The following is a 57671-nucleotide window of genomic DNA, read 5'->3' as shown; positions in this document are numbered from 1 at the left end:
CATGACGAGTTCATTTATCCCTTCGAAACTGGTTGCCCCTATGGCTAGTGCGGCTGAGACGTTTCTGTAGGCCGCCCCCAATGCCAGCACCTTCTTCTTGTTCACGTCCCGTCCTCCCATGCCCCAGCCGAGGGCGAAGGCAAGCAGCGCGAAGACGAGCGATACCAAGATGGCGGTGGTGCCAATCACGCTAGCTAGGTAATCGAAATAGGCCACGAAAACCGCGATAACGAGGATCGCCAAGCTGAAATTGGCCACCTGGGCCATGAGGGGGGCCAGACGGTCGGCAACCTCCCCATATCGAGCCTTTACAAAAAGGGAGAAAGCAAGCGGGAGGAGTAGGAGTGTGATCAAAGAGCGAGCCAGCTCCCATGCACCAATATCCAGATCATCGATAAGCAATGGAAGAACGAGCGGCGCCAAGACGATGGTAGCCATCATGAGCAACACCATGAGTCCAACGGACAGCGCCATGTCCCCTTTAGCCACATGAGCCAGTTTGGGAAGGAAGGGACAGCCAGCACAGAATGCCACGATCAGAAACCCCGCGGCCAAGTCTTCTGGCAAGGGGAAAGCCCAGATGAGAAATAGGGCTAGCAGGGGAACGAGGACAAAACTCACCAGTAAGGCCGAGGCTACCATCCTGAAATCGCGCAAAGGTTGAAGAATCTGCCGCAAGGTGAGCGAGAAACCCATGGATAGCATACTGCACACTACGAAGGCTAGTCCCATGACGGTCCCGATCGATGCCATGAACTCTTTTATGCTAACCATATCTACCATTTGCCAACCTCTTCCATTGACGTGGACTGTATCAGAGCCTATATGGCAAAGACGATATCAATACGCTCTCAGTCGATTAATGCCTTGCCTCGCATGTTTGTACATTCCCTAAAATTCCCATCATCCTTTCGGACCGCCCTTATTTTCTTAAGAGATGTAGGACTTAGGACGCATCTGGGAGAGGCGGATGAAGCGCGCCTCCTTGAAGTCCTTGAGCTTGAGCATGTAATCGAGAACCTCCTTGGAGACCACATCATCCACTGCCACCAACATGATCGCCATCCCCCCTCTGGTCTCGCGCCCGACGCCCATGCGAGCGATGTTGATGTGATTCTCTCCTAATACGGTTCCTACACGGCCGATGATGCCGGGGACGTCATTATGCTTGGTCAAGAGGAAATCTCCTTCAATTGGCATGTCAAGGTCATATTCATCCACTCCCAATAGCCTCATCTGAGTGCCAGGGAAGACGGTCCCCCGCACCTCACGGCTGACCCCATCGGAATGGATCCGGACGGAGATCATATTTACATACCTAGGCGACTCCTCGCTCCTGGTCTCGGTGATCTGAATTCCTTTCTCTTTGGCTATGTACGAAGCATTAACTATGTTCACTTGCTGCTCTCCGATTATATGGCTCAGGACGCCGATTATGGCGGAAGTGCTCAGGGTCTTGGTGTCCAATAGGGCTAGCTCTCCAAAGTAGCCCACCTCTATTTTCTTCACCGGACCGTCGACCAGCTGGAAGGCGAAGGAGGCCAAGGTCTCGGCCAAGGGTATATACGGAAGCACTTTTGGCTCCACTCTTCCCAAGGGTGCATTGACAGCATTGGAAATCTTACCTTCCACCAGGAAGGCTTTGACGCACTCCGCCATCTCCAACGATACTTTCTCCTGTGCTTCCTTGGTGCTAGCTCCCAGGTGGGGGGTCACGATTATGTTATCCAATTCCAGGAGCTTAGATCCCTTGGGAGGCTCGTTCTCGAACACATCCAAGGCCGCGCCAGCTATGCGCTTGGACTTCAAGGCCTCGTACAACGCCTCCTCATCCACTATCCCTCCCCTAGCACAGTTGATGAGCAGGACGTGCGGCTTCATCAGGCGGAATTGCTCTTTTCCTATCATGTGCTTGGTGCTTGGCGTAAGCGGGGCATGTATGGTTATTATGTCCGCCTCCTCGATGACTTTCTCCAGCGGCATCAACCTGACACCTAGCTTGACCGCTGCCTCTGCTGGCAAAAAGGGGTCGTAGCCTACCATCTTCATCTGGAAGGAGCGGGCTCGCTTGGCCACCTCCGCTCCCACGCGCCCAACTCCCACAATACCCAAGGTCTTCCCGTTGAGCTCGGTGCCAATGAACTTGGATCTCTCCCATTTTCCACTCTTTAAAGAAGCATCCGCCCATACTATCTTGCGGGCTAATGATAGCATCATGGCCATGGTATGCTCCGCCGCGGATACGATATTTCCCAAGGGTGTGTTCATGACTAACACGCCCCTGCGCGTCGCCGCTTCCACGTCTACGTTGTCCACCCCTACGCCCGCTCGGCCCACTACCTTAAGTTTCTTGCCCGCCTCGATCACCTCCCTGGTGACCTTGGTGCCTGAGCGGATGATCAACGCCTCGTAATCGCTGATTATCCTGATTAGCTCCTCATGAGGAATGCCTGGTCTTACATCCACCTGCAAACTTGAGTCCTTCGTGAGTATCTCAAGCCCCTCTTTAGAGAGTTCATCTGTGACCAACACCTTCATCGCATCGCCTCCAATGACTCGTCCAGGGCTTTGAACAGGTCATTCATGTCCCTCATGGTCAGATCTCCCATATGCCCTATGCGGAAGGTCGAATCCTTTATCTTACCATAGCCTGGAGATATCTCAAAGCCACGCGCCTTCAGCTCCTTGTCCAGCCTAGCGAAGTCTAGGCCACCGGATTCTATCACGGTTATGGTCTCAGACTCATAGCCTTTCTCTGCGAAAAGCTTGAAACGTTTCCGCGCCCAAGCCCTGGTGGCCTCGGCCATCTCATGATGGCGCGCATAGCGGTTGGCCATGCCCTCCTTCAACATCTTATCTAGTTGATAGTCGAGGCCATACATTAAAGAGATGGGGGGCGTGGTCAAGGGCATATCCTTGTCCGCGGCCTTCTTGTATTCCAAGAGGTCCATATAATAGCCTCGCCCCTGTACTTTTTCTGCCACCTTGAGCAATCGGTCGGAACAGCATATGATGGCCAACCCTGGAGGTAATGCCAGAGCCTTCTGGGATCCGAACACTAGGGCATCGATCTCCATCTCCCGTAGCTTGAGGTCCACCGCTCCCACTGAGGTGACACCGTCGACGAAGATCAAGGGATCGCCCTCAGCTTTGAACAATCTGACGAGTTCTTTGGTAGGATTTAGCACGCCGGTGGAGCTCTCATTTGATACTATAGTCACCGCTTCCGTTGCGGGCTCTAGCTTACCCGCCACGTCCACGCATCGAATAGCCTTGCCCCAGGCCACCTCTACACGCTTGACCGTCTTGCCGCACGCCACGCCGATCTGCGCCCATCTATCGCCAAAGGAGCCATTGGTGAGCGACATCATATGATCGTGCACGCCGCTACGCACACATGCCTCGAGGAAGCCAGTGGCGGAAGCAGGCATGAGGAATATATTCATATCCGTATCAAGGACCTTATGCAGCTTCTCCACGATGCTGCACTGCAATTGCGCATATTCCTTACCGCGATGGATCATCATGGGTTTGCTCATCGCCCTCAGGGTGTCCTCGAATACCTCTACTGGTCCGACTGTGAATAGCCTGTTACCCACTTGTCTTCCCCCGTGTTCCGTTTGGAGGCGCGCCGAACTCTCGGCACAAAGCCCCTTAGAGCCGTGCATAACGGACCAAATTGCTCCTCTGGCCCTGGATATGATATACACTGGCCCGACGCACCAGTATCAAAAGCCACCTCATATAAACATTTGCTGATGTAGCAAAAAGCTGGGGATTTCATTCGCCGCTAGGACGAGCAAAAGAAGGTTGAGAAAAGCGTTTCGCAGAGCAAATAGCAGCATAATGGCTCAGGGTTGTACTTGTAGCAGTAGGGGAAGGCCATTGCCCTGGGGGACGATGATATACTTTATGTTAGAATTAGGATCGCTCAGGGCCTGGATGTACAACCAAGTGAGGTGGTTAAGCGTAACATTGCTGGCATCGGGATCCTGCTGCTTGAACATTTCCATTATAAGCTTAATGGCGACAGCTGAGCCGTACGCCTTTATTATCTGCGCTTGTGCGGAAGCATTCGCATTTATTATGGTGGCGGTGAGATTGCCCTGTGCTAAGACTATTCTTGCCTGCGCCTGATAAGCTGCAGTAATGAGGTATTGCTCAGCCACTTTCTTATCTTCTATGGCCTTGCTTACGCTGTCTGCAGGCCTTACATCCCTGAGAGAGAAGAGCTCCACCACGATATCATGCTCGGCCAATTGCCTGGTGATGTTATCTCTGATGCTGCGCTCCACGGCATTGCGATTCTCTCCTATGATATCCAAGGCATTGTATTGAGCTGCCATACCTCTAGGCACTGCGCTGCATATCTTGCTCCAAGATAGTGTGCTTATGATCTCCATATTTCAGCCTGACGCTGGACGCCTTATCCGCTGGGATGTGATAGATCACGCTTAAAACCATGAATACCTCTAAATTGTCGTTGGAGCGCACGACAATCGAACCGTAATTGTCATCGGCTAAGTCCTGCCCTATGAATTCCACGCTTTGAGAATTGTAGCGGATGAGCTCTATGCTGCAGAGCAGGAAATAAGGGTTTATGTGCCATCGCTCATCCAAAGTGATGCCGATGTATTTCGCGTCTGGAGCTGACGTGACCACCGCCTTGTAGCCTAAGGGAACGCTCGCGAACCATGCCGCGAAAAAGATCAGCAGAAAGACCAAGATTATGGCGATGAAAAGTGCCCTTGCCACTTTGTTCTCTCTTATCCAACTCAGATATTTAGCCATTCTATACACTTCGACTTCCCTTATAGCTGTGGTAAGAAGAGGTAGAATACGCAGTTAGAATGTTCACCTTTCTCAAACTTTTATGTGAATGTTCCGATAGAAATTGATTTCCAGGGGCGTTGAGATAGCCAATATTTTTGCGACGAATCACCTCTTGAGGTCCACCTTAAAATTTGATGATGTGGTCGTTCTTGTCACCTCGTCCGATTCCTTTGTAAACGAACCCTGCCTCAATGAACTTGTCAGGGTCCACCACGTTTCGCCCATCAACTATAACCGGATTGGGACAACCTGATAGACGCTTGAGCTTCAAGGGTTCCAGGCTGTAATACTGAGAATGAGCTGTCAATATGGCAATGGCATCGGCTCCTTCCACAACCTCGTCTAGATCTTTGCTCAAAGGTACACCAGGATAGCTCGGTACGTACGGATCGTGAACTGATGTCCTCGCTCCCGCCTGCACCAACAGATCCCGGTAGGCCTCTGAGGGAGGATTCCTCGCATCATCTGAGTCGTGAATGAACGCCCAACCCAATATGGCAATCTTAGATCCTGTGGGCTTCTTCCCGATTCTTTCCAACGCCCTGACCGTCAAATTGTACATATGGCGCGGCATGAAGTCATTCACCTTCCTTGCCAAAACGTAGATAGACTCTAAACCCTCTGGATAGTCTAGGAAACCACCCTTGAGCTTCACCCCACGCTCCAAATGATAAGTGTCCTTGGTGAGGCAATGCCCCCCAACCCCCGCACCTGGCCAGAGTATGGCACGTGTGACGCCTTCTCCCTTCAGACTATCTATGCCCGTCCTCACATCATAGACGTTCACCCCCATAGCCTCGCAATACAAGGCCAACTGATTGACAGCTGCTATCTGCAGATCCCTGAAGGTATTCTCGGCAGTCTTGGTCACCTCGGCCGCGGTGGCAGTCATCTTGATTATCTTACCTTTTGTAAGCACAGGAGCGTATAGCTCTGCGGCACGTTCGGTGCTGACCTCGTCTATCCCACCCACTATCCTATCGTGCTCACGAATGTTCCTGATGAGCCGGCCGACCATCACCCTTTCTGGGGCGTGCGCCAGAGCAAAGTCTTCTCCAGCCACCAATCCAGATTCCTCCTCCAATAACTGCTTTGCCATTCCCTCAGTTGTCCCAGGCGTAACCGTGGACTCAAGTACCACAAGCATCCCTTCTCTCAGATTGCGCCCTACGTTGCGGAGGCCCTCATTCAAAGCGCTGAAATCCGGAACTAGATCCTTGGGATTGGCGAAGGGTGTTTGTATGGCCAGCGTGACCGCATCCAACTCAGAAATCCTAGAGAAATCAGATGTGCATTGGAACTTACGCGCCGCCACCACCTTTTTCAAGAGCTCCTCCAGACCGGGCTCGTTGCCTTTAAGGGGGCTCTCTCCCCGATTGAGCATGTCTATTTTATGCCCCGAGGAACTGGAGGCGCGCTGGAATCCTAGCACCAATTCGAAATGGGGAACGTCAGCGAAAAGTACAGCAGCAGGAATCCCTACATATCCCATTCCCACTACGCCGACTTTCTTGATAGGCCCCCTTTTCGATATCAACGACCGTAATTTCGACGTCATGACAGCACTGCATAGCGCTGCCTGACTTAATGATTTTTCAGCGTGTTGTCGAAAAGGGCGAGATTCCTCATTAGAAAAACTTCTATGATGTGGGAGCGAGTCTGGTTAGCGCTTCCTCTACATCCTCCTGGGTGATTCCATAATGAGTAACAAACCTTACAATCGTTTTTCCAAATGAAGAGCACAGGACACCTTTCTTCTTAGCCTGAGACACATAATCACTAGCTTTCATAGGGGAGACATCCACCAAGACGATGTTGGTCTGAACAGTGGACATGTCGACGCTTAAGCCGTGTTCCGCTAACCCTCTAGCAAGAACTTTTGCATTGTCATGATCCTCTTTCAGGCGCTCCACCATGCTCTCCAAGGCGACTATGCCTGGAGCAGCGATAATGCCTGCCTGTCTCATCCCCCCTCCTAGCATCTTCCGATTCTTCCTGGCTCGATCGATGAAGTCCTTATCCCCGACAATGACCGAGCCTACAGGACACGCCAGCCCTTTGGAGAGACAGAAGGTTATGCTGTCCACGTGCCTCGCGAAATCCTTAGGTCCCACATCCAAGGCCACGCAGGCGTTGAAAATTCTTGCTCCATCTATGTGGACCTTCATACCGCGATCATGGGCTGAGGCCGCCACTTCCTCCACTTGCCGGGGCGTCCAGCAGCATCCCCCCGCCCGGTTGTGCGTATTCTCTATAGCCACCAAGGCGGGATTGGGATAATGCAGCTCTCTTCCTCTAAAACTGGCTTCTAGTTGTTCTGCGGTGAAGACCCCTCTCTCACCTTTTATTAAACGAGGAATGACGCCTGCAACTGAAGATATCCCTCCTACCTCATAATAATAGATGTGAGCCTCCGCTTCGCAGAACATCTCATCCCCATGGCGACAATGTGTCATCACCGAAATCAAGTTGCCCGCTGTTCCGCTTGGTACTAAAAGCGCCGCCTCCTTTCCAAAGCGATCCGCCGCCATGCGTTCTAGTCGGTTGACCGTGGGATCCTCTCTCGCCACATCGTCCCCTAACTCCGCCTCCTGGATAGCTCGCATCATATCCTTCGTGGGCAGAGTGACGGTGTCACTGCGGAGATCGATGAACCTCACCACTGCACCTCCACCTTATGACCTGATTGCAGGGACCTTATTGCCGCTTCGCAGATGCGCAGATCCTGTAGCGCATCCCTTCCTCCCGCCCGGGGTTGGCTTCCGCTCTTGGCCGCTCTTAAGAAATCCTCCAGCTCACGTTTTAGAGGTTCCTCCTTCTTGACGGAGATGCGACGCACGTCTGTCTCCAGTGGCACTCGGAAGGCATCTGCCATATCGAAGTCCTTGGTGGTGGAGGAGGATACCTCCAAACTTTGATCCATGTAATCCAGCTGCACGAACCCTCCGCTGCACGTAAGCGATACCTTGCGGACCTTCATGGGCGTGAGCCAATTAACTTCCACGAAGGCCACGATGCCACCCTCCATTTCCAAAAGCAGGTTGGCATGGTCCTCGAAGGAGGAGCTGTTGAATCTTCCCCCTAAAGCGTAAACACTCCGAGCCTCCATTCCTGTCATGTATCTCAACACATCGACATCGTGAATACCAAGGTCCATCACCACTCCCACATCCCTTACCCTCGCAGGGAAGGAGGACACTCTCCTGGAAGCGAAAGTTATAACCTTACCGAAGCGCCCCTCTCGCAGAGCTTCTCTAGCCGCCGAGACTACTGGGTTGGACCGTTCCACGAAACCTGCAGCCAAAGTCACCCCCTGCCTCTCGGCCAAGGTGCATAATTCTTCTGCGGTACTTGAATCTCCAGTGAACGGTTTCTCCACTAGAAGATGACGCCCTGCCAGGATAGTTCTTCGCGCAATCTCATGATGCTTGCTAGTTATGGTGCATACGCTGACCGCTTCCGTCTCAGCTAAAATGCTCTCGATGGAGTCGAAGGCCTTCACTCCGAAACGTTCCGCCACTTTCTTACATTGTGCTCGATCAACATCATACACGCCGATCAGGTTGGATATCTCCGAATATATGCGAGCGTGATTCTGGCCCATGGAACCGACGCCAATGACCCCCGTGTTGAGCATGGACCGCAATCTCACAAGGCAATAATTAATCCATCTCCCCCTTTTCTCCTCATTTACATAATAAAAATGTGGGTGTATGCACAGTATTTTATGGTGAGGGCTGCATTCCAAAATGAGGCGAAATGAAACCGTCCCTAATGCAAATATTAGCGTGCCCTAAATGCAAGCATCATCCTTTGGACCTAAAGGTAATCAAGGAAGAGGGGGGAGAGGTGATAGAAGGCGAAATCACTTGTCCCAGGTGCAGAATAGACTACCCTATCGAGGATGCCATACCCAATATGCTGCTTCCAGAGGAACGTTGATTTAGACCTTAGCCAGCGCTTCTTTGATACGTTGCATTCCTTCGATTAGGTGCTGCGTGCTAGCCGCATAGGAGATTCTTATGTGTCCTTCTCCAGAAGGACCGAAGGTAGAGCCGGGGGTTACAGCTACATGAGCCTCTTGGAGCAGATACATGGTCAGCTCCTCTGAGTTCATGTCCAGGGAATATTTGGGGAACATGTAGAAAGCGCCCCTGGGTCTAGGGCAGCTCAGCTGAGGTATTTCCGAAAGTAGTTGGTAAACTAGGTCCCGCCTAGCCCTGAACTCATCGACCATCGCCTTAACGCAATTCTGGGGCCCTAAAAGAGCTTCCACCCCAGCCACTTGCGCGAAGGAGGTGGCGTTCGTCACCGATTGCGTCTGCAGCTTGTTAATCTCCTTGGTGATGTCTGGAGGAGCTATAACCCAGCCTAGACGCCAACCTGTCATGGCATAAGTCTTGGAGAATCCGTTGACCGTGATAGTGCGCTCGAACATTCCTGGTTGAGCGGCGAAACTGTGATGCTTCCCCTCGAAAATTATCTTCTCGTACGTTTCATCCGAGAGTAGAAGGAGATCGTGATCCTTGGCCAAATCAGATATGCCTTTCACATCGCTCTCCTCCAGGACCGAGCCCAAGGGATTGGATGGCGAGTTGCTGAGAATCATTCGAGTTTTAGGCGTTATGGCCTCTGCGACATCTTCTGGTAGAATCCTATAGTCGTTTTCAGGCAAGGCCTTCACATACTTTGGTGTGCCCCCAGCCAAAAGAACTAAGGCCTCGAAGGTCCCCCAACATGGGTCCGGTAAAATTACCTCGTCCCCCTCATCCACTAATGCGAGGAAGGCCATGAAAAGCGCGTGCTTGGTTGGTGTGATGATGACGTGCTGCGCTTCGCAGGGGATGCCGTTCTCTTTCCTTGACTTATTCGCTACCGCCGCGCGCAGTTCGGGTATCCCCGGTGATGGAGTGTAATGCGTGAAATGGTCTTGGAGGGCTTTGATTGCAGCTTGGGTTATGTTGTCAGGTGTATCGAAATCAGGTTCTCCCACCGAGAAATTGATGATGTCAGTGCCCTCAGACCGCAAATTGCTGACCAAATTAGATATGCGCACCGTTCCTGATTCTGGAACGCGCTGCATGCGCCTTGCTACCATCCCAGAGGCCATGCTTGAGAGCGTATTTTAGGCTTTGCAGTGAAGTTTTGGTCCCCTGAATTGAAAAATAGAAAAAATGCTGAGCTCCAAGTAATGCTCTTAAATGTCTCACGTGCAACTTTCAAATGTATCACATGCAAGGTTCTTATACGATATGAATATTAGAGAATTCGGTGACCAATCATGCCTTTCGAATTGGACATGACTAAGCTCCGCTTCGGCACCGAGCTGGTCAAGAGAGGATTCGCCAAGATGCAGCAGGGCGGGGTGGTCATGGACGTGACCAATGCGGAACAGGCGGGCATCGCTGAGGACGCAGGTGCGGTAGCGGTAATGGCCTTGGAGAGAGTGCCTGCCGACATCCGCGCCCAGGGCGGCGTGGCCAGGATGGCCGACCCTCTGAAGATATTGGAGATTATGGACAGCGTCACCATTCCTGTAATGGCCAAATGCAGAATTGGTCATTTCGTGGAGGCGCAGATATTGGAGGCGCTGTCAGTGGACATGATAGATGAGTCTGAGGTTCTGACTCCAGCAGATCCATTCTTCCATGTGGACAAGCGCAAATTCAGGGTTCCCTTCGTATGCGGGGCAAGGGATTTAGGCGAAGCGCTGAGGCGCATAGATGAAGGAGCAGCGATGATACGCACCAAAGGTGAAGCCGGCACAGGAAATGTGATTGAAGCGGTTAGGCACCAGCGCATGATAATGTCTCAGATTCGTGAGCTCAAGGGTAAAGAGCCAGAGGAACTCACGGCCATAGCGCGCAAGATCGAGGCCCCTCTTTATCTCGTTAAGGAGGTGGCTGAGATGCAGCGCCTACCAGTGATCAATTTCGCTGCGGGGGGCATAGCCACACCCGCCGATGCAGCGTTGATGATGCAATTGGGCTCTGATGGTGTATTCGTTGGGTCTGGCATCTTCAAATCCGATAACCCCGAGGAGAGAGCCAGGGCTATCGTGGAGGCTGTTACTAACTACGATGACCCTCAAGTGCTCGCAGAGGTATCAAAAGGTCTTGGCGAGGCCATGAGGGGAATCGATATCTCCGCAATAAAGCCTGAGCAGCGCCTGCAGGAACGAGGATGGTGATTAGGGTAAGGCTTTAAGCACCTGTGATGTGACATCTGGCACTGTGAGAAGCTCTTCACCCAAAGAGAGGACTACGTCAGCGAGCTGATATACCGGGCTGCGATAATCTCCCTCTGGGAATCCGCCTATCAATATGGCCAAATGCTTTTCCTTAGCGCCCCTCAAAGCCTTCTTAGGCTCTTTGCAGTCTCCATGGGGGCTAAGCGCTACACACAGATCTGGATTTAGCTCCTTTAGCAAGTCCGTTAAGGTCAGATTCTCCCTTAGGCTCATGCCCTTCTCCCCCTCCCCCCATGTGCCCTGGGATAGCAGCTCACTCACCTGCGCGAGGAAAGACATGTAGTTACGCTCGGGCATGAATTCAGGGCCTACCTGAATCACCTCGTCCGCTCGGGTGTGCACATAGGATCTAAGCCAGCCTTCACGCCGCGGGCGTGAATCCTGAGCCAGAAGCAGGAAGGAATGCACGATGTCCGGCCGCCCACGACGCGAACCGCTCTCCAATCCTTCTAGGATATGGCGGTGAATGTAGCTATCTAGAACCAACACTTGCTCCAAGTCCCCCTTCTCCACACCACATACCCTCGGCATTGAGTGAGCAGGGCAATGACCAGGTATTCGCTCCAACTCTGCGTCTACCAACACTAGGGATATCATGATATTATCTTATGCAGCATGTCCCTTTCAAGACCTAAGCGTATCTCTCGCGCTATTCTCCTTCCTGTGGACATTCCAGGCTCAATCAGATCCGAGTAGGGAGAGCCGGATACGAAAGGATTGCTGCCAGCCACTATTCTTGAGGAGATCTCGAAGACCTTGAACTGCAACTGATCGGTGACGATTGATTCCAGGCAGAACGGCCCTATCATCCCTCCAAAGAGCTCTTTGGCGCGGCGCACCACTCGCTCTCCCATCTCGAAGACCTTAGGCAACAAGGACTCTCGAATGACCACAGGCACGTTGCCTGTGACCACGAAGGTAGGGAAATATCCCAGGCGCTTGAGCTCCTCAGAAGCTCCCAATTTATACATTTCATCTATGTTACTCTCATCCCGCCTGTCCATGGAGAGCAATTCTAGCGTGCCATCCTCTACCCTGTATCCTTCTTGCTTGATGGGAGAGTGGAAGAAGTGCAGATAATACCTAGTTCCAAGTATATACTCCTGGATGGTGTAAGGCTGCGATAGGTCTATGCCCATCTTGAACTCAGGGTAGTCCTTGGCGATGAAGAATCCTCTGCCGCCCTTGGCGCCGTGATATTTCACCAAAACAGGACGGTCTATCTTCTTGGCATCCTCCACTTTCGCGGGCATGTCGATGCCTGCAGACTCCAGCCATTCGCGCATCTTGTCCCGGTCGGACTCCCATCCAAGCACCCTTCTGTTGCCGAAAGTGGGAACGGCCATGGACTCAAAGCGGTCTGTCCCCATATACTCAACGAAGGAGCCATGTGGTATTATGATCACATTTCGGGCTAGTAACTCGTCGGCCTTGTCTACGAGCTCTTGATAGGTGGAAAGACGAAGAAACTCGTCTGGTTTCGCCAACGGGAAGGCATCATAGAACTTGGTGTTCTGGGTGACTGCGATGCCCAAAGTGCGGAAACCTTCCTTGCGCGCACCATTGAAAATTTGCATGGAGGAATGGGAGCAAAGAGTTGCGATGGTGATCTTAGACCGATCGTACTCCTCAAGTATCTTGAGAATTCTTTCCTTCTCGACCATATCGTAGTATTCGCCTCCGTGATTTAAACATTACCATTCCACTGGCCACGGACCTTATAGTCGGTAGCCTCACACAACGTAGATGCCGAAGTATTTCGCGAGAAAGATTACGATCATGCATCGGTTTATCGCAGCCAAGAAATTAACAATGGTAAAGTAACCTGGCGTCATCACTCCATTCTTGTTGAAAATAGAGAAGAGATATATTGGTACGGTATCGGTCATGATAGGAATGCTGAGGAGAATGTAAAGCCCAAAATACCAAGTCTTGGCCACGAATTTTTCCATGAGATCCACGAACCAAGCGAAAAACTTGAACCGCCGAGACCATCTGTAGACGGCTTTCTCCACCTTTAGACCGAGATAGAAGACTATGACGCATCCCGTGGCTTTGCCGGCGGCGACTATGAATGATTTTGTCAGTATACCTAATGAAGGCGCCAGAAACAATCCGAATTCTACTGGCACGGGCAAGATCACAGCTGTGGCTATGGCATATAAGTATAGGACTAGAGCATATTCCAAGGGATTGTCCGCGAGGGATTGGAGGAAACCCATCAATATGCCGATGATGTCCACGGCAACAGATGATGAGCGGTGCAGAAAAAGGTTTGTTCTCCAATAATAGACGCCGAAACATCATTAAGCGGAGCTTGTGCAGCCAACTGTAATAAACGCCCCTATCCAGCATGTTTATCCTGTCAGCAATCTTTTTATGGTCGAATAGGGATAATCCCCATTCAGTATTGGAAGGGGATTTTGAACATGGGAGACAAGGATTGGTTCGCGGAGCTAGATGCCGAGCTCCAGAAGCAGACCGAGTCCATCACCAGGGACCTGGCCGAGATAAACAATCAGAAAAGACTCCTGAACAAGACCTTGATTGAGGACTTCTGGAAGATACTGATGCGTTTTGGCAAGATAAATGTGAACATGACGATGGAGCCTTCGCATGAGTCCTTCGCCGTTTTCGAGGTCTACCCAGATATCTGGCATTTTAAAGAGGGGTTCAATTTCGCGGCTGTCAACAGCCTTCAGCTGGTTGACAGGACAAGCGATCAAGGGCGTATGGGAGACTCCTTAAAGGTATGGTACTATTCGGTGGATTCCACGCCACATATCCGCATGATATTCGAATATTGCGAAGGAGAACATTATTATAAATATGCTGGCTGGAAACGCATATTCGCTCAATTTGTCATATATGATGCGCCAGTCAACAAGGCCGATTTGGACAAAATACACGAAAGGATGGGGGATGTGGTAAAGGCCTGGTATGAAAGCCATTTGCGCCGCAACCGGGACATTATAATAAAGCATCTCAAAGAGAATTACGAAAGGGGCGAGACTTTCACCGAATGAGGCTTGTCTCCCGCTCTTCCCTTACAGGCACTTTCATTCACCCCGGGTAAGATAATTTTAAAGTCAACCTAGATAAGGTTCCTTGGCCTAGTGCCAACGAGGTTTAACCATGGATAAAGAAGAGCTCGCACCCCATATAGCAGAGATTTCCCGGGTGCTAGGGAAAAAAGCGGACGAGGAACAGATAGCAAGGGAGCTTGCGACCTACCTCAACCTTTATAGATTATCGCTGGAGCCAGCTAAGCGTGCCGTGGTGCGCAAATTGGGCGGGGATCCCAATGAACTTAGTCAAGGAACCCGCAAGAAGATTTCAGAGGTCTCCGGAAACGAGCAGAACGTAGATCTTTTAGTGAAGGTCATATCCGCAAATCGTAAAGAGATAGAGCAAGAGGGACAGAAAAGAACGATTATTTATGGTTTGATGGCAGATGAGACGGGCACCCTGCCATACACAGCATGGGACGCAGAGCGGTTCCCATTGGAGAAAGGTCAAGTGCTTCTGGTGCGCAACGCCTATTCAAAAGAGTGGAACGGGAAGCCGCAGCTCAATCTCGGAGCTAGAGCTAGAATCGAAGCGCATCCCCAGGATTCTATGTATCTGCCTGAGGGCATGGATATATCTATGACCTCACCAAGGGTAGTGAAAATCGCCGAACTCCAAGAAGGGATGAGTGGAGTGACCGTCACCGCAAAGGTTTTGCGAGTGGAGAGCAGAAAGGTGGAGACGCAGGAAGGCATAAGGACGGTTTATTCTGGAGTATTAGTGGACGAGACGGGAAGCGTTCAGTTCTCATCCTGGCATGATTTCGAGTTGAAAGCAGATGACGTTTTGCGCATAAAGGGTGCTTATGTGCGCTCTTGGCGTGGGATACCGCAGTTGAGCTTCGGGGAAAGAGCCATAGTTGAGAAAGTTCAAGGTCAATTGCAAAACTATGTTGGCTTAGGTAATCCCAGAGTTAGGGAAATCGATCAATTGGAGAAGGTGGGCGGTGCATTCGATGTGCTGGTCAGAGGCATCGTGGTGGACATAAAGAAGGGCAGTGGTCTCATTCAGAGGTGTCCCCAATGCAATAGATTGGTACAGAACAAGTTGTGCCGTTTACACGGCAAAGTCGAGGGGCACCATGACCTCAGGATAAAAGCGGTAGTGGATGATGGGACTGGGACGCTGACTGTCGTCCTCAACAAGGAAATCACCGAACGGCTAGTGGGCATCACATTGGAACAGGCCTTGAAAATGGCTAAAGAAGCTATGGACCCTGAAGCAGTATTGGAAAAAGTGGAGGAGTGCATGCTTGCGAAGCCCATTGAGGTAAGGGGGAATGTTATAAAGGACGATTACGGCCTGATGATGATAGCCTCCGAAGCCAGTCTCTCAATCCCAGAGGTAAGAGAAGAAGCTACTCGACTTTTAGCTGAGATGGAGGGTGCCCTATGATAGGTCGAGAGATTGCCTGGCGCATTTTCGCGGCTGAGTACAATCAATCCCGCTTGGAGCTTAAGGGAGAGGGGGAAAGGATGCCCTCGTATATCGTCTCTCCGCTAGGAGCCATGCTCAATCGAGTGTTCCTGGTAGGCGTGCTCACGGATCTGGACAATATAGGGACAGGTGATGAGCCCTTATGGAGAGGGCGCTTGCAAGACCCGACTGGCAATTTCTACATCTCTTCTGGGCAATATCAGCCTGAGGCTACCGCGACCCTATCCAAAATGGAGCCGCCGGCCTTCGTGGCTATAGTTGGCAAGGTGCGTACCTATTCGCCTGAGGAGGGGACGATGTACGTATCGGTAAGGCCAGAGAGGGTACGGGTTGTCGAGGCGAAGGAAAGGGACTATTGGGTTCTAGAGACGTGCAAGGCCACCTTGCGCCGCATCGACGTTATGGCTGCGGCCAAAAAGATGGCTGAGCCAAGCCTAGAGGGTTTGATTATGTCCGGGGCCCCACGCGTGCTGGCAGAGGGAGCGGTGAAGGCATTGAGCTTCTATCGGGATATCGACCTTCAACGCTATCGCGGCATGGTTGTGGACGCGCTCAAATTCTTACTTCCAGAATATCAACCTGAGCCCGAAGCAGATATCGCCGCGGCAGAAGTGGATCGCCCAGAGGAAATCGAGGATGAAGAAGAAGCAGAGGCGGTTCAGCAGGCGCGAGAGGATAAAGTATTGACCATAATCACCAAATTAGACAAATCGGGTAAGGGAGCGGCTTGGGATGAGATAATCGAGGAAGTGAAGCGAATAGGAATGGACCGGACGGAGTTGGAGGAAGTGACCAATTCATTGCTTGATAAGGGGTTGGTATATGAGCCTGTATTGGGAAGGATGAAGCGCATCTGATCATCTGAACTCAGGGCGCGATCTTATAAGTAGTATCAAGGCCACCATGCCCATAATCGACCCCTCGAACAAGAATATTCCTCCAGTGAAGAGAGCCATCACCGAGCCGATGATAGCTAGAGGGTAGTATCTTCGCTTCAGAGCGCAAATGCCACCGATAATTGAAAGGGCTCCAGCGCTTGACCAGAAAGCGGCCAAGGCTAAGATAATAGGGTTCATGTCCGGAAGCTGGTCCTGATAGATGGCTTGCACCTCGGCGATGATCTCCTCAGACATTAACAAGACGATGGAGGCCACGGCGAATCCGACCAATCCTGAAAGGAGAAGGAGAATGCCAGCCCAGGTGAGCCTTCTAGTCCGAGCTTGAGCGGAGGGAAAGGGTTGAACATTCGGAGCGCTGGAGGAGGCATAGCTAGAGAATGACGTACTCGTTGTCTGAGCTCCACATCGAGGACAGAAGGAAGTATCTGGACGTAAGTATTCGCCACAGCGAACGCAAAAGGCCGGCCCTGTTGACTCTTGTTGCATGCAGTAACTAAATATAACCAGGTTGAGAAAATATTTCCTCTGATTAAGAATCAGATCTCACCCTTTTAGTAATTGGTCTTCCCAAGCCCATTGCCTATGGAAATGCTCATTCATATCGCGAATCAAGAAGCGATACCAAAGAGCTAGCGGAAAAAAGAATATGAGCGAAGCGATGGCCCAGAATGCATAGCTGTGCCGGTGTACGTCGCTCTTGCCTGAGTTACAATAAGCAGCATGGCTCTGGTTCATCCTGGAATATTCTTGCAGCAGAGAATCCCAGCAGGATTGGTGGACAGCTGATGCGCGGGTGAGATGATAGAGATAATAAAATTCGAAAATGAACCCTACCAAGGGTAGAACGGACATCACTGAGAACAGAGACGAAGGTAACCGCTCAGTCATCTTGGCATCATCTGCCAGTGCTTGGATGTGCTTGGCCTTTTCCTTATCGCTTACAGTGGTGATAAGTTCTTGGCAGATGATGTTTTCTCGTTCAAAGTGAGCTCGCAGGCGTCTAATGAGTTTGAAATTCAACACAGCAGTGATGCAGAAGAAAGCAGTATACATTAGAATGTATCCTAAGATGAAACCTCCAGCACCTGGAACCAGTTGCAGAAGTGAAAGCAATACTGAGAGACCTGCTATCACTCCAAGCGCAGGAAGGTGTTCCCACCAGCCTTTGATGATCTCATCAGTCTGCGCCCTAGAATTCACCGCCTCAGCGATCTTTGCTTCTATTTCGGCCTTATGGCCAATAGGAACCTTCATTCCCGCGCACTTATCCGCATTTAGGGCAGGACAGGATTTGCCTTATTAAAAATTCCTATATTTATCGGCGCACGATTATTCCGGCATAGCCGACCACGTCCTGCATGGGATGCAAGTCTCCTGAGGTAGCATACTTCAGCAGCTCTGCCTTTCTGCCTTGGACGGCTTCCAACATAGCCATGACAGGGCCGTACCCGCACATGGAAACGTCCTTGGAGATTACCACCTGCTCCACCCCAGGGGAATCTAGTGCCAAGATTCTCTCTATGACAGCTCGGTCTTGGCTTTCCGCTTGATGCCTAGGGACATAATGAGAGAAGTCACTGGAGGCTAGCACGATTACATCTTTATCCTTGCAGGCGGTGCGTAGCCTCGCCCCTAATTCCTTCGCAGTCTCATAATCCTGGAAGAGCATGGTTAAGGGAAGGAACTTCACCTCTTTGGAGAAATATTGTATAAAAGGCACCTGCACCTCCACGGAATGCTCATGCTGATGAGCGTAAGGATCCTCATCAACGAATCCACGTAGTCGCCTTACCAACTCCTTATCCACTTGGCACACACCCAATGGGGTCATAAAATCCTCCGAAGTCATGGCCACGCCGGAGCCCAAGCCATGATGGTTAGGCCCTATTATCACAAATGTCTCGGGGAACCCCTCTTTAGCAATAGCCGCATACACATGAGCAGCCACAGGCCCCGAGAACACATACCCCGCATGTGGAACGACGCCTCCTACAATATTTCCCCTGCCCTGAGCCAAGGAAGGTATCTCTCCAGGCCCGAGCTTGCTGCGAAATGATTCCTCAATCTGCTCTCTAAGCGCTTTCTCCTTTGACGAATAGAATTTGCCGGCAACGGCGGGATAGCGCATGCTGACCAATGAAAAATCTAGGGAAATTAGGAATAAAGAGTTTTTGGCTAAGTCACCGGATCATAAAGACGCTTCGAAGTCGTCAATGGTCCTGGTGAATTCCTCGTCCTTGGTAATGACCTTTTTCTCCTTCAGCATCTCCCTAGTCAACAGCCAGTAAACACAAGCTAGGGCTCGGCGCCCTTTGTTATTGGTAGGAATGACGAGATCGACATTTCTCGTCTCGTTGTTAGCATCGCACAGGGCGATGATGGGGATCCCGATGTTGAGCGCCTCGGCCATAGCTTGCTGGTCAGCAGCTGGGTCTGTGACCAGTAATATCTCGGGTTCGATGAAATGGGGAAGGCGGGGGTTGGTGAGCGAACCAGGGATGAACCTTCCTTCCTTGGTGGTCATTGCGCCGATTATACTCGTGAACATCTTCACCGGCTTCTGCCCATATTGCCTAGCAGAGACCACCATTATCCTCTCGGGAGGATAACGGGACAAGAACTTTGCGGCGGTTCTAATGCGCGCGTCCGTCTGCTTCACATCCAAGACGTAAAGGCCATCAGACCTGACCTTGAATATGAACTGCTTCATATCGGCGCTCTTTTGCTGTGTGCCTATGTGAACGCCAGACGTGAGATATACATCCTCTGGTACAAGCAAATCGACTTTTTCCTCTTCGCTCATCAGCAACCCTTCCATCAATCCCTCTTGACATCTATAGGTATGACCTGCCTATCGAACTCCATGCGAGCAATCTCGATGGGATCGATAGTACCCTCTGGTATATCGATGAGAACTGGAGCACCTAATGAGATCTGCAGGGCCCTAGCACCAATGATGCGAGCCTTCTCGAATCTGGTGTACTTCTTCATACAATCACCAATAAGGGGTAAAGCCCCTAATCTTCGTTTTACTTATAAGCTTTTTGCAGTTTAAGGAAAGGTGCTGGCCTTCATTCAGGCAAAAGCCAATATCAGAACATCCTCAGCTTTTCTGCCCCTGCCTAAGCCTCTCTCTGGTATAAGGCACCAATCCTCCTGCATCTAAAATAGCGATTAGAAACTGTGGAATGGGTCTGAAGCGGACCTTCTCCCCTGAAGCCAACCTCATCTCCCCCCCGGTCATGTCGATGCCGATAACCTCCCCAGTGCTGACAAGAGAAACGGCCTCCGGGCAGATTATCGCAGGCAAACCCAAGTTGATGCAGTTGCGGTAGAAAATCCGAGCGAAGCTGGCGGCCACGACGGCGGAGACGCCTGCGCTCTTCAAAGCCATTGGCGCTTGCTCCCTGCTGGAGCCGCAGCCAAAGTTACGCCCCGCGACGATGATATCCCCCTTTCTTACTAAGCGAGGGAAATCTGGATCAGCGTCTTCCATGACATGAGCTGCCAGATTAGCTGGGCTGGGATCGTCCAAGTACCTCCCCGGTATTATCAAATCGGTGTTTATGTGGTCTCCAAACTTCCAAGCCCTCCCCTCTATCATTTGCGGACCTCCCTGGGATCAGCGATCTCCCCTTTAATAGCGCTGGCGGCCACGGTAGCAGGCGAAGCTAAATATATCTCTGCCTGAGGAGAGCCCATTCTTCCTTTGAAATTGCGATTGGTCGTAGATATGCACTTTTCACCTGAAGCCAGGAGTCCTTCATGCGCTCCTAGGCACGGTCCGCAACCAGGATTTAAGATGATAGCGCCTGAGCGTGCAAGCGATGCCAACGTACCATCTTCTAAGGCTAGCAAATACACTTCTTTGGATGCTGGAGCTACGATCATCCTTACCGACTCCGAGACCTTGTGACCGCGAAGGACTCGCTCTGCCTCATGAAGATCTTCAAGTCGGCCGTTAGTGCAAGAACCAATGAATGCCTGATCGATAGGTGTCCCAACGACCTCCTCTACTCCCACCACATTATCCACGGCCTGAGGTCGAGCCACCTGTGGCCCCAAAGAGGACATATCCATCTCCACTATCTCTCTTACCGGGGCATCCACATCGGAGTACACTGGCTCGATAGGAAGATTGGTACGGCTGGAGACGAATTCGAGCGTCTTCCTGTCCGGAAAGCATATGCCTGCCTTGGCGCCCATCTCTACGCTCATATTAGAAAGAACCATACGACTGGAGATTGAAAAACCATCAACGACTGGACCAACGTACTCCACGCATTGATAATCTGCTCCGTCCGCGCCAAGGTCCCCGATTATCCTAAGGGCCACGTCTTTGGCGGAGGTGCATGCAGGAAGGGGGCCGCTCAACACCAACCGCAACGTCTCCGGAACCCTGAGCCATAGCTCTCCTGTGGCCCATACTGAGGCCATTTCCGTTGCGCCAATGCCAGTGGAGAATGCGCCCAAAGCGCCGTAAGTGGTGGTATGCGAATCCGTGCCTACGACCAGCATCCCCGGCATGATGTGCCCTTTTTCCGGGAGCACCTGATGGCAGACCCCCTCCCGAAGGTCATAGAAGTAAGGCAGCTTTGAGGAGCGTGCGAATTCGCGTACGATTTTGTGCCCTTCAGCGGCCTTAATAGTGCTAGCAGGCACCCGATGGTCGAAGAGAATCACTACTCGTTTCGGTTCCCAGATGCTCTCAGCCCCCATCTCTTTAAAGGCCTTCAGCACCAAAAGGGAGTTCTCATGCGACATGGCCAGGTCTATCTTGGCCGTTACGATTTCTCCAGCTTGGGCACGCCTACCACTGGCACGCGAAAGTACCTTCTCGGCGAAGGTCATATGCTCCATGAGGTCAAGAACCAGGATGCCGATAGATAACAATGTTGGTCCCCGCTTCGTCCTTGTGACACAGGATCACTTTCTTACTGGCTAATCTGGCTAGAAGAATTTCATCCCTTTCAACGCGATGGAGAAATAATGGAAAAGATCCTGCTATGCGAGGCACCCAATCACCCTGCCATCTTTGTCTTATACATAGAGATGATGGATTTTTCTTTGCGCCAGGAGTGGAAGGCCTTCTTCCAAGGGCATGTCTGGAGTAATTGTCAGTACGGGACTGGTCATTACCTGGTCCACGCTTTGATACAGGAATTTGGAACGGGAGTCGAAGTAATGACGAAGCGAATCACGCTCCGTGAACATGCCAACCAGGCGCCCACCCTTGTCTATGACCAAGACGCTTCCCACATCATCCTCGACCATGAGTTCTATCGCTCAAATTACCATGTCCTGGGCTCGATTCGTTCCCACTTAAAAGGCATGCAATCGCGAACTAGTGGAATACTCATGAATACTGACTACATTCAGTCCTTAGAGGGCTATGAGCATGCTCATCCTTTCAAGGCAAAGAATCGATTCTATGAATAATCGGTATCAGTATCCATAGAGTTGATATTATCTATGAAAAGTATCAAGAAAAGGCAGATATGTAAGGACGAGTCGAGTCTAGAGAAGGTGGGTGAATATTGGCACGCCTAATCGTTTTCGATGGTGCTGACTGCATAGGAGGCAATAAGATACATCTTTCCTTCGAAAAGAAGGGGAAACGCACAGGTGTTTTCCTTGACTTCGGAATAAATTATCATAAGCTTGGTGACTACTATCAAGAGTTCCTTCAACCCCGCAGCTGTAGGGGGGTTCACGACCATGTCCAAATGCATCTTGTGCCCTTCATACAAAATTATCGCCATGATGTCATACCTGACGATCTGAATCTGAGTAAGGCCCCGAAATTAGACTTGGCTGCGATAATGGTGTCCCACGCACACATGGACCATATGGGGCATGCCGCGCTTCTGGCATTAGAGGTTCCGATGGTCTGTTCTCCTATCACAGCAGCCATCATGAAGGCCATGAGGGATTTGGACCAGGGCGGTTTCGAGTCGCAATGTGCCTATACCAATGTAGGTTCTTCAAGGAGTCGGGAAGGTAGGGTGATATCATATGGTAGTCGCGAGGCCTATCATGGTAGGGACATAATTCTGACACAAGACTGGGCGCCAAGCCTAACGAAGCTTTGGTCAAAATCCTCTGCCAAGAACAAAGTGATCGAAGGAGGAGGACTATTTAATAAGGATACGTTGGACCTAGATTTCGAATCCTTTCCTGTGGACCATTCCATATTCGGCTCCACGGCCTATGCCATAAATACAGAGAAAGGGTATGTTGTTTACACGGGCGATCTTCGCTCCCATGGCACTCAAGCGGATAGCACCTGGGATTTTGTGCGAAAGGCGGCATCCCTCGACCCTGTTGTATTAATAATAGAGGGTACTACCACTAGCAGGTCTCATGAAGAAATTGTGAGCGAAGCTTCAGTAAGGGAGACATGCCTCCATGACGTCCAAAATGAGAAGGGGTTGATTGTTGCCGACTTCTCACCGCGGCATTTTGAGCGCCTGGAAACTTTCAAGGCGATAGCAATTGCCAGCGATCGCCAATTGGTCGTGACCTTCAAGGATATATATTATCTATGGGCCCTGGGCTGTGCGGATGGGAAGAACCATCTAGAGGGGCTTGTAGCCTATGATGCTCTTAAAACTAGTTTGAGCAATGCTGAAAATTTTGCGCGTGATCTGATGATTGATTCCCTCGTGGATCCTAAGGAGATATCAGCTGATCCCGGCCGCTATATACTGGCTTTTTCATTCTATGATATGGGAAACATGCTAGATATTGGGCCAATAGGTGGCACATATATCTATTCAAGCAGCGAGATATATAATGAGGAGCAAGTCATCGACTTTTTGCGCTTGCACCAATGGTTAAAGAAATTCGGAATGAACATCAAAGGTTTCAGGATAGATGTAATGGATGGTAGAGCTACGCCTGTCTTCGATCATCGCTACCACGCCTCAGGCCATGCTTCTGTGGAGGATCTTCTCAGGATTGTGGAAGAGATAGACCCAAAGCTGGTTATTCCAGTCCATACCGAGAATCCTCATCCCTTCTCGAAATGGAAGAATGGCAGGGTACTCTACCCTGGACCCGCGGAGCCTATTGATCTATAATGAAAGCGATTCGACCCTGTGGATATAAGCATCCACATCGAACTTCGCCCTGGCCCCAGTAAGGCTCATGTAACGTATTTTCCCGAATATGGGGCGAGAGGGCCATGGCCTGTCATGGACCCCACCTATGGACCATGCTATACCCGCATAGCCATTAGGATCGCGTCCATCCAATTCATAACGGTCGTTGAGACGGATGGCCACTCTCATCGCCTCCTCAGGGCTGGAGCACCATTCCAAGAGTTTCTTGGCCCAATACATGCGCAGATAGCCATGCATCTTACCCCGAACGACCATCTCCCTCTGCGCCGCATTCCACAAGGGGTCATGAGTATTTCCCGCCTCCAAATCCTTCTCATCATAGGAATATTCCCGCCGATCGAGCCTATGCTTCTCCAGCGAAGCCCTCGCCCATTCAGGGAAGCAGTCAACGGAGTCGTAGTTTGGGCAATAGAAGCAGAAGTTGTCCGCCAGCTCTCTTCTAACTATAAGCTCTTCTAGGAAGGCGGATTTGTCCTCTTCAGGTGCTGACGACTTCGTCACCTCCCAAGCCACCCTGTGCGGCGAAAGTTGTCCAAAATGGAGATAGGGTGAAAGGTTCGATTGCCCATCAATCTCAGGATTATTTCGCCTCCGCGCATAGCCTATTAGCCCCTTTTCTATGAAGGAATGGAGCGCCTTTCGACTGGCTTCTTCGCCAGGTATTATCCAGTTTACTGGCTTAACGCTTCGACCGACTTTTAAGGAGCGCTCAGCCCGTTCCCAATCTGTCATGTCGTTTTCCTTCCAGGGCACCGATGGAGATAAGGTCGGCAAGGGCTCTAGGAAATATTGAGATAGCTGGCTTTTGAGTTTGGGGCGAAATGTTCCTGCAGAGTATTCCCTCTTGAATGATGCTATCCAGCATGGAACGATATTATGCGCATCCACCTCGTAGACGGAAAGCTCACTGGAGCCCAGAACCTCTTTTTTCCAGGACTGTTTTGGTCTTAGAGGATCAAAATCGCATATGAGGGCCGCAGCGTCCTCTTCTTTAATCAGGATTGACAGCTCCTCTCCTGGATTCCCTGTCAATAAGCGGAACCCCACACCCAGCTTTAACAGGCTGGATTCTACCTCGCGCAGCCCTTTTAACATGAAGCTGTATTGTCTTATAGTCGCCTCCAAGTAATTGGGAACGAGGCAGAAGCAGGAGATGACGGGTAGGCGGAGTTCGTTTCCCTTTAGAATTGCGAATAGTAAAGAGGGGTTATCTGAGACCCTTTGATCCCTGCTCATCCAGTGTAGGATGCATCTACCTTTTTCCAATCCTTTTGCTAAACCTCTCGCCCTTGATGTCACCGAGACGGAGGTCATATGAAACAATTAAGAACGATATAACTTAAAAAGTTCTCCCATTCTAACGTTCGAATTGGAACCATTGCGCTTCCCTCTGGTAAAAATAATACGATGAGTCGAGACGCAAAATACCCAGGGCTAACAAAGCTGTTAGAGGTAAGAGCTGTACTTGGCCAAGTATCAATAGGCAAAAAGAGGAGGTAAATGAACTCACATAGGCGAGCGGAAGAATGAGTTTCTTATGACGTTTCTCCGCCTGCTTGAGCTCATACCTCAAGCCAAGTTGAGGGCATGGCCAAGCCAGGACTGCGTGCGATATCGCAGAGGAGAGCATGCAGGCCTGATACATCGATGCCTTGGGGTCTCTCCTCGGCTTCATCAAACGCAAGCACATGTCCACGAACAAAGGGGATGGCAGAGAGCGTTCAGCCCCAATCCTTACTGCGCGAAAATCCACTCTCCTCTTTTCCAAAGCTTTTTCCCTGCGATGATGGAACACATAAAGTGGACCGGCGGCCACGCTCCCATCATGAATATAGTGAAGAGCACGACCTAAACACCAAACGGCATCCTCTTCCCTCCCCTGGAGGAAGGCTTCCCTAGCTTTCCAGATCAGATGACGCAAGAATCTCCTGCTAGGACGATGGTGGCGGACTCTCTTCCGATGAGGCAGAAAATTGATATTCAGTCGGAGCACCTTTTCCGCTTCTCTATCGGGCTGGATGATTGCTAATTTGAGGATATTTTTCAGCCTAGGAGGCAACTGAAGTTCTTCGGCGATGGCCATGGCTATCTCAAAATGGTTGCGCCACTTCAACCCGGCACCATCTATTCATTATGTTTGATTAAATATATTAATATATTATAATGTTAATCAAACAAGGGTTCGGTAGGCGGTCGGGAGGTTTCGCCTGTCGATATAAATTTCTGTTTAGGTCTGAGTATTTTCCTAAAGCCGGCATATATCATTACGATACTCAACGCCATCGAAAATGCTCCTGCAAGCACATATGCCATTGTGATTTGAGAAGGAGTTTGTGGAGAATCAACCCCACCTGCCTGCGTTTCAGGCGTCAGGTAATCGGCTCCTGCCTGAAGACCGAAACCTTCCGACCCGATTAGAATCGAGAAGGCAGCGAAGCAGACCAGAAGCAAAGAAAGTCCGAAAATTATGACTATTTTGGTGTTCTCCCCTGGGGATATCACATCCCTAGCCTTCCAGGACAACCCATAATAGACAAATCCGTGATCCTCATAACGAACAACGAGACCTCCTTCTTCCAGCTTCTTAAGGTGTCGGTGCACCGCCGCTTTGTCTATGCCTAAATGTTCGGCTAACTGGGCGAGCGTACGCCTTTGGAGGTGGAGCGCCTTCAGTATCTCCATGCGACTATCGGAAGCCAAAGCGAAAAGCGCCCTTTTGTCCAATTCCACCTTCATCTTCGGTCCCATGTCGTTAAGCGCATAGGTTGTGCTTAACCTCTTTTCTTGTCCTTCACCGATCATCGCTTCCCTGATACCCTCCTGCCACGATTTCGAATGCGTGCCATGACAGGCCTCCTTGTACTCGCTCACGATAGATGAGCATGGCTTCTAAGGCAAGGTCCTCCATGGAGTGGACGTAAATAGCCCTATCAGTTATGGCATAAATATGGTCCTCAATGAATTGAGCTCGTAAGATGAGCTCTCCAGATTCAGGTAAAATCGCTCCTTTAAGCTTTATATTTTCATGGCTGAAGTCAAAGATGCATAATTCATTGAGCATTTTCCCTCTTTCTTCACAATAAAAGCTAATCGGAATCATAAGAAATTTTGAGTTAGGATCGTAGATAACAAACTTATGTTCCCATAGCGCCTCTGAATAAGACCATGTTCCCACCAGAAATGAATCGATCTCTTCAGGATGCTCAGGATTGGAGACGTCGAACAGAGAAATCTTCACGGAGCCGTTCTCCATTCCTAATCCTGCAAGGCGGCCATAATCCAAAGGATGCAGGTAAGATGAGAAACCAGGCACCTTGAGCTCTCCTTTGAGTATGGGATGAATGGGGTCGGTGAGATCAATTACGCATAGCGGGTCGATTTGCCTAAAGGTCACCAGGTAAAGAGTGTTGCAGATGTAGCGGCAAGCGTAGATACGCTCTTCAGGAGCTAAGCCTTCTAGCTTTCCAATAACATTGAGATTGGTATCAAGCACGTACACATTGCTCATCTGATTGCTCCAGCTCAGGGTGGTGGCCACGCGGAGCATTCCCCTGCTCTCGTCCAAAGAAAACTGATTCAGCGGGTGCCCCGGCACATCCCCGCGCGCTTGGAACTTAACATTAAGTCCTTGCAAACTGAACTTATAAATCGATGTGAAAGAAGGATCGTTGATGGATGCTATTGGCTGATTCCCACTTCTTAAAGGAAAAATGTTGATTGTACTCGCGTATTTCTCCTTCCATTTCTGGAAAGTGAGATATAATGAGTTAGGGGAGACGTAGATAAGGGAGGAATAGCTAGTTAATATGCTTTCTAGGCTGTGCTCGAGACTAATCACATCAACTGCCAATACGTTCAAGAAGGAATAGGGATCATTACACTCCGGATCATATCGAATCGTGCTAGCCTCAAGGGCTGAGGCAGAGTTCTTTTCGAATAAACAAGGAATCGATACATTCTTCGTATCACTCCATACGTATTGTTGGGTAACCAAATACAATACTTCATCCACCATTCTAGAGGTCACATAATGGCCAGATGTTCCCTTGAAGCCCAAGAAATTAGGAATTCCGTCGAGCAGGAAGAAAGAGAGCACTAGACAATGCTCCTCCATCCCACTACAATAACATGTAACCTGTGGCATGTCCCTTAATGGTGATTCCCCTTCTGAGCTCGATTCTTCTCTCCAGAACAAATTATAATCATGTGGATGGTGGTGATAGGTGACGATGGAAACCACCGCCACCAATCTGCCCCTCATCAGAAATATACCGTTAATGAGGGCGGATTCATTCGACCCTAAGTGCAAGATCTCTTTTATATCAATGTAGGAATGATTTGATAGTTGATCAAGAGGATAAGCCTTGACGATGGATATGGCGTCAACTTGAGCTATGTAAAGATATTTGCCATCTGTCTTGACCATATCGGCCTCATCGACTCCTTGCACTTGGATATTCGTTTGGGAATGATGAGTTATCGCTCCTCCTGCATCCTCAGCGGTTCCAGATGCCATTAATGTCCATGCAGTCCATTCCCTTTGAAAGCTGCGAAGATATCGCTTCAGATCTTCTACATCCTTGAAGGCCGGGAAGGTTTCACTGATGGATGATTGCGCTTCCTCGCCGATCAAGGTTACGATGCCAGCTAGACTTAGTCCTAGCGCAATCAAAACCGAAACCGTGATGGTAATTCTTCGCTTCATCTTCTTCAACTAACATTTATTTTTGAAAAGATAAAGCAAAGTTCCGTCAGCGTTGACATTTTTGTCAACGATTCATGGAGATGTTTTATAGAGCTTACAGCGCTGATAGATAACCGTAGTCAAGAATTTTACATTCGAAGCAATAGAGTTAGAGTTAGAGTGAAATTGGCTTCTCTCAGATCACCTTGGCATAATTGCTCATATTTTTTGTATACCTTTTAATTGCCCTTTCTGTTTAATATTATCCTTATATCAATATGGAAAATTGTGGTGAATTGTGATGACAGACATATCATGAATAAAACCACATCTGTTTGTGAGGGGCTTTGACGGCAGAAGTCAATAATAGGTTTCGCTGTGATTTTCCTGCCCGTTAAATTATATAATAATGAAACAATAAAATAATAAAGGAATTCTGAAAAGAAATTTATTTCCTGGATTTCAAAACTCATTAAACAAGCTCTATATATTCGTTCATTAAGTGAGGGGAAGAAGACTGGAGGTTGCGAGATGCACGCCATGACGGAACAATTCATGCACAATGCCTATGCAGGGGAATCGATGGCTCACATGAGATATTTGATATATGCTGATGCTGCAGAAAAGGAAGGATTCAAAAACGTAGCTCGACTGTTTCGTGCGGTGGCCTTTGCGGAAGAGATTCATGCTAGCGGGCATATGAGACGCTCGCCTCGGAAGATGGGAGCGGTTGCAGCGGAAGCTCCTTTTGGAGTGGGAAAAACCGCCGAGAACCTAGCTGTAGCGGTGGAAGGGGAGAAGTTCGAGGTGGAGGAGATGTACCCCGTCTATATGGAGACCGCGAAATTGCAAGGAGAGAAGATAGCTTATACTTCTTTCGAGTGGGCTTATAAAGCTGAAAAGGTACACAAAAAAATGTATGAAGAGGCAAAGGAGCTCGTTGATCAGGGAAAGGACTGGCGAGATGCAAAAGTGCAAATATGCTCCACTTGCGGTTGGACAGTAGAGGGCGAAGCTCCAGACGTATGTCCAGTTTGTGGGGCTAAGAGTTCTGCCTTCCGCGCATTCTGAAGCGTCGAGCCATAAAGCTCTCGCTTCACAATTTAACCCTTTGACATAGGCATCCAAAGCATTAACAAATATTGAAAGATGGTGTCACGACGAAGCCCCTTTCAACCTATCAGAGAACATTGATTCGCTTTGACCAATGTAATCGTAAGAATCATTATGGTATTACGAGTGTGATGTGAGGAGTACAATGACTGAGTATAAAGAAATGATAGACCTAGTTAAAGAGAAAAGGTTCTTATTCTTTGGCGGAAAGGGCGGTGTTGGAAAGACGACGATGGCCGCCGCAACCGCCCTTTGGTTGGCTGATAATGGCTATAAGACGCTAATAATCGCTACCGATCCAACTGTCTCCTTGTCCGCCACCTTCGAGCAGAGGATCAGTGAGACCGAGGTCACTCCCATTAACTGCTCCTGCCGCTTGAGCGGATTGAATATCAACCCCAAGAAGGCCATGGGTCTGTTCCAAAGCCGCATGACTGGAATGTTAGAGGGTTTTTCCACGCTTTTCGGCAGCGAGCTGCTCTCTACACCCTGCACGGAAGAGATAGCAGCATTTGATCAGTTCGTTTCATTTATGCAGGACACCGAGCATGATAAGCTCGTATTCGACACTGCCCCTACCGGCCATACTCTTCGAGAATTGAGCATGCCCTTCGACTGGTCTAGTTATATAGCGAATCAAATAAGGAACAGAAAGGAGCTCTCCGAGGTCCTGGGATTCGTTTATGACGAGGACATGATCCAAGATTTAAGCATGGAAAAGGAAAGATATGATAAGGCGGTAAAGGGCTTGGCAGATGCAGCTGTCTCCGCCTTTACTCTCGTCACCTTACCTGAAAAGTTATCTATTGAAGAGACATCCCGCGCCATTGATGACCTGAAGAGCTTCGGTATAATGGTACCCTCTCTTATTGTGAATCAGGTGATACCTCTGGAAGTCCTGCAGGGCAATTGGTTTCTGGAGAAGAGGAGAGAGACGCAAAAAAAGCATTTAGAGGAGATCGACAGACGTTTCCCTAATCTGATCAAGACCTATGTGCCTATGATGGAGACTGACGTATACGGCGTGGAAAATCTTAGAAAAGTGGGGAGGCATCTGTATGGTTGAGAAGTTGAGGCTCACTTTGCTTTCATTCGCCTGCTGCAACCCTAAGCTTGCCGCACATGATAAAGTCTATTTCGAGCGCATAAAGGAGGCCCTAAAAAGACTGCATGCCGAGGCTGATATCGAGCTGGTTCATGCTACGGACGCCATGATGTCGCGGCGCTATGGCTTCATGTCAGATATAATCCCGCTCTTCGACAAGTATGGACAAGCAGTGACCCCAGCGCTCTTTGTGAATCAAAAGCTCGAGCTATACGGTGGCGTTCCTACCCTTGAAAAACTGGAGCAGGTATTGGCCAAACATTTGCACCAGAGCTAGACAGCTTATCATATTAGAAAATTAGTGCTTAACATTCATAAATCAACATAAAATAGCTAGAGGGGATGAAAATAAAAAGCCAGGATTTAGAGAAAATATTCATAATAGCAGGCCTGATAGCAGCCGCTATTCTCCTAACCTGGTATTTCCACACGGTCCTCGAACAGGGCACTCTTTTCACCCACTTTTTCTATATTCCTTCCATATTGGCAGCTTATTGGTGGAGAAAAAAAGGGGTTTTGGTCGCGGTCGTTTTGGTGATCGTTCTCCTGGCATCGGACCTTGCAGCTCAGAACCTCAGGCTTTTCACTGATGATGTGGTTCGAGCTTTTCCCCTCATCATAATTCCTCTGATAGTCGCATATCTGCGAGAAGAAGGGTTGCGCTATGAATCGGCCCTGAAACAAGTTAATGAGAAACTAGCTAAAGAAAACGAGGCGAGGAAAAGAGCGGAGGAGTTCGTATTTCAGGCGAATCGCAAGCTTAGGCTCCTAAGCAAGATAACCAGGCATGATATCCTCAACCGGCTCATGGTTTTAGAAGGAACTTTGCGTATGCAGGCAGGAAAATGCCCAGATGAGGAGTGTCGCAGGAACGCGGAAAAGATGTCTGAGATGTTAAGATCTATACAGAATGACATGGAATTCACCAGAGATTATGAGGAAATCGGAGTCAGAGGGCCCTCATGGCAGAGTGTTAGGGCGGCCTTTGAACAAGCCGCATTAAAGCTTGGGCTGGGGAATGTGGAAATGGTCAATCGAGTTAATGGCGTGGAGGTCTTCGCTGACCACATGCTAGTCAAGGTATTCTATAATCTCCTAGATGATTCGCTGAAGCATGGAAATGGAGTAAGAAGGGTTTCCCTTAGAGCAGAGAAAGACAAGGAAGACCTGCTACTCATATACGAGGACGATGGTGTAGGAATACCTACCGACATGAAGGAGCGCATTTTTGAACTAGGCCTTTCCCCTAAATCTGACCGAGGGTTGTTCCTTGCGAGAGAGATACTTTCCGTCACAGGGATCTCGATCAAAGAGAGTGGAAAGTACGGCCAAGGCGCTAGGTTTGAGATTAGAGTTCCTAAGGATAAGTACCGAGGAGCATAAAAAAGTGCAAGGGGGCTTTCGCCCCCCTAAAAGGTTTAGCGTTTTAGCTCGCGAATTTAACGAGCTTCAGCGCTTCTGTAGGCAGGTACACCTTACCTGTCTTCTGTGAATATATCACCACGCCATTCATCGTATGCCACTGGCCATTCACTATAGCTACATCCTTTGCGAAGTGGAAGATGGCAAGAGTCGCCCCGTCTTTCTCCACTTGCATTACGCCATTGGCGCCTGGTATGATGTTAATTGTAGCTCCTATTGAGGCAAAGAGGCTGGATGCCTCGGCATACAGCTTTTCGTCAGTGCTAGCCAGGTTCAGACGGAGGTTACTCTCTACAATCCGTGCTAGGTCAGTGTTTTCAAAAAGTCCTATAGGACGGTTGGGGCCGAATGAATACAATGGCACGTCTTCACCAGTATGCCCAGTGGTAGTCCATCCAATCACTGATAGTTTGCTGATTATCGGACCGACCGTGTATGACAGGTCACTCGAAACATTCCTGGCTGCTCTTATGGCTACGATGTCCGCGTCCGTAAGGGCATTAGAAGGCACACCATAATATTGTTCCATGATTTGCCGTATGGTGCTAGCATTCGCATTCTTTTCCATCACCTCTCCAAGTCCAGTCCCGGTCAGTTTGGCTTTCGCCAATGGAACGACCAGTGCAGCATCTGGTAGCTTTGAATAGGTGTGGTCGGTCTTTGAAGAACCAATGGACATACCTCCATTTCCATGATCGGTGAAAGCAAGCACCTGAGTTCTTTTGTTTTGCTCAGCAAAGTCTAGGGCTACCTTCACGGCGGCGTCAAAGGCTAAGACCTCAGAGATGACGCCCACAGGATCATTAGCATGTGATGACCAGTCGATCATGCTGCCCTCAACCATCAAGAAGAAGCCGCGAGGGTTCTTGGAAAGGATGCTAATCGCCATTTGAGTCATCTCCGCCAAAGAGGGTTCATGAGCGTGCGCCGGCAGGGAGCGATCGAAATCTCGGGCCATGGCGTCGTTGGCGAACAGCCCCCACACCTTGGTCTTTGATGGACTCAACGAGAGAAGCTGCTCGCGCGTCTCCACAAAGGTATATCCTCTCCCCTTCAGAACCTCGATGAGGTTCTCACCGTCAGTACGCTTTCCCCCTTCAGCAACAGGTAGCAGATATTGTTTACCGCCTCCAAATACTACATCTATATCAGCATACACCTGTTGCTCCCCTATCTCATTATAATTTCCACGGTCATGCCAATGGGAAGTAAAGGCAGCAGGAGTAGCGTGCTGAACATTGGAAGTGGCGACAATACCCACGGACATGCCGCGCATCTTCGCGGCCTCAAGGACAGTTGCAACTGGTTTGTATTGCTTGTTCTCTGGCACCTGAGGCAAGCCCGAAATGGTGACTGGGCCAGGCAATACGCCTACATGTTTATCGCTTGTTTTATATCCAGTGGCGATGGCCGTTGCCGCAGGCGCAGAATCCGATATTATGGAATCGGCTCCATAGGTGCGGATCATGCCTGAAGGCATTCGATCTAAGGCTAACTCTCCACCTTTGTACCATCTAGCGGCAGTTATATGCGTGGGGCCGCATCCATCTGGAATCATAACAATTAGGTTCTTCACGTATCCCGGCTCTGCTGTAGTGTACGTAAATCGATTCGTTTGCGCCTCCTGAGCAGTAGTCAAGCTGGCCGTGGCCACGAGAACGACGATCGCGACCAGGGCTATGACTTTGTTCCGAAGCGCCTTCATTTGCATGCTTAAACTCATTATTTTCCCTCCGAGAAAGGATTTAAACCAGAGACCGGAAAACTCAATAATATGCCTCATGGAATTTTAGAAATTAAGGGAAAATACTGGAAATAGAGAAAGGACAGAAATGCCCCATAATATGCAATAATTTTTGCATTTACGACGGTTGATTGCAAAGAAATAATAACCAACTGAACAAAATCTAATAAAAAAAGGAAGGGTGCTAATGAGTTTAAGTTTGAAAGAAGCTTTGCGAAACAAATGCCATGCTCTTGGGATCGAAATGATGGGGATCGCAGATGTTGATAGATGGAATGATCCGCCCTTTCATCCCTGGGTCCCTGAAGAATTTAGGCCCAAATTCATCTTCCCAGAAGCCCGTTCCGCAGTGGTTGTAGGCCTACCGGTAACCCTTCCTGTTGTAGAGACCAGCCCCTCCATACATTATTTTCAACTTTATAGGACAGTGAATGACATTTTGGATCAGTGCACTTATCACCTATCGAATTTTTTGAATCATGAAGGGTTCGCATCTATATTCATTCCAAGAGATGGGTATGGGCATATTTCATTGATGAAGGAAAGGTCATTGGTTTTCTTCTCTCACCGTCATGCTGCCTTCCTGGCAGGCTTAGGAACCTTTGGCGTCAATAATATGCTACTGACCAAGGAATATGGCCCCAGGGTGCGCTTCGGAACGGTTCTCACCTCCGCTGCCATCCCGGCCGATGAAATGATGAAGGAGCAGCTTTGTATCAGGTGCATGCGCTGCGTGGATGCGTGCCCGGTGAATGCACTAAAAGAAGAGGATTATCCCAAAGGGCTGACTGATAAATCTGCCTGCGCTGCCCGAGCCGTGGAGTTGGCGAGCAGATACGCTTCTCCATGTGGCTTCTGCATTAAAGTTTGCCCTATAGGAAAAGATCGGGAGCTATTTTACCGAGAGGATCCTGAGATTTACGATGAAACGAATCCTCACTTTGAACAACTCCACCGAGCCTGGAAGCATGTCCGCTCCTATGGCTCAAAGGTATAGGCCTAACCCAGACCAACTATCAAGGAAAAAAGATGGGATTTATCGCACTACGGCAGTTCAGTCTTGGCCAGATAGTACGACACCACATTATTCTTTTTCTTGAGCTTTACCACGCCCTTTTTCTCCAAATCCTGCAAGGCATTCATGCATTGCGCCTTTGGCAGCTTCGAAAGGGTTGTGGCCTTCTCTGCGCTGATAGCTTTCTCTTCTCCAATAGCTCCAAATTGCTTCATCGCATTGAACAATTTCTCTGCTTGAGGTGAAACGTTAGCCATGAGAAATGGAGAAAGTTGCATACTGCATAAAATTATCGGTCCGCATGCGTCCGTTGTGAGCCTTGTCGTAATCTCTTTTCCTCTCTATCTACTAATATATCGCCGATTTAAGTAAGCTAGTTTAAGATTTTGAATGGAAATCAATAATATTCATACCGACATCAATTTCAAGAAGCCAACCAAATGGATATTTCTGAAAACTAAATAATAAAATATCTTAGAGTTCTTGTTGGCCCTGAGAGAAGAATGTTGAGAATACCACGATGCATGAGTACACAACATCCAGATAACGTCAATCCACCTTTCTTTGCGGAGAGTCCTGAGATGGGTGGGGAGGATGAAGTGCAGGAGGCATACTATGTCTTTTCCCACCTAGGGTGTGAGGAACAGATGTGGGACTGTGAAGGAAAGGAAGTGGATGATTTCGTAGTGAAAAAACTTCTCACCAACTATCCCAATTTCTTCCAATCGAAAAGACTTGGGAAAGATTTGTTTATTACCCCTCGTGTCCCCAATCCTACGGTAGAGCGGGACGAGGCGAAAATATTGCTTGAAACCCTCGAATCCATACCTAGGTCATTTGATACTGCCCGAATGTTCTATCAGGACGATATCCCCCCTGTGTTCGAGGTTATCCTTCCCATGACCACATCCTGGCGATGCTTGGACAGGGTGTATCGATATTATCGCGACTTCGTGGTGGGAAAGCAGACCAGGCCTTTTCGAGAGGGAGATATAACCATAGCAGAATGGATAGGCAATTTCCAACCAGAAGAAATCAATGTAATCCCGCTCTTTGAGGATCTTGAACACATGCTTGCAGCGGACACCATAACTGAAATGTATTTGAAAGATAAGAAATTGGAGTATCAGAGAGTTTTCCTTGCCAGATCGGACCCGTCTATGAATTATGGCTATGTGTCCTCAATGTTGATGAACATGGTTGCCCTCAATAAACTACACCAGCTACAGGAGAGGATTGGTGTTCACATATACCCTATCATCGGTGTAGGTTCGGCGCCTTTCCGGGGAAATTTCAAGCCTTCAACCGTCGATCGCATCATGAAGGAATATCCCTCGGTGCAGACCTTCACTGTTCAATCGGCCTTCAAGTATGACCATCCGCATGAGGAGGTCAGAGAAGGCATCGCAAAGGTGAAAGAGAGAGATCGAGGGAAGCCAAGGGACATAGATGAAGAGCGGGCACGCGCTATAATACACAAGATAACCAAATCCTATATGGACCAAATTATTAGACTGGCGCCACTAATAAACGAAGCCTCTAGGTTCGTACCCCGCCGCCGTAAAAGAAAACTGCATATCGGCTTGTTCGGGTATTCTCGTAACGTGAAAGGCGTCAGACTGCCGCGAGCCATTAGCCTTTGCTGCGCCATGTATTCCATCGGCTTGCCGCCTGAAGTTTTAGGATTAGATGCGTTGAATGAGAAGGATTTAGAGTTCTTAAGGGAGTCGAGCCCGAGCTTCGATGCAAATTTGATGGATGCGCTTAGATACCTCAATCAAGACTCACTGAGATTGCTGCCCGAGGGTGTTGGTGCCGCCATAAGAAGATTGGAATTAGATGTGGGAATCGACGCTGTACATAAGGATATTTCTACCCGTATCCTGGAAGCTTTGAGTAAGGGCCAGCATCGAGGCCTCGAAGAAGATATATTGCGAGCCGCCAATATAAGAGGATTTTTAGGATAAGGAGGGTATTCGAATTTTCAAATTACAACGATTTCTTCTTGATGAGTATGATTATTTATTAATTGGATATTATTAATTAGATAATGAAATGATTATCATGGAAATAGACTTTAAATAATATCTATTTCAAATGGTTCCAGTGAGCTCAATGCTAAACTTCAAGTTGGTTTTAGGGCGCCTAAATTAGTAGGTCTTTCAGTATACTGATATCGGTTAGAGCATTTACTTTCATTATAGGTTTTATGATCCTCAAGTGAAGGGGGACTAATTTTTATTGAACCTCTCCTATCTTGGTCAGGTACGCCATCTTGAATCTTACCTAAATCATTTGGGTGTTGAAACGCCCTCCGGGTAAATCGTAAACCAATCATTCATTCCTTCTCTCCATGGGTGCCAGACTTAAATACATCAGTAAGCCGAGCACTGAACAAAGCCTTAGGAGCGGGCCCGCCGGGATTTGAACCCGGGTCTTTGGCTTCGAAGGCCAGAAGGATAATCCAGACTACCCCACGGGCCCATGCTCAGGCGGGTTATGCACCATGCCCAGATAAGTCTTTGTCTGAATTAAAAGGTTAGAATGTTAGGATTAGATATAGGATGAGAACTAAGTGGCGAGGATTGAATGGACTTGAGAATAGTTTAAAATGGGTGTGGCTATGGACCTGGCATGAAGCGGGTTACAATGGGGCATGGTGCGGGGGGCGAGATGATGCAGGAACTCATCCACACACATATCGTGCCCTTTATGCCCCAGATAAAAAGTGAAGTGCCCTTACAGTCTTTTGACGATTCTTCTGTCGTAGATGGAATCGTATTCACAACGGATGGACACACCGTAAAGCCTCTCTTCTTTCCTGGCGGGGATATAGGATCACTCAGTGTTTGCGGAACGGTTAATGACATAGTGGCGATAGGGGGGAGACCTTTGGCCATTTCCTGCTCGATGATCTTAGAGGAAGGGCTAGAGATCGATGTCTTGGAGCGAGTGAGTAGAAGCATAGGGGAGACGTCAAGGCTAAGCGGGGTCCCAGTAGCTACAGGCGATACGAAGGTCATGGAAGCGGGGGCCATCGAAAAGATGGTCATATGCACATCGGGAATCGGAAGAAGAAATGAATATCTGGATCATAACCTAGAGATCGCCTCCCAATACCGCAAGGTGGATTCTAACTGGATGACAGATGATAACCTACGCGATGGAGATGTAATAATAGTCAGCGGTACGTTAGGGGATCATGGAATAGCTCTTCTTTCCTTCCGCGAAGGGTATGGCTTCGAGACTGAAATATCGAGCGACATAGCACCCTTGAACGGTCTTGTGAAAGATGTTCTTCAGGTAGGTGGTGTGGTCTGCATGAAAGACCCTACTAGAGGTGGATTAGCGAATGCAGTGAATGAGTGGGCCTCAAAATCTAGAGTGGGTATAGAGATAGAAGAGAACGCCGTACCTATATCAGAACCAGTCCGAAACGCCTGCGAGATGTTAGGGCTTGATCCGTTGACCATCGGAAATGAAGGTAAAATGCTATTCGGAGTAGTCCCCGAGATGGCAGAAGAGGTGCTCAAAACCATTCGTCGGCATGAATATGGCAGAAAAGCAGCCATCATCGGTAGAGCAACCTCGAGGATAAAGGGCGTAGTGCTAAAAACGGAGGTAGGAGGTAAAAGGGTTCTCGAGCCTCCAGTAGGTGATCCAGTACCTCGGATTTGTTGATATCTATATCAATAAAAAACGTTTTTAATCTCAGATCAGCGATTCGATATAGAAACATATAAGGAAAGCAATTGCTCCAATCAAGGCCATTCTGGCACCCTGAAGAATTGGATTTCTCTTGCCAGAACGACCCATTAGAACACCAGTGACAAAGAGGACGGTAATCGCTAGTCCTATGGCCACATAAGCCTCGGTTATTATCTGACTTTCATCCAGGAGGAGAAAAGGTGTAAGTATTATCCCCCCCACCACGAGCGGAGCAAGGAAGATGATGAAGGAGATGATGAGCATGCTTATCCTGGCCGACCGACCTATGTGGGTATCTTCTAACTGTCTAAGCATTGCCCTCTCGATTTCGGCTATCCTCTTTTTCTGCTCTAAATTCTCTGCCTCATAAGTGCTGACACCAGTGGATATACCCAGCGCGACCGAGCTAGTCAATATCGTGACGATGATTATTCTCAAGTTAGGATCGGTGGAGAAGGCGCTCCCGATAACGATGCCAAGCATAACAAACGTTGAGTCAAAGATAGTGTTGACAAGATATCTCCTAATCGTGGGCCAAGTACCTGGCGTAGCAAATGCCGTCCTAATGTCTTCTTTAAGACTTCTTTGCACCATCGGATATCTTCTATTGGGAAGATACATGAAATGAGTATTCTATTATTTCGGTTCCAATATAGTCGAAGGATTAGAATATTAAAATTTTCATAAAAAAAGCCCCTTCTCTGCCGATTTTACATTCCAGAATCTTCTTATTTATCTTGTCAACATTGTCAATATTATCCAGCAGATACATAATTTATAAATAGTCAGCGACTGAATAATTGGCTTCACGAAAGAGCTAGTCGCCAGAGGGTTAATTTTCGCATTAGCCCAGGTGACAATATCTAAAGGAGGGGCAAGATGCTTAGAAATATAACGAAGATTCTCAGCATAGTGATTGTGCTAGCAATGGTGCTCGGCGCGTTTGCCGTAATGTCACCGGCCTTGAGCGCGCCTTCGGCGCCTGCAGCAAAAATGGAGGCGAAATTCGCCGAACCCGAGCGAATGTATGCGAGCGAGGAGTATCGTTATCAGAAGCTCGACCTGAACGACGTTTCTTATGAGCTTTCTGCGATCAATGCTAACGCCTTGGCAGCTCCGGGGAATATCTATGCCAACGGATCTATTGCAAGGTATTACGTGGGAACCTATGGCAAATGGGCGTATAATGAAACTGGCGCAACCGGCTATATGTTGTTCCAGAAAAGAGGGGAAAGCCGGAATTGCGAATTATGGACCGCTCTTGACATGACGTTCCCTGATGGGGATCCTCGTAACGCCTACGTGAGCAGGATCACAATCAACGATTCCCAAGCTCAATACATGATCGACCATTTCGAGACCAATATCTATCCCAAAATGACCAATTTCTTCGGCGAGCAGCCAATGATCGATGGGGAGAACTCTTGGTTCAAGGCCCAGGGAAGGCCTTACTTCGGGACCAATGTATCCGGTAGAGTAATGATCATGGTATTCAACATCGTGGATGAGTCCTTCTTCAATTCGGAATATCCATCATACATCGCAGGATATTTCTCCTCGACCATGGACGCTCTTTACGACAGGAACATAATCCACATAGACTGCTGGGATTGGGCCAACCGGACTACAGCGAATTCCAGCAGGCCTTGGGTCTATGAGTCAACAATTGCCCATGAGTATCAACACTTGCTGCATGACTACTTCAACCCAGACCAAATCTCATTCGTAAATGAAGGCTGCTCCATGTTCGCAGAAATCGTCTGCGGTTATGGCCTGGACATGGCCTATGTGGACAGGTTCTTCTACACCCCCGACAACTCACTTGTGGATTGGGGCGACCAGGGACAGATCAACATCCTGGCCGACTATGGTGCTGCAGCATTGTTCACGACCTATCTAGCAGATCATTTCGGACCTGAGATGGTGCAGGTGATAGTCCACGCCGCTGGGACCACAGGCATAGACACGATAAACTACGCCTTTGGAGAGATAGGAGCAAAAGGCTGGAACTTTGATAAAGCTTTCAACTATTGGAGGCTGGCAAACCTCATACTGAAGGACACGCCCGGCAATGGCTGGTTCAATTATAAATCCATAGACCTGAGCAGCAGCTCCGGGCCGCGAGTATACGATTGGTGGCCATCTGGAGGGGATGTGTATTCTGGCGGAATGTTCTTCGGCGCTACAGCTACTTATGAGGGATACACCACTGGAATCCGCAACCTGGGTGCGTATGGTACCGACTACGTGTATGTCAACCCATCTATGATTTTACAACCAACCGATGGGCCCAGCATCACTCCACCGTGGTGGTACGGCCTCTACCCCTATGATCTCAAGTTCAGGTTCAAAGGCGATGTGCAGACAGCCAAAGGATGGCAGATGACCCAAGTGCCTATTGGAGTTAATGATGAGATATACTATGAGAACTTCAACCGCGGAGGTTCATGGCCACATGGTTGGTCGCGACAAACTGTAGGAGTGTATGGTGGAGGGCCGTGGCATATGGCGACTTACGGTGGAGGTAATTATTTCGCCGAGGTCTATGGGCCTGGATATAGCCTCATCCCGAGTTACCAATATGAAAGGTTATATACCAGCTACATTAACCTGTGGGACTACACCAAGGCACAGCTCTCATTCGACCTCACCTTCGAAATGGGAACGCCGTATGACTTCTGCCGGGTTAGATACTCTCTCAATGGAGGACCGTTCCAGACGCTAGCCCTATGGGACCACGATGTCAGCGAGACTTTCACCATGGACGCTTCCGATCTCACGGGCTTCTTAGTCCAGCTAAGGTTTGACTTCGTCACCTACGGAGGGAACAGCTATATGGCGATTGATAACCTCGCCTTCAGCGACCTGATTACAACCACTGGCTGGTGGTCAGACAAGGGCGACTTAGTGGACTACAGCCTCTACACTGAGCTGGACCTTACAGAGATGGAGCAGGCCATACTCACCTTGGATACGGCATGGGACATAGAACCCTATTGGGACTTCGGCTTCGTGCAGGTATCCACTGATGGTGAGTCTTGGACCTCTGTGGCCAATGAGTACACCACCATCGAATATGATCCCTCTGCCATGGAAGAGATAGTGGAGAACCTGCCTGGGTTGACCGGCTCGTCCGGTGGCTATGTCTTGGCGAGCTTTGATCTCAGCGAGTGGGCAGGACAAGTGGTCATGGTTAGGCTGCGTTACATGACGGATTGGGCATCGAGCATGGGTGGATGGTATGTGAAGGGTGCCTACCTCAACGGCGAGACCATCCCCATGGATGCTTGGGAATCGGACACCCCTGCGCAGCTGAATCATTGGCTGGTCACACTGTACATGCCGGGATGCGTGGGCTATAACAGCAAGGTCTGGATGCTGCCCATCATCACCACACTGAGCATGGAGGAAGTCACCCAGAGCGTCATACGCCATATGGGCGCGTTCTTGGAGTATCGGGAGATGTACATCATCATAAGCCCGACCGCAGGGAACGCCGACTATTCTATGGGATTCTTCAATGAAATGGGCTATGCCTGATAAAACCCAACAAAAACCTTTTCCCTTTTCTTAATTTTCTTCCTTTTTTCGCAACTCATATCGTCTTCAGCATGAGTATCTTTTAATATCGAACTGCCACTTTCGGTGGCGGGCTCATGGTCTAGCGGTCATGTGGAGCTTTGGCAACACCAACGCTCCTGACAGACGACGCCCTTACACGGCGTAGTTCGCCGGTTCGAATCCGGCTGAGCCCACTTTTCCCCTTCTTCAAAATTGTTTTAGCCTCCGATTGGATTTCCCCACTTGAAATAAGTTAGTAGTCATGTTTTCCCATGGCAAATTCCGATGATAGGAAGAAACTCTTTTTCCCCTTTGAAAAATATTGATTTTTATCATGCCTGCGGATGACCTAACATTGAGGCTGATTCTAGGCGATCAACTGAATCCCAATCACTCGTGGCTAAGAGATTTTCAAGATAAGGTTCTCTATGTCATGATGGAGGTGCGCCAGGAAACCGATTATGTCATGCATCACATACAAAAAGTTCTGGCCTTCTTCGCCTCCATGCGCGCTTTCGCCGCAGAGCTTGGTGAGAAGGGGCATAGGGTGCTTTACATAAAGCTCGATGACCCAGCAAACTTGCAAACCATAAACGGCAACCTGATGCGCATCTTGAAAAAAGAGAAGGTTTCTAGATTCGAGTATCTCCTTCCTGATGAATATAGGCTAGATGAGCAATTGAAGGAACTCTGCAAGGGCCTCTCGATACCCTGGAAAGCTTATGACACTGAGCATTTCCTGACTTCACGATTCGAGCTCAGGGAATTTTTTCGTGGAAAGGACAGGTATGTGATGGAACCATTCTATCGCATGATGAGAGGGAAATTTGATATCCTTATGAAAGAGGGGAAGCCCCTCGGCGGCGTCTGGAATTTCGACCGCGAGAATCGTCGACCCTACCGTGGTGAGTTTTCCGTACCTGAGCCTAAGCGATTCCAGAATAACGTTAGGGAGCTGCGCGAGATGCTGCAGGAGAGGGGTGTGAAGACATTCGGGAGCATAGAAGATGATGTGCTTATATGGCCTATCAACAGGCAACAAGCGAAAGAGGCCCTCGATTATTTCCTTCAGAATTGTCTGCCTTATTTCGGAAGATATCAGGATGCGATGTCTAAGGAACATTGGTCCATGTTCCATTCCAGATTGTCATTCGCCTTGAACACTAAGATGCTCCATCCCATGGAGGTGATGAAGGCGGCGGTTGACGCTTACCATAAGGACCAATCATACATAGGGCTTCCACAAGTGGAGGCTTTCGTGCGGCAGATCCTGGGCTGGAGGGAATACATGAGAGGAGTGTATTGGGCCAGAATGCCCGAATATGGTAAGATGAATCATTTTGGCCATGAAAGAGCATTGCCCCACTATTATTGGAATGGGGAGACGAGAATGGAATGCATGCGTCATTGCATTCTCCAGTCGCTAAGATATGCATTTGCTCATCACATCCAGCGACTCATGGTCACGGGCAACTTCGCTCTTTTGAGCGGTATAGATCCAGACGAAGTAGATGCCTGGTATCTTGGAATTTACATCGATGCTGTGCAATGGGTAGAAATGCCCAACACCCGTGGCATGAGTCAATTCGCTGATGGCGGCATCGTGGCGACCAAGCCCTACATCTCCTCAGCTAGATACATGAAGAAGATGAGCGATTATTGCCGAGGCTGCTATTATAATCCCCAAAAAAGGTATGGCCCAAGGTCCTGCCCCTTTAATAGCCTTTTTTGGACTTTTTTGCATAGGCATTATGATAAGCTGAAAAAGAATCCTCGGGTAGCGATGATGCTTCGCTTGTTCGATGAGCTACCAGATCAAGAAAGGAAACAAATATTGGCATGGGGAGAGCGATATCTTGCGATGCTAGAGAACCTTTGATCCTTAAAGTCTTCCTTCCCGATCGGGCGATTCATTGCTAGCTGACCATATCTGAGATTGCCTGCTGAATGAAATTTAGATTTTCATTGATCATAAGATAATGAGGGCGATTTATGATGGCCTAGAATAAGAAGGCAAGCGAATCGAGCTTGGCAGGAAGGTCACTAGTCCGCAGGAATGCTGTTGTTCCATCGAGAACTGATTTCAGCAAAATTATTCAATCTTCTATGCTTACCCTCGTGCAAGGTGCATGAATGGTCGATTTTCTCCCTTTCAAAGGGCTACTTCCGAGGCTGAGTGATGCTGAAAGCATAGATCAGAGGGTAGCTCCACCCTATGACGTCATATCGCCAGAGGAGTTGCTCGGCCTTCAAGCCAAGCCCTTCAATGTGTCCCGCATTACGCTAGGTGGTGAGGGCTCAAATTACGAAAGAGCGGCGAGGCTCTTGCGTGAGTGGATAAAGCATGGAAAGCTAATGAAAGATGAGGAGGAATGCTACTATCTGCTGACTCAGACATTTACATACCAGAACCATAAGATAACCAGGACCGGTCTGATGGGCGCTCTGCGATTAGAGCCTTATGAAAATGGCAACATATCACCTCACGAAGAGACCTTTCCCAAAGTTAAGGAGGATAGGCTAAACCTTCTGCGGGCCACATCTGCCCATTTGGAATCGATATTCTGCATCTATGATGATATGGACATAAGATTGCTAGATGAGATGAAGGAGAGAGCGGAGAGAATCTTCACTTTTATTGATAACTATGGGACGGAACATTGCTTCTCTAGGATTTCGGACAATGACATGAAATCCACATTGAATGCGGTTCTCAAGAACAAGAAGCTCCTCATAGCAGACGGGCATCACCGCTATGAGACCGCTTTGAGGTACGCGCAAGAAAACACAGATGACGAGAGAAAAAAGTATTTACTTGCCACCTTGGTCGCAGGCAACGATCCAGGCTTGGCGGTTCTGCCCACCCATCGTATCTTCAGGAATGTCCAGATAGGGGTAGACGAATTCCTTCTACGCGCATCCAATTTCTTCGCCGTTTGGGAAGCCAGGTCGATGGATGAGCTCTTCCGACTCACTGCAAACAATTCACGTCCCAGCCTTGGTGTGGTGATGCCAGGAGGTCGAATGTTCATACTCGAACTGGCCTGGAGGCCGTCGGAAGATCCCTTATGGTCCATCGACGCGTATGTATGCGAAGAATTGATACTCAAGAAAATATTGGAGAAGAAGGGGGAAGTGAAGGTGGAGTATGACCACGATGCTCTCTCTGCCGTCTCCAAAACAGAGCAGGAAGGAGTGGCCATGGCCATCATACTTTCCCCACCCCGCATGGATCTTATCTGGGAAGTGGCTAAGTCAGGACAAAGGATGCCTAAGAAGTCCACATATTTCTATCCTAAAGTATGGTCAGGATTCGTGATATATGATATGGGATGAAAGGGATAAACGAACGTAATTGAAGGGCTCAAAGCCTACTCATTCCTGAATTTATCCATAGCCGACGTTTCCGAGTGCTCTTGAAGGAATCACGGTGTACGCAAATAGATGATTAATGTCCGCTTTTAGGCCTAAGATTCTCATCGAGTCCAGGGTCGCATCGAACTTCATTTTTACAATCCTGTCTCAGCGAACAAGATGCCCTGAGGAATAGATATCAATATGCCTGTGCTTTTAAAATGGAGGTTGAGAGGGAGATGGAGCCACTGGAGGGACTCGAACCCTCGACCTACGCCTTACCAAGGCGTCGCTATTTAGAGGCGCTAATCCAGTAGCGCTACCTCTAAGCCACAGTGGCGTCTGCCACTCGTAGACGCTCGTCATTGATAAAGATTTCGAGAGGCTCGGCCACAAGTATTTTCCAGAAGATTGAGTTTCATATCAACGATGAAGAAGGAGATGAGCGCCTTCGATGTGCTACGCGTGGTCCAAGAGATGCAGGAGCTCATCGGAGGATACCTAGACAAGATCTTCCATTGGGATAAGAGGAACGTGCTGTTGAGGGTGAATGTCCCCGGAGTGGGTAGAAGAGAGGTGCTCCTCCTCGATCAGAGGTTTCTCTTCCTCGCGAAGGAGAGGCCCAACATCCCAGAAGCTCCTTCCCAATTCGCCGTCCACCTGCGCAAGCTTCTTTCCAATGCTCGCATCACGAGCGTGCGCCAGCATCAATTCGACAGAGTGGTGGTATTGGATGTTAAAAAAGAAGAAGAATATCAGGTGATAATCGAGCTTTTCGGGGACGGGAATCTGCTTCTTGTCAACCAGAGCAAGATAATAAATTGCCTTGTCTCCAAAACTTGGAAGCATCGCGATGTGCGACCAGGAGCGAGTTACGAATTCCCTCCGGCCCGATTCAATCCACTTGTCAAGAAGGTGGAGGACTTTAAACTTGCCGTGCAATCCTCCAAATCAGACCTGGTAAGGACTTTGGCCACGGTAGTCAATCTCGGTGGCCTGTATGCCGAAGAGGTCTGCTTGCGTGCGGGAATAGATAAGGCCAAAAAAGCCAGTGAAATGAGTGCCGAGGATCTAGCGGCGATATCCCGCATCGCATTGGAACTTGTGCAACAAACAGCCACATGCCAGCACGGATACCTTTATATGCAGAACGGTGAGAAGCCGCTGGACGCCACTCCCATTCCCCTGCTTCTATATCAGAGCGTGAAAAAGCATGAATTCCCCAGCTTTTCTGAAGCCCTAGGGTACTATTTGGAGAAGGCCAGTCTCTTGCAAGAGATGTCCGTGGGCAATCCAGAGATACAGCGCCTGGAAAGGCAGCTCACTCAACTTAGAGAGGCGGAATCCAAGTCTCGAGCCGAAGCAACCGAACTGACGAAAAAAGCGGAAACCCTCTATTCCAACTATTCTGAAGCTCAAACCATCCTAGCTCGCCTGGCTGAGCTTAGGGGCCTAGATTGGGACGAGGTCAGGCAAAGGGTCAAAGGCGATGCCCAGATCGCATCCATATTTCCTGAGAGGCGAGAGGCCGATATTTTACTGGCAGGGATTGAGATAAGAGTGGATTACACCAAAGGATTGGAGGAGAACGCGAGTCTGCTCTATGCTCAGGCCAGGGACGCGAGGGATAAGGCCGAACGCTCCTCACAACTGATAAAGGAGACAGAAAGTAAAATCAACGAGCTGAGACAAAAAGAAGCGCTCCAAGCGCAGCAGGAAAGATTGGAGATCAAGCCTACCAAGCAGTTCTGGTTCGAGGCCTATAAATGGTTCTTCACCAGCGGAGGACGTCTTGTCCTCGCGGGGAGAGATGCGCGCACCAATGACCAGTTAGTGAAGAAGCATCTTACGCCAGCGGACCGTTACGCCCACGCCGATGTGCACGGCGCTCCCAGTGTGGTCATAAAGGAGGGGGCGAGCGCCACAGAGAAGGAGCTGGAGGAAGCTTGCGCCTTCGCTCTAGCTCACTCCAAGGCCTGGAACGCGGGGATAAGGGAGGGGAGCGCCTATTGGGTGCTACCTGACCAGGTCTCCAAGACGCCAGAAGCGGGAGAGTTCGTCCCTAGAGGCGCGTTCGTGATCCGCGGGAAGCGCAACTACGTACACCATATCCAGATGGAGCTAGCTGTGGGCGAGGTCCAAGTCCAGGGAGCGCGCAAGGTCATGTGCGGCCCTCCCTCCTCCCTTCGCTCCTCTAGCAAGTATGTGGTTATCATTCCGGGGGATATGCCTCGAAGCAAGCTTTCCTCCAGCTTAGCGAAGGAGCTGCAAGTGCCTGAGGAGGAAATATCTCGCATCCTGCCCCCCGGGGACGTGGAGATCAAGGAAAGAGTAGGGCTGTGATGAGAAAGGAGCGCCCGAGCCGGTATTCGAAACCGGGTCTGCAGGTCCGCAGCCTGCTAGGATGTCCAAGCTACCCCACTCGGGCCGACGATTTTCCCTCAAGACTCGCTGGTTCTTATATTTAACTTCCTCTAATAGGTGGTGGTCATGTCCAATTTACCCTTCTTCCTGGCCAGATAATCAGCATACTTGAATATCCCCAAGGAAAGGACGAGGAAGAGCATACTCGTTCCCAGCAACGCTAATATCATTTCGTTAGTGGAGTACGCGCTAAGACCACTATCCCACCGTATCTGCTCCGGCAGCATGGCTCGGCGCACCATCTCCAACCAATAGGTTATAGGTATCGCCCTTCCTATGGCCTCCCCCCAAGTTGGCAGGAAAGTGATAGGGAATACCACGCCACAGAAGAGGTAGAACATGCCAGCAATCCCTTCATTGATGCCCATGCTGTGCTTGGCCGTGAGCATAGAGACTCCTGCCAAAGCTATGCCTATCATGCATATGCAGAACAACCCCACGGCCATGGCCAGCGACAGCATGAGCCAATCCACCTGCGAGAGCTCAAGAGGCAATCCCAACACCAAGACCCCAAAGGCCAAGGTGATGAGGGCCGCCACGGTGGTGATGACTATCTTAGGCACCGCCCTGCCCACGATGTATAAATAAAAGGAGATGGGGGCGATGTAGACCTGCTTCAAGGTTTGATAGTGCTCCCTATCCTCATGCACCACCATCACTATTCCGAAGAGCACCTGTGCTACATACATGTAGAAGGCGTTTCCCACGAACATGTAAGAGAAGATTTCAGGAGCGGCGGCGACAGAGTCCCAGATGACAAGATACATTATCACGAGGATCAGAGTGGCGGATATGGGCTTCACAATAGAGTATAGGGCGAAGAGCCAGGGATTGGTCCAATTATATTCCATCTCCCAGCCCAGCCAGGCAGACAGCTTCAAGGTCCTGAGATGATTTTTCACTGCCATCTAAGGGTCAGCCTCCCTTCCTTCTTCCCCAAATGCTCCATGAAGCGAAGCGCGTACCTCGCCCCGAGCAGGAATACCACTGCCAGAGCCATCAATATGATGAGCTCCCAGCTCCAGTGTAAAAGGGGATCGACATCCGCACCGGAAAACATCAGCTGCCGCATCCCATCCAAGCCCAGGGTTATGGGGATTACGCTCCCCGCCACTGCCACCCAGAACCCCAGCTGTCGCACGGGGAAATAGAACCCAGAGAGGAGGTATATGGGTTCCTGCAAGAGATTGGATATGTGCCATGCTCCCCTTCCATAAAGCATGTAGAGCGAGGAGAACATCATTCCCATGCCGTAGAGGGCCACTAAAGTCACGAGAAAAAGAGCTAAAAGAGCCCAGGGATGTTGCACGCTCAAGGTGACGCCGAAAATAACGAAACCGAGGAAAAAGGTGGATAGGGCTCTGACGCTAGTGAGGAACATGCCCCCCACCGCCATCCCTGCCAGTACGGACATGCGCGACATAGGCGCCATGAGATAGAGCTGCAGGTTTCCCGTCTCCTTCTCCCAGTAGAACTGCGCCGCCATAGACCACAAGACATTGAGCCAGAAAGCGGTCATAGCTCCCCCCAGGACTACGAAACCAGTGAATACCTCAGGCGCTCCCATGGCCCTATAATAGAATATGAAGGCTGCTATCCCTAGCACAGGCAGGAAGATGTCGAAGAGCAACCAGGAAGGCTCCCTGCGAATGCCTATGATGCGCGGATAGGCCCTTCCCACCATGGCCCGCAGCTCTAGAAGAAGAGAGCTCAGGCGAATCCCCTCCCCACCATCTGTATGAAAACATCCTCTAAAGTAGGCTCGTTCTTCGTCAGCGAGATTATCTTAGAGCCCTTGGAGGTCAGGAAGGAGATGACGTCGCTTATGAAGGCCTCCTCTTCTAGGACCAAGCGCACCTCTTCATTCTCACCCTTTCGGCTCACATTCAACCCCTGGACCCCCCGCATACCACTCAGCTCCGTGAGGCAAGCGCAGGGCGTGGTGAGGATGGTGAAGGTGGAGTGGCGCGCCACGCTGCGTCTTAGGTTCTGAGGGGTGTCGCAGGCCAATATCCGCCCCCGGTCTATAATGGCTACACGATCGCACAGCTCCTCCGCCTCCATCATATAGTGCGTGGTCAGCATGACTGTCTTCCCAGGCTGTCTCTTCACCCAATCGCGAATGAATGAGCGAATGGTCATGCTGGCATTGACATCCAGGCCTAATGTCGGCTCGTCCAGGAAGATAAGGTCGGGATCGGTGACGAAACCCCGTATGACGTTCATCTTCTGCCTCTGACCGGTGGATAGGGTACGGACCACGGAATTAGCCTTGTCAGCCATGCCAAACAACTCGAGCATCTGGGAGATTCTCTGCTTCGCCACCTTGCCCTCGATGCCATAGAACTGGGAGAACATCCAAAGGTTCTCTTTCACCGTGAGTAGCCCATACCCTGAGGTCTCTCCTCCCGAGACCATGTTTATGCGCGGCCTGATAGCCTGGAACTCTGTCTCCACATCGTGCCCCAGGACTTTTACCGTTCCAGAGCTGGGAAGGAGCAATGTGCACAAGATCTTGATCAGCGTGGTCTTGCCCGCCCCGTTAGGTCCGAGGAGGCCGAATAGCTCCCCTTCTTCCACCCTCAAGTCGATATTGTCAAGGGCGGTGAGCGGCCCTTTGCCCTTTCCGCCTGAGAATATGCGGGTAAGGGAATGCGCTTCTATAGCTGGCGCCATAAACGAAAGCGAATGGATAGGTCTGAACAAAAGGATGTCGCCTATGCATTCTTATTATTCTGGTGGTAGCGAGTCACATAGCCAGCGATGCGGTTGCGCATGGCCACTGATTGCACGTTGGTGAGCTTCTCCACCAGCTGCTTGTTGACCTCGAAGTCGTTGGTGAAGAGCCGGGGGTACTTCTCGACCAATTCTATAGCTACCCTCTTGATATATGTTGGCCTGATCCTTCCCATGTTTACACCGGGTGATGGCGGGTTAAGGTCTATGCCTATTTAAGATTTTTCAGTTCCTGCCGTCTGCTCCTGCCGCAGCTCTTCTTGCCCTCTGGACAGGGACCTCGAACGCATCCAGGCCCCGCCTCTGAGAATATGTTCGGCGAGACTCTCTTGACCTGCCGTAGCATCTCATCCGCCACCTCTCTTAGCTCCCATTGGGCACGGCGGCAGCAGCGCAGCGAGAAGAAATGCAGGAGCTCGCGAGCGTTCATGGTGACAGTGATGTTGGTGGTGCAGGCGTTAGGTAAGGCGTAGCGCGCGTCCTCAGAGGGAACTCTGCTTGATAGTGTCCTATAGCACTCCCAGGCTTTGCGCATCAAGTCCTCGAACTCTTTCTTAAGCTCATCATCTTCGGCTATAGAGGGAGGAGTCACGAACGTCTCCTCATCTAGGGAGACGTACCTCTGAGATTGCTGCGAGTAGGAGGCGATGCGATGTCGTACCAATTGATGCGTTAGTGCCCTTGAAACACCCTCAATGGAGAAGGTGTAGCTGGCATGCTCGACTACGGAGTGATGGCCCATGCCTGTGATCTCTGCGATAGTCTTTCCTGCCCTCTCCTGATCCATCTCCTCCAAGAGCTGGCTAGCCGTCTTCTTAGAATAGCATGAGCGCGCGGCCGCAGCGCATAGCTTTTCAGCTTCCTTGGTATAAGATAGGAGGGTTACCTTCATGAACTCTGAGGGTAGAGTTCCGAGCGACGATTAAAAACCTCCCACTCTTGGCACCTCATTTCACCTAAAAGGCTATCATCAAAGGTCGAATTGGAAGGATACCTCCTTATTCCCCTCCCCCACTTTCGCTCTGGTGCCAAGATATTCTCCATCCAGCAGATGCTTCAGCCTTATAACCCTGATATCCCTGGGGGAGAGCAGCCTCCTGATACCTTCTACATGACCATCGCCCACCACGGCCAACACGTTGAGGTATCTTGCCTCCGCTTCCGCGATGCGATTGGCCATGAGCTGATTGCGCTCGTCTATCAGCACTCGCTTCAGCGTAGGATATTCCTTCCCGAATTCCTCAAGATACGCTTCCTCCTGCTGTGTGAACCTCTCCAACTCTTTCTCCACCTTCTTCCTGCTGCTGAAGATTCCCATCAGAGCAGAGAAGGTGAGGAGCACCCTTTCCCTGAAGGACATCTCCTGCCAGAGCTTGGAGAAGAGCTGAGCCGCATCGGCATCGATCAGCAGCACTGGTATTCCCTGCCCCTGGGCGGTATCGATGGCAGAAAGCATCTCCGAACCAAGCTCCCCCCCGAAATCCTTGGCCATGCGCTTCTGGAAGTGCGATAGCAACCGATAGGTCGGAGGCATACGGGCGCGCGAGGCAGGGTCCTTCAGTGCCTGATAGCGGCCAGGATCCAGTTCCACGCATACTGCTGCAGGCCTCTCCTCTAGGATTATGTCCCTCACCTGCTTCTTGATATCGAACACATGGCCTACGCCCACAAGAGTGATCATTGCGCCTCTCACCTTTCCCTCCCTTCATAATCCTTTGCGCGTGATTGGTTTTTGCTCTTTAAATTCATCAGATTTATGCGGAAATGGCGAAGCGTTTATTATTGAGATGCGTTTGGATAGATTGGTGAGCGCGAAAAGAAAATATGACTTAGTTGCATTCGACATGGACGGTGTGCTGGTCGACTATCGCAGTTGCTGGACCTGGATCCATGATCATTTCTCTGTGGACAATGAGCGTTCGCTAGAGCTGTTCGTGCGGGGGGAGATCGATGATCTGGAGTTCATGCGCCGGGACATAGCCCTGTGGAAAGCGAAGCATCCTACCCTTTGCCGCGATGACCTCCGTTCTATCCTGGAGCCACTTCCCATGAGCGAAGGCATAGCTGAGACCGTCTCCCGTTTGAAAGAGAGTGGGGTGCGCACGGTCATCATATCCGGAGGTATCGACCTGGTGGCTGAGAGGATCGCTAGGCGCTACGGCTTCGACGATTATTTCGCCAATGGCGTGGAATGTGATGAGAAGGGGCTATTGACCGGGGAGGGCATATTGCGAGTGCAGCTAAAGAACAAGCGTGCCGCCTTGGAGAGCTGCATGGCTAAATTCAACGTACCCCGCGAACGCACCGCTGCCATCGGGGACAGCTTCATCGATGTCTCTATGTTCGAGGCCGCGGGGATGAGCATCGCCTACAATCCTTCGGACGAGGTGGTGAGGCGGAGCGCCACCTATGTTGTGGAAGGGGGGAGCCTGACTGCTATCCTGCCTTATATTCTAGATGGGCATGAATGATCAGGCTTTGTTGCCATATCTTCCCACCAAGGGCACGAAGGCGCAGCCCCCTAGATTCTTAGTAGTGAGTTTGCCCTTCCTCTTCACCACGAGTATCAACTCTTGATAGAAGGCGCCCCCCACTGGCACTAGCATCATACCCTCCTCAGCCAATTGCTCCTTCAGCGGAGCTGGTATGTCAGGAGCGGCGGCGGCCACGGAGATGCGATCGAAAGGCGCTTGCTCAGGGAGTCCTAAAGTCCCATCGCCCTCTATAACCTCTACCCAATCAGCATACCCTGCCGCTTCCAGGTTCCGTCTAGCCATGGTCACAAGGCTAGGCAGCCTCTCTATGCTGTAAACTTTCCCTCCCGGCCTGATCATCTCGGCCATGACCGCCGCGTGATAGCCAGAGCCACATCCCACCTCTAGCACTTTCAGTCCCGGTCGGAGCTCTAACGCCTCCAGCATGATAGCCACCATGTGAGGGGCGCTGATGGTCTGCCCCTCCCCTATGTGCAATGGCGTATCCGCATACGCCTTTTCCCTCAGATCAGCAGGCACGAACTCGTGCCTAGGGACGGCTAGCATGGCCTGGGCCACGCGTTCGCTGCGAATGTATCCTGAGGCTCGAAGCCTAGCCACCATTCTGGCCCTCATCTCATCGGGTTTCATATCACGAATAGGTGGTCCGGGCGCTCTTGGCGTAGATGCGGACGATATCCCTCGCCGCCACGCCGCCCTGGCGCACCATTCCCTCCTTCGTCTTTATGCCATGAATCACGACATTGTCCCTTCCGATGGCCAGCAGATCGCCCACATAGAACTCCTCTTCAGGCAGGGCCGTGAGCTCCGCGGCCAACGTCCTGGAGGTCTTGTTCACCGAGACCTTCACCCGCACCCTATCGTATCTCTTGGCCCATATGGCCTTTATCTCCTTGGCTAAAGCTTGAGCTGCCCGCCCTTCCTCCTTCTCAATGGCGGTGATCACCACATTATACTCTCCCACGAAGAGCTCGTCCCCCACAGACACCAACTCATCCTCAGCGAACTCAGAATCCAGTTTCCTTGTCTCCCCCATGTCGCTGAGTAAAAGGGGAAGCTTGACTGAGGATGGTTCGCGCACCACCGTCACATGCACATGATTACACTCTTGACACCTGACCGTAGTCTCCATGACGTCCCCTCCTCGAGAAAGCCTACCACGCAGAACCTCGTGCAACCTCTTTTCCCCGCAGGAGGGGCAATCCAAGTAGAGGGAATTCGGTATCGACATATCACCCTTCTCTCTCATCATCTTCTCCATTGCCCTTTCGTCTTATTTTAATTATTTCATCCAGCTCGAAAGGAGGTCCGTGACCTGGGATGACCACATCGGCGAATCTCACAATCATGCTCATACTTCGCAGCGCCAAGCGTTTGTCATAATGGATGCCAGGAGGAAGCCATTTCATGATATTGTCCCGGGTGGGGATGGCATCTCCAGCGATGGCGAAGCGCTTCTCGCCCTCGACAAAGACGCTCCCGCTATCCGGCGTGTGCCCTGGGGTACGGACCATTACCACACCCGAAGCGAGGGGAATCGATTCCCCAGGCTCGCCCTCTCCTATCATTGACAGCCTCCTGGCGGAGGGGAATAGGTCGTCATTCCCTCTATGGTCCAGATGCGAATGAGTGCTGACCAGGATTGTGATGTCGTGAGGCCTTAGGCCGTATTTATCTAATGCCTCGAGGATTCGCGCGCGATATTCTCGCGTGGAGGTGTCCACCACGATCAACTCTCTTTCCGAGGTAACGAGAACAGAGGAACTGCGAGCCTCTAGAATCGCCTTCCCCTCCCTTCTTATCATGCCCTCGCAGAGAACCTTAACCTGTGGCCTCATCGCAGTCTCACCTCATATCCGCACTCGCTCTTCAACGAATCCCGCTTGAGAGTGAAAGAGGATCCGCAGATGGGGCATTTGGCCTTGGAGGCGAAGTGCTCCAGCCAAGCCCTCCTGACGTCCTCCTGGCTTTCATTCTCAATATGTTGCAGCATCTCTTGAAGCTCCGGTGTCGTGGCCAAGGGCTTGAGCGAGTTGAGGTCATATCCTCCTGATCTGACTACCTTGGTTCTCTTTGGAAGATTCCATCCCAAGGCCATTCCCGCTACGAAGCCTGCCAGGTGCGCCACGACCGCGATTCCTCCTCCCCATATTCCTAACGCTATGATTAACTGAACTAAGAAGAAAGCCATGGCCGCCACCCAAACGGGAATATTAGGCAATATGATTATGAAAAGGGGCAACGTCAGTCTTTCCTTAGGATAAAGGATGAACAGGGCTCCCACCAGCCCAGCGATAGCTCCAGAGGCGCCTAATATCAGCGTCGGCTCCCCCAAGCGCACCATCCCTTCGAACATCGCGCCCATCGCCCCCGCTACCAGGAAGATTAACAGAGGGCGGCTCTTGCCTAATCTTTCTTCCAAAGGCCAGCCTATGAAGAGAAGGAATATCATGTTTCCCAAGAGATGCATGGCACTGGCGTGCACGAAGATGCTGGTAAGAACGGTGTAGAGCCTCTCGCCGCTCTGAAGATATTGAGGTCGAAACCCCAGATCCAGCTCTATCGCGAAACCGAAAGTGAAGACCTGGAGGAAGAACACCAGGAAATTAGCAACTATCAGCGCCAAGGTAAGGGAGATTCGTTTCGAGACCGCCGTGAGTATGCTAACGATGATTACGGCCAGGGCGAGAATCGATATCGTATCCATTTCCGCTGTCCTTAACTGTTGCCTTGATAAGTGACTTTCGCTCGCTCTCTAGGGCTCGTTAGAACATACACGAGCTTCATCCCTTTATTCGTGCATGAACGATAAATTCTTGCCCTAGAGCAATATCCTTCACTTTGTTGAGGCACGACGAACGCATCAAGATCTTGGAATGCGAGGGCGTATATCCCCCGGCAGAGGATACTTTCCTACTGCTGCAATGCGTGCCAGATGTGAGAGGAAAAAAGGTACTGGAGATGGGTTGCGGCACGGGCATCATCGCTCTTAACTGCGCCGCCGCTGGGGCAGAGGTAACCGCTGTCGACATCAATCCTAAAGCCGTCCAATGCACCAAATCCAATGCTGAGCTAAACGGCCTAGAATTGGAAGTGGTTATCTCCGATCTGTTCTTAGACGTGGAGGGGAGATTCGATCTGATAATCTTCAACCCACCCTATGTCCCCGATATGATACGAGGGGAGATAGAAAGATCCTGGGCAGGAGGAGAGGATGGCGTTAGAGTGCTCGACCGATTCCTGAGAGCGGCGCCTCGCCATCTGAATGAGGGAGGTGAAATGCTGATCCTCTTTTCCTCATGCATGAACGAGAGTGCGCTGCAATGCGCCCTTAGTCAGTTCGTTCGCGATCGCATCGCTTCCAGGCACCTTTTCTTCGAAGAGATCTGGGTGGAAAGGCTGATACTGCCCAGGCATGCAACCCACGGATTTAAGAAATGATATAGATATAGGGAGAGAAGGCTTGAGGCAAGTAACACCTCTTGCCTTGCACTCACCATTTAGCCTTCAGCCCCTAATAGCTACCTTCACGAGTCTGGAATGCCCAAGACCTTACTTATCTCTCTTCTCAGGATTTCATTCACCACTTTGCCGTCCACCTTTCCCCGCAAGCGCTCCATGACCGGGCCCATGAGAGGCCCTACGGCTCCTATCCCTTTCTGCCTAACGAAATCCATGCGCTCTGCTACAACTTGAGCGATGATGGCCTCTGCCCCCGACAGATCCATCCTGCCCAGGCCTAGCTCCTTTACAGCCTGCTCCACAGTGATTCCTCGGCACATCGCCTTCAACACTTCCGGCATCGCCTCCTTGGCAAAAGCTCCCTCATAAAGGGAGCGGAAGGCGCTGCGCAAAGCCTCATCGTCCAGCTTGGAGATGTCCGCACCTTCCTTGGCTATCTCTGGAAGGGTGTTAAGGAGAGTCTTGGCCGCGATGGCAGCCAATCCATATCTTGAGGCGGCTTCCTCGAATATAGCCTCCCAGCCCTCGCGCACCAACTGCCGCGCTTGCTGCGGATGGATGGCGTATTTGGACACCAAATGCCTCTCCACTTCTTCCGGGAGAGGGGGGAGCTTGGAACGAATGGCTATCATCTTTTCCGCGGTGATTATGATCGGTCGCACATCGGTCTCAGGATACATGCGGCTAGCGCCTGGCAAGGGGCGCGAGTAGACGCTGGAACCATCCGGCAGCGGATCCCTCGTCTCTTCCGGCACGCCTTCTGTGGCCATAGCCGCTCGCTCCACCGCAGCTTCCACAGCCGCTTTCGCCTTGATCGGCTCATCCGCGCATAGCACGAAAGCCACAGCGCCTCCCCTTCCCAGGGCAGCTCTTATCCTAGCGACGTCTTCATCGGTGACCCCATATCCTGGCAGCTCGTCAGAGTGGAATATGCCTTGCACGCCCGCCCGTACCCTGGCTCTCTGGGCCATCTCTGCTCCTAAGCGAAAGCGCCCGTCAGCGCTCCTCATTAGCCCTTCGTAGCCTGGGAGAGCGGCTCCCAAGACCACTCCTCCCTTCGTTAAAGCTCCCGCGATCACCTTGGAACGGCATGATTTCAGCGCCGAGCTCAGATCCACCAGCTCTGCCCGCGGCCGCTGCACCTTCCTCTCCGATAAAATGTTCTTAATCTCGATAAGGCTTCGCTGGCGCTCCATCTCCTTCCGCACATAATCAGGTAGGAGGCGCAGTTCTTGC

At 50.2% G+C, this 57671-nt stretch carries 57 protein-coding genes and 4 tRNA genes (1 of these 61 running past the window's edge); 20 read left to right on the top strand and 41 right to left on the bottom strand.

Annotated features, from left to right (window positions below):
* The 8 genes from QW520_04625 to QW520_04590 all read right to left on the bottom strand — a co-directional run.
* Positions 1-783, bottom strand: the 5' portion of a protein-coding gene (locus QW520_04625; GenBank protein ID MEM0449086.1) for a hypothetical protein. 90 nt of this gene lie to the left of the window's left edge; the window shows 783 of its 873 coding nt (coding positions 1-783); the start codon lies at positions 781-783; its stop codon lies off the left edge, out of view.
* Positions 784-930: 147 nt separating this feature from the next.
* Positions 931-2538 carry a phosphoglycerate dehydrogenase gene (serA, locus tag QW520_04620; protein ID MEM0449085.1) on the bottom strand — a complete coding sequence of 536 codons (1608 nt, stop codon included), beginning with the start codon at positions 2536-2538 and terminating at the stop codon, positions 931-933.
* Positions 2535-3599 (bottom strand): alanine--glyoxylate aminotransferase family protein, encoded by a 1065-nt coding sequence (locus QW520_04615; protein MEM0449084.1) that lies wholly within the window; start codon positions 3597-3599, stop codon positions 2535-2537. Before QW520_04615 ends, serA begins: the two co-directional genes overlap by 4 nt.
* A 252-nt stretch (positions 3600-3851) precedes the next feature.
* Entirely contained in the window at positions 3852-4346 is a 495-nt protein-coding gene (locus QW520_04610; protein ID MEM0449083.1) for an SPFH domain-containing protein, read from the bottom strand.
* A 4-nt stretch (positions 4347-4350) separates the two neighbouring features.
* Positions 4351-4791, bottom strand: coding sequence for a hypothetical protein (locus tag QW520_04605; GenBank protein ID MEM0449082.1), 441 nt, complete (start codon positions 4789-4791; stop codon positions 4351-4353).
* A gap of 166 nt (positions 4792-4957) precedes the next feature.
* Positions 4958-6391 carry a nucleotide sugar dehydrogenase gene (locus QW520_04600; protein MEM0449081.1) on the bottom strand — a complete coding sequence of 478 codons (1434 nt, stop codon included), beginning with the start codon at positions 6389-6391 and terminating at the stop codon, positions 4958-4960.
* 82 nt (positions 6392-6473) lie between these two features.
* Entirely contained in the window at positions 6474-7493 is a 1020-nt protein-coding gene (locus QW520_04595; GenBank protein ID MEM0449080.1) for a GntG family PLP-dependent aldolase, read from the bottom strand.
* Positions 7490-8470, bottom strand: coding sequence for a Gfo/Idh/MocA family oxidoreductase (locus QW520_04590; GenBank protein MEM0449079.1), 981 nt, complete (start codon positions 8468-8470; stop codon positions 7490-7492). Before QW520_04590 ends, QW520_04595 begins: the two co-directional genes overlap by 4 nt.
* Positions 8471-8592: 122 nt before the next feature.
* Here QW520_04590 and QW520_04585 point away from each other — a divergent pair, with 122 nt between their 5' ends.
* Positions 8593-8775, top strand: a complete 183-nt coding sequence (locus tag QW520_04585; protein MEM0449078.1) for a Trm112 family protein — start codon at positions 8593-8595, stop codon at positions 8773-8775.
* Between the two features lies 1 nt (position 8776).
* Here the strand turns inward: QW520_04585 and QW520_04580 are convergent, their stop codons facing one another.
* Complete coding sequence (locus tag QW520_04580; GenBank protein MEM0449077.1) at positions 8777-9931, bottom strand: pyridoxal phosphate-dependent aminotransferase; 1155 nt, start codon at positions 9929-9931, stop codon at positions 8777-8779.
* Positions 9932-10114: 183 nt separating this feature from the next.
* Between QW520_04580 and pdxS the strand changes: the two genes are divergently transcribed.
* Positions 10115-11023 (top strand): pyridoxal 5'-phosphate synthase lyase subunit PdxS, encoded by a 909-nt coding sequence (gene pdxS, locus QW520_04575; GenBank protein ID MEM0449076.1) that lies wholly within the window; start codon positions 10115-10117, stop codon positions 11021-11023.
* Here the strand turns inward: pdxS and QW520_04570 are convergent, their stop codons facing one another.
* The 3 genes from QW520_04570 to QW520_04560 form a co-directional block, all read right to left on the bottom strand.
* Entirely contained in the window at positions 11024-11680 is a 657-nt protein-coding gene (locus QW520_04570) for a hypothetical protein (protein MEM0449075.1), read from the bottom strand.
* Entirely contained in the window at positions 11677-12747 is a 1071-nt protein-coding gene (locus QW520_04565) for a formate--phosphoribosylaminoimidazolecarboxamide ligase (protein ID MEM0449074.1), read from the bottom strand. The genes QW520_04570 and QW520_04565 overlap by 4 nt, the downstream gene beginning before the upstream one ends.
* Before the next feature lie 69 nt (positions 12748-12816).
* Positions 12817-13326: a hypothetical protein gene (locus QW520_04560; protein ID MEM0449073.1), complete on the bottom strand. Its 510-nt coding sequence runs from the start codon at positions 13324-13326 to the stop codon at positions 12817-12819.
* A 186-nt stretch (positions 13327-13512) separates the two neighbouring features.
* Between QW520_04560 and QW520_04555 the strand changes: the two genes are divergently transcribed.
* The 3 genes from QW520_04555 to QW520_04545 all read left to right on the top strand — a co-directional run bounded on the left by QW520_04555 (position 13513) and on the right by QW520_04545 (position 16446).
* The gene (locus tag QW520_04555) at positions 13513-14109 is read left to right on the top strand and encodes a hypothetical protein (protein MEM0449072.1); all 597 of its coding nucleotides are present in this window, start codon (positions 13513-13515) and stop codon (positions 14107-14109) included.
* 109 nt (positions 14110-14218) lie between these two features.
* On the top strand, positions 14219-15547 hold the full coding sequence (locus QW520_04550) for a hypothetical protein (GenBank protein MEM0449071.1): 1329 nt from the start codon (positions 14219-14221) through the stop codon (positions 15545-15547).
* A complete protein-coding gene (locus QW520_04545; GenBank protein MEM0449070.1) occupies positions 15544-16446 on the top strand; it encodes a glycerol dehydrogenase in 903 nt (300 codons plus the stop codon). The genes QW520_04550 and QW520_04545 overlap by 4 nt, the downstream gene beginning before the upstream one ends.
* Here the strand turns inward: QW520_04545 and QW520_04540 are convergent, their stop codons facing one another.
* From QW520_04540 to QW520_04505, 8 genes are all read right to left on the bottom strand, one after another.
* A complete protein-coding gene (locus QW520_04540) occupies positions 16447-16974 on the bottom strand; it encodes a zinc ribbon domain-containing protein (protein ID MEM0449069.1) in 528 nt (175 codons plus the stop codon).
* Positions 16975-17031: 57 nt separating this feature from the next.
* Positions 17032-17742, bottom strand: a complete 711-nt coding sequence (locus QW520_04535) for a hypothetical protein (GenBank protein MEM0449068.1) — start codon at positions 17740-17742, stop codon at positions 17032-17034.
* Between the two features lie 61 nt (positions 17743-17803).
* Positions 17804-18616 (bottom strand): AmmeMemoRadiSam system protein B, encoded by an 813-nt coding sequence (gene amrB / locus QW520_04530; protein MEM0449067.1) that lies wholly within the window; start codon positions 18614-18616, stop codon positions 17804-17806.
* 60 nt (positions 18617-18676) lie between these two features.
* Positions 18677-19291, bottom strand: a complete 615-nt coding sequence (gene rpsB, locus QW520_04525) for a 30S ribosomal protein S2 (protein ID MEM0449066.1) — start codon at positions 19289-19291, stop codon at positions 18677-18679.
* Positions 19292-19305: 14 nt separating this feature from the next.
* The gene (locus QW520_04520; protein MEM0449065.1) at positions 19306-19479 is read right to left on the bottom strand and encodes a DNA-directed RNA polymerase subunit K; all 174 of its coding nucleotides are present in this window, start codon (positions 19477-19479) and stop codon (positions 19306-19308) included.
* A 112-nt stretch (positions 19480-19591) separates the two neighbouring features.
* Complete coding sequence (locus QW520_04515) at positions 19592-20092, bottom strand: 3-isopropylmalate dehydratase small subunit (protein MEM0449064.1); 501 nt, start codon at positions 20090-20092, stop codon at positions 19592-19594.
* Positions 20089-21348, bottom strand: a complete 1260-nt coding sequence (locus QW520_04510) for a 3-isopropylmalate dehydratase large subunit (protein MEM0449063.1) — start codon at positions 21346-21348, stop codon at positions 20089-20091. Before QW520_04510 ends, QW520_04515 begins: the two co-directional genes overlap by 4 nt.
* 180 nt (positions 21349-21528) lie before the next feature.
* The gene (locus QW520_04505) at positions 21529-21762 is read right to left on the bottom strand and encodes a CBS domain-containing protein (protein MEM0449062.1); all 234 of its coding nucleotides are present in this window, start codon (positions 21760-21762) and stop codon (positions 21529-21531) included.
* A gap of 263 nt (positions 21763-22025) precedes the next feature.
* Between QW520_04505 and QW520_04500 the strand changes: the two genes are divergently transcribed.
* The gene (locus QW520_04500) at positions 22026-23570 is read left to right on the top strand and encodes an MBL fold metallo-hydrolase RNA specificity domain-containing protein (protein ID MEM0449061.1); all 1545 of its coding nucleotides are present in this window, start codon (positions 22026-22028) and stop codon (positions 23568-23570) included.
* On the opposite strand, the gene phrB is transcribed toward QW520_04500, so the two are convergent.
* From phrB to QW520_04480, 4 genes are read right to left on the bottom strand one after another with little or no spacing between them, the layout of a single operon-like run.
* Positions 23565-24926 (bottom strand): deoxyribodipyrimidine photo-lyase, encoded by a 1362-nt coding sequence (gene phrB, locus QW520_04495; GenBank protein MEM0449060.1) that lies wholly within the window; start codon positions 24924-24926, stop codon positions 23565-23567. The two genes, QW520_04500 and phrB, sit on opposite strands and share 6 nt — an antisense overlap.
* A gap of 43 nt (positions 24927-24969) precedes the next feature.
* Entirely contained in the window at positions 24970-25725 is a 756-nt protein-coding gene (locus QW520_04490; GenBank protein MEM0449059.1) for a hypothetical protein, read from the bottom strand.
* A gap of 53 nt (positions 25726-25778) precedes the next feature.
* Positions 25779-26414 (bottom strand): winged helix-turn-helix domain-containing protein, encoded by a 636-nt coding sequence (locus QW520_04485; GenBank protein MEM0449058.1) that lies wholly within the window; start codon positions 26412-26414, stop codon positions 25779-25781.
* Positions 26404-28317: a beta-propeller domain-containing protein gene (locus QW520_04480; protein MEM0449057.1), complete on the bottom strand. Its 1914-nt coding sequence runs from the start codon at positions 28315-28317 to the stop codon at positions 26404-26406. Before QW520_04480 ends, QW520_04485 begins: the two co-directional genes overlap by 11 nt.
* Before the next feature lie 510 nt (positions 28318-28827).
* Here QW520_04480 and QW520_04475 point away from each other — a divergent pair.
* The 4 genes from QW520_04475 (at position 28828) to QW520_04460 (ending at position 31897) form a co-directional block, all read left to right on the top strand.
* Positions 28828-29367, top strand: a complete 540-nt coding sequence (locus QW520_04475) for a rubrerythrin family protein (protein ID MEM0449056.1) — start codon at positions 28828-28830, stop codon at positions 29365-29367.
* A 187-nt stretch (positions 29368-29554) separates the two neighbouring features.
* Complete coding sequence (locus QW520_04470) at positions 29555-30475, top strand: TRC40/GET3/ArsA family transport-energizing ATPase (protein MEM0449055.1); 921 nt, start codon at positions 29555-29557, stop codon at positions 30473-30475.
* Complete coding sequence (locus tag QW520_04465) at positions 30468-30791, top strand: thioredoxin family protein (GenBank protein MEM0449054.1); 324 nt, start codon at positions 30468-30470, stop codon at positions 30789-30791. The genes QW520_04470 and QW520_04465 overlap by 8 nt, the downstream gene beginning before the upstream one ends.
* Positions 30792-30856: 65 nt before the next feature.
* Positions 30857-31897, top strand: coding sequence for a sensor histidine kinase (locus tag QW520_04460; protein MEM0449053.1), 1041 nt, complete (start codon positions 30857-30859; stop codon positions 31895-31897).
* A gap of 43 nt (positions 31898-31940) precedes the next feature.
* Here QW520_04460 and QW520_04455 read toward each other — a convergent pair whose 3' ends face one another.
* Positions 31941-33659: an alkaline phosphatase gene (locus tag QW520_04455; GenBank protein MEM0449052.1), complete on the bottom strand. Its 1719-nt coding sequence runs from the start codon at positions 33657-33659 to the stop codon at positions 31941-31943.
* 208 nt (positions 33660-33867) lie between these two features.
* On the opposite strand from QW520_04455, the gene QW520_04450 reads away from it, so the two are divergent.
* Positions 33868-34677 (top strand): 4Fe-4S binding protein, encoded by an 810-nt coding sequence (locus QW520_04450; GenBank protein MEM0449051.1) that lies wholly within the window; start codon positions 33868-33870, stop codon positions 34675-34677.
* Between the two features lie 47 nt (positions 34678-34724).
* On the opposite strand, the gene QW520_04445 is transcribed toward QW520_04450, so the two are convergent.
* Complete coding sequence (locus tag QW520_04445; protein MEM0449050.1) at positions 34725-34952, bottom strand: hypothetical protein; 228 nt, start codon at positions 34950-34952, stop codon at positions 34725-34727.
* A gap of 267 nt (positions 34953-35219) precedes the next feature.
* On the opposite strand from QW520_04445, the gene ppcA reads away from it, so the two are divergent.
* A complete protein-coding gene (ppcA, locus tag QW520_04440) occupies positions 35220-36662 on the top strand; it encodes a phosphoenolpyruvate carboxylase (protein MEM0449049.1) in 1443 nt (480 codons plus the stop codon).
* A gap of 442 nt (positions 36663-37104) precedes the next feature.
* Here ppcA and QW520_04435 read toward each other — a convergent pair.
* Positions 37105-37179 (bottom strand) — tRNA-Arg (locus QW520_04435).
* Positions 37180-37329: 150 nt separating this feature from the next.
* Between QW520_04435 and hypE the strand changes: the two genes are divergently transcribed.
* A complete protein-coding gene (hypE, locus tag QW520_04430; protein MEM0449048.1) occupies positions 37330-38376 on the top strand; it encodes a hydrogenase expression/formation protein HypE in 1047 nt (348 codons plus the stop codon).
* A 30-nt stretch (positions 38377-38406) separates the two neighbouring features.
* Here the strand turns inward: hypE and QW520_04425 are convergent, their stop codons facing one another.
* A complete protein-coding gene (locus QW520_04425; GenBank protein ID MEM0449047.1) occupies positions 38407-38997 on the bottom strand; it encodes a VIT1/CCC1 transporter family protein in 591 nt (196 codons plus the stop codon).
* Positions 38998-39282: 285 nt separating this feature from the next.
* Between QW520_04425 and QW520_04420 the strand changes: the two genes are divergently transcribed.
* From QW520_04420 to QW520_04405, 4 genes are all read left to right on the top strand, one after another.
* Positions 39283-41943: an immune inhibitor A gene (locus QW520_04420; protein MEM0449046.1), complete on the top strand. Its 2661-nt coding sequence runs from the start codon at positions 39283-39285 to the stop codon at positions 41941-41943.
* A 110-nt stretch (positions 41944-42053) separates the two neighbouring features.
* Positions 42054-42158: transfer RNA gene (locus tag QW520_04415), tRNA-Val, on the top strand.
* A gap of 140 nt (positions 42159-42298) precedes the next feature.
* Positions 42299-43843 carry a cryptochrome/photolyase family protein gene (locus tag QW520_04410; GenBank protein ID MEM0449045.1) on the top strand — a complete coding sequence of 515 codons (1545 nt, stop codon included), beginning with the start codon at positions 42299-42301 and terminating at the stop codon, positions 43841-43843.
* 254 nt (positions 43844-44097) lie between these two features.
* A complete protein-coding gene (locus QW520_04405) occupies positions 44098-45300 on the top strand; it encodes a DUF1015 domain-containing protein (protein MEM0449044.1) in 1203 nt (400 codons plus the stop codon).
* A gap of 258 nt (positions 45301-45558) precedes the next feature.
* Here the strand turns inward: QW520_04405 and QW520_04400 are convergent.
* A tRNA-Thr gene (locus QW520_04400) sits at positions 45559-45658 on the bottom strand.
* A gap of 89 nt (positions 45659-45747) precedes the next feature.
* On the opposite strand from QW520_04400, the gene rqcH reads away from it, so the two are divergent.
* Positions 45748-47661 carry a ribosome rescue protein RqcH gene (gene rqcH / locus QW520_04395; protein MEM0449043.1) on the top strand — a complete coding sequence of 638 codons (1914 nt, stop codon included), beginning with the start codon at positions 45748-45750 and terminating at the stop codon, positions 47659-47661.
* Between the two features lie 11 nt (positions 47662-47672).
* Here the strand turns inward: rqcH and QW520_04390 are convergent.
* From QW520_04390 to QW520_04360, 7 genes are all read right to left on the bottom strand, one after another.
* Positions 47673-47746 (bottom strand) — tRNA-Arg (locus QW520_04390).
* 46 nt (positions 47747-47792) lie between these two features.
* Positions 47793-48650 carry an ABC transporter permease gene (locus tag QW520_04385; GenBank protein MEM0449042.1) on the bottom strand — a complete coding sequence of 286 codons (858 nt, stop codon included), beginning with the start codon at positions 48648-48650 and terminating at the stop codon, positions 47793-47795.
* Entirely contained in the window at positions 48641-49426 is a 786-nt protein-coding gene (locus tag QW520_04380) for an ABC transporter permease (protein MEM0449041.1), read from the bottom strand. Before QW520_04380 ends, QW520_04385 begins: the two co-directional genes overlap by 10 nt.
* A gap of 26 nt (positions 49427-49452) precedes the next feature.
* Positions 49453-50418: an ABC transporter ATP-binding protein gene (locus tag QW520_04375; GenBank protein MEM0449040.1), complete on the bottom strand. Its 966-nt coding sequence runs from the start codon at positions 50416-50418 to the stop codon at positions 49453-49455.
* Positions 50419-50459: 41 nt separating this feature from the next.
* Positions 50460-50654 (bottom strand): 30S ribosomal protein S17e, encoded by a 195-nt coding sequence (locus QW520_04370; protein ID MEM0449039.1) that lies wholly within the window; start codon positions 50652-50654, stop codon positions 50460-50462.
* Positions 50655-50689: 35 nt separating this feature from the next.
* On the bottom strand, positions 50690-51370 hold the full coding sequence (gene thyX / locus QW520_04365) for an FAD-dependent thymidylate synthase (GenBank protein MEM0449038.1): 681 nt from the start codon (positions 51368-51370) through the stop codon (positions 50690-50692).
* Between the two features lie 78 nt (positions 51371-51448).
* Positions 51449-52171, bottom strand: a complete 723-nt coding sequence (locus QW520_04360; protein ID MEM0449037.1) for a TraB/GumN family protein — start codon at positions 52169-52171, stop codon at positions 51449-51451.
* A gap of 112 nt (positions 52172-52283) precedes the next feature.
* Here QW520_04360 and QW520_04355 point away from each other — a divergent pair, with 112 nt between their 5' ends.
* On the top strand, positions 52284-52949 hold the full coding sequence (locus QW520_04355; GenBank protein ID MEM0449036.1) for an HAD family phosphatase: 666 nt from the start codon (positions 52284-52286) through the stop codon (positions 52947-52949).
* On the opposite strand, the gene QW520_04350 is transcribed toward QW520_04355, so the two are convergent.
* Genes QW520_04350 through QW520_04335 form a run of 4 tightly spaced genes read right to left on the bottom strand, consistent with a single transcriptional unit; the run spans position 52950 to position 55680 of the window.
* Positions 52950-53588 (bottom strand): protein-L-isoaspartate(D-aspartate) O-methyltransferase, encoded by a 639-nt coding sequence (locus QW520_04350; protein MEM0449035.1) that lies wholly within the window; start codon positions 53586-53588, stop codon positions 52950-52952.
* Positions 53589-53604: 16 nt separating this feature from the next.
* Positions 53605-54234, bottom strand: a complete 630-nt coding sequence (locus tag QW520_04345) for an HVO_0476 family zinc finger protein (GenBank protein ID MEM0449034.1) — start codon at positions 54232-54234, stop codon at positions 53605-53607.
* Positions 54206-54811: an MBL fold metallo-hydrolase gene (locus QW520_04340; protein MEM0449033.1), complete on the bottom strand. Its 606-nt coding sequence runs from the start codon at positions 54809-54811 to the stop codon at positions 54206-54208. Before QW520_04340 ends, QW520_04345 begins: the two co-directional genes overlap by 29 nt.
* Positions 54808-55680, bottom strand: coding sequence for a rhomboid family intramembrane serine protease (locus tag QW520_04335; GenBank protein MEM0449032.1), 873 nt, complete (start codon positions 55678-55680; stop codon positions 54808-54810). Before QW520_04335 ends, QW520_04340 begins: the two co-directional genes overlap by 4 nt.
* A 137-nt stretch (positions 55681-55817) precedes the next feature.
* Between QW520_04335 and QW520_04330 the strand changes: the two genes are divergently transcribed.
* Entirely contained in the window at positions 55818-56414 is a 597-nt protein-coding gene (locus QW520_04330; GenBank protein ID MEM0449031.1) for a methyltransferase, read from the top strand.
* Positions 56415-56500: 86 nt separating this feature from the next.
* Here the strand turns inward: QW520_04330 and gatE are convergent.
* On the bottom strand, positions 56501-57671 hold a 1171-nt coding region (gatE, locus tag QW520_04325), incomplete at its 5' end, for a Glu-tRNA(Gln) amidotransferase subunit GatE (GenBank protein MEM0449030.1).

The sequence above is a fragment of the Methanomassiliicoccales archaeon genome, from assembly GCA_038740345.1.
Lineage (GTDB): Archaea > Thermoplasmatota > Thermoplasmata > Methanomassiliicoccales > UBA472 > JAJRAN01.
The sequence above is the reverse complement of the archived record's forward strand: the minus strand, read 5'-3'. Positions and strand labels throughout refer to the sequence as shown.

Bases quoted from the DNA above. Each gene is read 5' to 3' on its own strand.
- serA (MEM0449085.1), bottom strand. From the start codon at position 2,538: ATGAAGGTGTTGGTCACAGATGAACTCTCTAAAGAGGGGCTTGAGATA.
- QW520_04610 (MEM0449083.1), bottom strand. From the start codon at position 4,346: ATGGCAGCTCAATACAATGCCTTGGATATCATAGGAGAGAATCGCAAT.
- QW520_04605 (MEM0449082.1), bottom strand. From the start codon at position 4,791: ATGGCTAAATATCTGAGTTGGATAAGAGAGAACAAAGTGGCAAGGGCA.
- QW520_04600 (MEM0449081.1), bottom strand. From the start codon at position 6,391: ATGACGTCGAAATTACGGTCGTTGATATCGAAAAGGGGGCCTATCAAG.
- QW520_04590 (MEM0449079.1), bottom strand. From the start codon at position 8,470: ATGCTCAACACGGGGGTCATTGGCGTCGGTTCCATGGGCCAGAATCAC.
- QW520_04585 (MEM0449078.1), top strand. From the start codon at position 8,593: ATGAAACCGTCCCTAATGCAAATATTAGCGTGCCCTAAATGCAAGCAT.
- QW520_04580 (MEM0449077.1), bottom strand. From the start codon at position 9,931: ATGGTAGCAAGGCGCATGCAGCGCGTTCCAGAATCAGGAACGGTGCGC.
- pdxS (MEM0449076.1), top strand. From the start codon at position 10,115: ATGCCTTTCGAATTGGACATGACTAAGCTCCGCTTCGGCACCGAGCTG.
- QW520_04570 (MEM0449075.1), bottom strand. From the start codon at position 11,680: ATGATATCCCTAGTGTTGGTAGACGCAGAGTTGGAGCGAATACCTGGT.
- QW520_04565 (MEM0449074.1), bottom strand. From the start codon at position 12,747: ATGGTCGAGAAGGAAAGAATTCTCAAGATACTTGAGGAGTACGATCGG.
- QW520_04555 (MEM0449072.1), top strand. From the start codon at position 13,513: ATGGGAGACAAGGATTGGTTCGCGGAGCTAGATGCCGAGCTCCAGAAG.
- QW520_04550 (MEM0449071.1), top strand. From the start codon at position 14,219: ATGGATAAAGAAGAGCTCGCACCCCATATAGCAGAGATTTCCCGGGTG.
- QW520_04545 (MEM0449070.1), top strand. From the start codon at position 15,544: ATGATAGGTCGAGAGATTGCCTGGCGCATTTTCGCGGCTGAGTACAAT.
- QW520_04540 (MEM0449069.1), bottom strand. From the start codon at position 16,974: ATGCAACAAGAGTCAACAGGGCCGGCCTTTTGCGTTCGCTGTGGCGAA.
- QW520_04535 (MEM0449068.1), bottom strand. From the start codon at position 17,742: ATGAAGGTTCCTATTGGCCATAAGGCCGAAATAGAAGCAAAGATCGCT.
- amrB (MEM0449067.1), bottom strand. From the start codon at position 18,616: ATGCGCTATCCCGCCGTTGCCGGCAAATTCTATTCGTCAAAGGAGAAA.
- rpsB (MEM0449066.1), bottom strand. From the start codon at position 19,291: ATGAGCGAAGAGGAAAAAGTCGATTTGCTTGTACCAGAGGATGTATAT.
- QW520_04520 (MEM0449065.1), bottom strand. From the start codon at position 19,479: ATGAAGAAGTACACCAGATTCGAGAAGGCTCGCATCATTGGTGCTAGG.
- QW520_04515 (MEM0449064.1), bottom strand. From the start codon at position 20,092: ATGATAGAGGGGAGGGCTTGGAAGTTTGGAGACCACATAAACACCGAT.
- QW520_04510 (MEM0449063.1), bottom strand. From the start codon at position 21,348: ATGGAGCATATGACCTTCGCCGAGAAGGTACTTTCGCGTGCCAGTGGT.
- QW520_04505 (MEM0449062.1), bottom strand. From the start codon at position 21,762: ATGGTCGAGGATGATGTGGGAAGCGTCTTGGTCATAGACAAGGGTGGG.
- phrB (MEM0449060.1), bottom strand. From the start codon at position 24,926: ATGACCTCCGTCTCGGTGACATCAAGGGCGAGAGGTTTAGCAAAAGGA.
- QW520_04485 (MEM0449058.1), bottom strand. From the start codon at position 26,414: ATGATCGGTGAAGGACAAGAAAAGAGGTTAAGCACAACCTATGCGCTT.
- QW520_04480 (MEM0449057.1), bottom strand. From the start codon at position 28,317: ATGAAGCGAAGAATTACCATCACGGTTTCGGTTTTGATTGCGCTAGGA.
- QW520_04475 (MEM0449056.1), top strand. From the start codon at position 28,828: ATGCACGCCATGACGGAACAATTCATGCACAATGCCTATGCAGGGGAA.
- QW520_04470 (MEM0449055.1), top strand. From the start codon at position 29,555: ATGACTGAGTATAAAGAAATGATAGACCTAGTTAAAGAGAAAAGGTTC.
- QW520_04465 (MEM0449054.1), top strand. From the start codon at position 30,468: ATGGTTGAGAAGTTGAGGCTCACTTTGCTTTCATTCGCCTGCTGCAAC.
- QW520_04460 (MEM0449053.1), top strand. From the start codon at position 30,857: ATGAAAATAAAAAGCCAGGATTTAGAGAAAATATTCATAATAGCAGGC.
- QW520_04455 (MEM0449052.1), bottom strand. From the start codon at position 33,659: ATGAGTTTAAGCATGCAAATGAAGGCGCTTCGGAACAAAGTCATAGCC.
- QW520_04450 (MEM0449051.1), top strand. From the start codon at position 33,868: ATGAGTTTAAGTTTGAAAGAAGCTTTGCGAAACAAATGCCATGCTCTT.
- QW520_04445 (MEM0449050.1), bottom strand. From the start codon at position 34,952: ATGGCTAACGTTTCACCTCAAGCAGAGAAATTGTTCAATGCGATGAAG.
- ppcA (MEM0449049.1), top strand. From the start codon at position 35,220: ATGAGTACACAACATCCAGATAACGTCAATCCACCTTTCTTTGCGGAG.
- hypE (MEM0449048.1), top strand. From the start codon at position 37,330: ATGAAGCGGGTTACAATGGGGCATGGTGCGGGGGGCGAGATGATGCAG.
- QW520_04425 (MEM0449047.1), bottom strand. From the start codon at position 38,997: ATGGTGCAAAGAAGTCTTAAAGAAGACATTAGGACGGCATTTGCTACG.
- QW520_04420 (MEM0449046.1), top strand. From the start codon at position 39,283: ATGCTTAGAAATATAACGAAGATTCTCAGCATAGTGATTGTGCTAGCA.
- QW520_04410 (MEM0449045.1), top strand. From the start codon at position 42,299: ATGCCTGCGGATGACCTAACATTGAGGCTGATTCTAGGCGATCAACTG.
- QW520_04405 (MEM0449044.1), top strand. From the start codon at position 44,098: ATGGTCGATTTTCTCCCTTTCAAAGGGCTACTTCCGAGGCTGAGTGAT.
- rqcH (MEM0449043.1), top strand. From the start codon at position 45,748: ATGAAGAAGGAGATGAGCGCCTTCGATGTGCTACGCGTGGTCCAAGAG.
- QW520_04385 (MEM0449042.1), bottom strand. From the start codon at position 48,650: ATGGCAGTGAAAAATCATCTCAGGACCTTGAAGCTGTCTGCCTGGCTG.
- QW520_04380 (MEM0449041.1), bottom strand. From the start codon at position 49,426: ATGGTGGGAAGGGCCTATCCGCGCATCATAGGCATTCGCAGGGAGCCT.
- QW520_04375 (MEM0449040.1), bottom strand. From the start codon at position 50,418: ATGGCGCCAGCTATAGAAGCGCATTCCCTTACCCGCATATTCTCAGGC.
- QW520_04370 (MEM0449039.1), bottom strand. From the start codon at position 50,654: ATGGGAAGGATCAGGCCAACATATATCAAGAGGGTAGCTATAGAATTG.
- thyX (MEM0449038.1), bottom strand. From the start codon at position 51,370: ATGAAGGTAACCCTCCTATCTTATACCAAGGAAGCTGAAAAGCTATGC.
- QW520_04350 (MEM0449035.1), bottom strand. From the start codon at position 53,588: ATGAGGGCCAGAATGGTGGCTAGGCTTCGAGCCTCAGGATACATTCGC.
- QW520_04345 (MEM0449034.1), bottom strand. From the start codon at position 54,234: ATGGAGAAGATGATGAGAGAGAAGGGTGATATGTCGATACCGAATTCC.
- QW520_04340 (MEM0449033.1), bottom strand. From the start codon at position 54,811: ATGAGGCCACAGGTTAAGGTTCTCTGCGAGGGCATGATAAGAAGGGAG.
- QW520_04335 (MEM0449032.1), bottom strand. From the start codon at position 55,680: ATGGATACGATATCGATTCTCGCCCTGGCCGTAATCATCGTTAGCATA.